Here is a 57,671-nt window from a genome sequence, read left to right as displayed (position 1 = left end):
TGAGATATCGTTACTATCAGGATCGCAACCTATCGCAATCGAAATATTGTGAACTTCTTGCGAAGCTAAGACCTGAGAAGAATCAACCTCCCAGGTATTCAAAATCTTACCACGCAGCGGCATAATCGCTTGAAACTCACGATCTCGTGCTTGTTTTGCACTCCCTCCCGCAGAGTCGCCCTCCACTAAGAACAGTTCGCCACGCATTGGGTCTTGACCACTACAGTCGGTCAGTTTACCCGGTAAGGCAGGACCTGAAGTAATACGTTTACGCGCGACTTTCTTGGCCGCTTTTAAACGCTTCTGTGCATTGTTAATACACATATCGGCCAAGGCCTCAGCCTGTTCAGTATTGGTGTTTAACCAAAGACTAAACGCATCACGCACAATACCCGATACAAACGCCGCACATTGTCTGCTCGAAAGCTTCTCTTTAGTTTGGCCGGCAAACTGTGGATCTTGCATCTTAATCGATAAAATAAAGGTGCTGCGATCCCAGATATCTTCAGGAGTTAGCTTAATGCCACGCGGCATCAAGTTGCGGAACTCACAAAACTCACGCATAGACTCTAGCAAGCCTTGCCTAAAACCGTTTACGTGAGTACCACCTAGTGGCGTAGGAATAAGGTTTACATAACTTTCATTGAGATAGTCACCACCTTCTGGTAACCATGTAATGGCCCAATCTGCGGCTTCTAAATTACCCGCAAAGCTACCAATAAATGGCGCTTCAGGTAAAGTGGGTACGCCATTGATAGAGGTTTTTAAGTAATCTTCTAAACCACTTTCATAAAACCACTCTTGGGTTTCATTGGTTTGCTTATTAACAAACTTAATGCGCAGACCTGGGCAGAGTACGGCTTTGGCTTTAAGTAAATAGCTCAGCTTGGACGTCGAAAAGTTACCAGAGTCAAAATAGCTAGGATCGGGCCAAAAATGTACACTCGTACCAGTATTGCGGCGACCGCAAGTCCCAGCAACATGTAGGTCTTCGACTTTTTCACCGTGCTCAAATGCCATCTCATAAACTTCGGCATTACGTCTAACGGTGATTTCAACGCGGCTTGAAAGCGCGTTTACAACTGAGATCCCCACACCGTGGAGACCACCTGAAAACTGATAGTTTTTATTAGAGAACTTACCACCCGCGTGCAGCTTAGTTAAAATAAGCTCGACACCAGGGATCCCCTCTTCAGGGTGGATATCAACCGGCATACCACGGCCGTCATCGGTAACTTCCAATGAATTATCGGCATGCAAAATAACGTCGATACGGCTGGCGTGCCCGGCTAATGCCTCATCGACACTATTATCTATGACTTCCTGTCCTAAGTGGTTCGGGCGCGAAGTATCGGTATACATACCGGGGCGACGTTTTACAGGGTCAAGTCCATTTAGGACTTCAATAGCATCTGAGGTGTATTGGTTTGTCATGGCACACATATTATGTTGTTATTCAGGCCATGTTGCGGCCCTACGGGTCTATTTGTCAAGAAAACAGATATTCACAGATAGAAGCAAGTTGGGCCTCATAGCCGATAAAGCTATGATCGCCATCAGGTTCTATTAAGAGCTTACAGCAGTGATATTTCTGCACGGCCTGTTTATAGTCGAGCACTTCATCGCCAGTCTGTAATAGCACATAAAAGCGATCGGGATTTAATATTGCGGGCGTATTGTAACGCGCGACGTCTAGCTTATGTTCAGCAACAACCTGGTAGGTCTCATCCGTATAGGGATTGTACTGAGTGCCAATGAATTCATCAAATAGTTCGAACGGTTTTACCGCAGGATTAATTAAAACTGCGCGTCCACCGTAAGTTTCGGCTAAATAACTCGCGAAATATCCACCTAACGACGAACCAATATAAGTAAGCGACTCCCCAGCGGCTTTGGCTTTTTCAACAATATCGATTAATAGCGCCATTGCTTCTAGCGGTTCACAGGGCAATTGTGGCTGGTTAAATTGAAGTGTGGGGTGATGCTGTGCAATAAAACGCGCAGTCACCAAGCCTTTTTCTGACAAGGGGGAACTATTAAATCCATGTATATATAGCAGCATACTTCCTCATACTGCGGCGTGTTCTTAACTAATAACCGCCCGCATCTTTATCAGGTGAAAAATTCTTTCCTGGCACCCGGTAAACATTAGTCAGAATGCTACCATCGGATTTTAGCTCCAGCAATCGGTATCCAGGTTGAAGCGCATCTAGGGCAAAATACGGCGACTTGGGCTTAAACTGGATACAGGTCGACGGAGTAGCCATCAATCTAAGTGATCCATGTGGGCCTTTATGCTCTGTATCGATATTCTGATGAATATGCCCCCACAACAAACCTTTTACTTGCGGGTACTTTGCCACTCTCTCAATGAAATCACTACCGTTATCCATACAGTGCTGATCAAGCCAAGTACAACCAGCAAGGATTGGATTGTGGTGCATGACCAGTAAAGTATGGCGTTCAGGCTCGGCGGCAATGGCACTATCAATCAAGTCTAACTCGGCTGCAGACATATGCCCACCTGGCCGCCCGCGCACCGTAGAGTCAAGCATAATGATCTGCCAATTCCCCGCTAAGATACGCTTCTGGCCAAAGACTTTAGGCCCTTGCATATGTAGGTTCATGATCCGTGGGTCGTCATGATTACCCGGAAGATAATGGCAAGGGAGCCCTAAAGAAGAAACTGCGTCGACAAAGTTATGATATGACTCATTGGAGTAATCTTGGCTAATATCACCGGTTGCGAGCATGAAGTCCGCAGGGTAGTTCACCGCCGAAATGGTATTAAGTACTGCCCCAAGGCTTTGCGCTGTATTAACCCCGAGTAGCTGAGCTTCAGGATCGGCAAACAGGTGAGGATCTGTGACTTGCACGATTCTCACACTCTTAGCTTCAGCAATTGAATAAGAGATAGCCGCTTTTAGCAAATTAATTACCCAATAATCAAATCAACTGACAAATTTAGTTAAGTTATCAATCTTCAATAACTCTTCTAGAAAAGCGTTAACTTGGTACTTTTCATCCCGATGGTGCATATGCATATTTGGATAATCATACACTGGTCGTAATTGATAAATCTGTTGACTAGTTAACACTTCTGCTAATTTAGCATCGTGGTAAATGCGAACTGACACTTTTGGTGTCGACACTAAATTGTGACTACCTACGCAACGAGAAATCTGTACAAGCTGGGTATATTTAGTATTTTCTAACAGGCAAACATCTAGTTGACCAAACTCGCCTTTTACCCGCCACTTTTGGCCCTCACTAGGCTCTAAAGTTAACCAGCGTTGAATGTGCATATAGTTACGACCACACAGCGCCAAAAACTGGCTGATGTTAGGCTGATACTTTTTGTTTTTTGCAAAGGCGACATTTGACACGACTAAATTCCAATACTCTCTTGTTTATACCCAAACGACTTGAACATGCTCATTTCAGAGGCCTTGCGCGAGTTCAATTCTAGGCGTATTAGCGTAGGAATGGTAACTCCCTTTTAAGCTAGTGCAACAACGAAGTGGGCTTGCGCAAAGCCTTCTTCGATGGGGTTTAATGCACTTTCTGCTGCGTTATTGATCTTGCTAAGGGAGCAACCATTAACTGCAATCAACGCCTTGCTTAAAGCGCATTAAATTCCCACTGAACCCTGCATCTTCAGGTGGCTTGGGTATAATAGCTTTAATACGACGGTTTATCGTTAATCGACTTCTTTGGTGATTGTTTAATGATATTTTGATAATTAAGTTGCAACCAAAGTAAGCCGATTACCGTAGAGGCATTATCAATGCGCCCCTCTACAACCATTTGATACGCCTGCTCGCGGCTGAGAACATGAACGCGAATATCTTCATGTTCTGCATCTAAACCGTGTATACCTGCAGCGTCTGCGGCGCACACTTTAGCCCAATAAAAGTCAAAACGCTCGCTGGTTCCGCCTGGACTTGAAAAATATTCATTAACCTTGACCATACTATGAGCTGTTAATCCGGCTTCCTCTTTTAACTCGCGATACGCTACATCTACCGATGTTTGACCGCTATCAATCATGCCAGCCACCAACTCGAACAACCAAGGTGTTTTAGCACATTCGAGTACCGGAATACGGATCTGCTCAATTAGCACCACTTGGTCGGTAAGCGGATCATATGGTAGTACCACCACAGCATGACCACGCTCAAACACTTCACGTGATATTTCACCGCTCCAACCACCAGCAAACAAGCGGTGTTTAAAGCGATATTCATCCATTTTAAAGAAACCTTTATACAAGGTTTTCTTACTGAGAAGCTCAACGTCATTGCGATTAAAGGTACTGTTCATTTTTCATCCTAAATATACTTGTTTATAAAGGTATTTATGCCACAATAAATTCAAACAAAAAAATTAATACTATGATGAAAGCAGTACTAATCATAACGATTAAAAACTGTTACACTTCTGAGTTGACTTAGAATTTGTAGGTTTTTACTATTTAACCCACTAAGTTTAGATGTATTGGGAAGCGTCGGGAAGCGCGAACCGTTTTACTTTTCGTTATAAGTAAGGCAAAGCTAAACATAACAAGTTAAATTCGCTCCTCAATGGAGAATTTTGTCTAAAAGGACAGCAAATGAAATTCAAGATCCGTTCTCTATGTGCCGCACTGACACTTGCAGCTACCGCACAAGCAGCTCATGCTGATGACCTTCTACAAATATATCAACAAGCATTGACCAGTGATCCAATTGTGCTACAAGCTCAAGCCCAACGTGATGCTTTGTACGAACAGATTGAAGAAAACCGAGCACCACTACTACCTACTGTCAGTGCAAATGTGGGTTACGATAAAGCATGGAATGATCCGAGTGCAGACTCTAGTGGTATTGTTGGCGGCATTACGCTTAATCAAGTTATTTACGATCACAGTGCATGGGTAGGCTTAAGCCTAGCCGAAAAAGCGGCTTCTCAAGCAGATTCAGCTTATGCGTCGTCGCTACAAAGCCTTATTATTCGTGTAACTAACGCGTATTTTGACGTGTTAACCGCCATGGATGACTATGAGTTTCAAGGCGCTGAAAAACGCGCAATTGGACGTCAGCTAGAACAAACTAAGCAACGTTTTGCTGTAGGTTTGACCGCGATTACTGACGTACATGAAGCACAGGCTCAGTATGACTTAGCTAACGCGCAAGAAATCCTAAGCCAAAATACCCTTGCGAATAGCTACGAAGCGCTACGTGAAATTACAGGTATTGATCATAAGAGCATCGATATCCTAGATATGAATCGCTTTTCAGCAACAGCGGCTGCACCAGCCTCTTCAAATGATTGGATTAAGATCGCTGAAACCAACAGCATTGACTTGATGACAACCCGTATCGGAAAAGATATCGCTGAAGAGACCATCACGCTTTATAAAGCGGGTCACATGCCATCACTGAGTTTAAATGCCGGTTACAATAAAGGGATTGAACAAAAGCCTGCCATGAATGGTAGTGACCAGTTTGATAACGGCACGGTTGGCGTAACACTGAGCATTCCTATTTTTGAAGGTTTCAAAGTCTCTTCACAAGTTAATCAAGCACAGTACCAATATGTAGAAGCAAGTGCGAAACTTGAGCAGACACACCGCCAAGTGGTTAAAAACGTACGTAATAACTTTAACAACGTCGGTGCATCTATTAGCTCTATTCGTGCTTATGAGCAATCAGTGATCTCTTCACAGAGCGCGTTACAGGCCACTGAAGCGGGTTTTGAAGTGGGTACGCGTACCATTGTTGACGTATTAAACAGCACACGTAACTTATATGATTCAAAGCGTAAGCTATCTGACGCACGTTATGGCTACATCAACTCGATTCTAGCGCTTAAGCAAGCGGCTGGTACATTAAACGAAGATGATGTTGCCTCAATTAACAATGGTCTTACTGCTCCTGCAGTGGCTAAGTAACTTGCCTTGTTGTTAAACATATAAAAAACCGCCAAATGGCTAATGCCGATCATTTAGTGATTTATCGATCGGTTGACTGATCTTCTAGATGCTTCAGAATCCGAGTCCTACTCATAGGTCTCGGATTTTTTATGGACGTTTCTCAAGCTCTCAATATCATTAACGAATGACGACATCCTGGCTGAAGGATGCGCATTGACCTCAATGGAATGGCCTAGCTACCCTAAGTGTTGATCGTGTTGTTTGGCGCCCCCCCCTGATATCCTGCAACATAACGCAGTATTTTCTCGTCAAAAAAACACAATATCCTCAAGTAAGAATGGTATGTCAGATGGCATTGAGCAGCCACCGGATCACAGGTAGCGCCTTCGATGATTATAAAGTCAATCAGATGCTGCTTACTGAGAAATGGATAGAGACCACGCCAGATCACAGTATCACCTTGTTCGACAAAGGCTTTTACTCATTAGGACTTCTACATAAATGGCATCAAACAGGCAATGAACGGCATTGGCTTATTCCGCTAAAAAAGAACGTTCAATATGAGGTTATCCAAGCACTAGGGCGTAGTCGTTTACCTGAACTGGTGAAACAGGAGTTATGGGGGATCTTACTAAGCTATAATTTAATTCGGTACCAGATGCTTGAACTTAGTTTTAGCTTGAAAGGAAATTATCTACCTTATCAACTGAGCTTTAAAGGCACACTTGCGCATGTTATTTCATTATTAGTGGGGCTCCCATACTCAACTCAGGGTGCAATACCAGGTTAATTAAAAGGTTCTCACAATATGGCAGAGAGCTTAATTCTAGAGGGACGGCGAGAGAGAATATTCCCTCGAGCAATGAAACCTAGGCCACAAGGGTATGCCAGAAATATAAAGGCCGCTCACCTTAACTGAACGGCATTAGACCTTAGGAGCGCTTTTTTGATCTGGTAAATGCAGACGAACGACGCTACAGATAACAGAACGTTCGCAAGCTCACTCACGGAACGCTATGCTAAAGTGAAAAGATTCTCGACCGAGGCCGCAGGCCGTTCGGCTTTTATCATCTTAGCCTGTACCATCTCAGCTTTTTCGCGTTAACTTATAAACCGACTCATTCAGCCAAGATACCTGCTTTTTCACAAAGCGAGGGTTGTCGCTCAGCACATCATCACAAGCTAAACGCTCAATGTCAAAATGTTCACCGAGGTTGGCCTGAACCCAATCTTCTGATACAGCAAAAGGTGGGCCATTTAACTCAGCTTGTGGGTAATCTAAGGTGATCAATAAGCCAACACTATTAGCGGAAACCAATTTAGTAAGCTGACGCGCATAAGCTAAGCGCATCTCTTCCGGCCAAGCGATTAACGCGGCGCGATCGTAAAAAGCTGTGCAGCTGTTGAATTCTGAAATAGGTAAACTAAAGATATCACCTTGATAGATGGTGACCTGCTCGGTAGTAAAGTGTTGGTGTTCGCCTACATGACTCGCGTCAAATGGCAGATTATTCTCATGGTAAAACTGCTGCACAGCTTGCTCACTTAACTCGCAGCCTAACACCTCATGACCTTGCTCAGCCAAAAAACACAAATCTAAAGACTTACCACATAGAGGAACAAAAACTTGTGAATTTGATGTGAGATTTAGCCGCGGCCAGTATTTTACCAATAGAGGGTTAACCGCATTTAAATGAAAGCCTATCTGCTGGGCATCCCACTTTTCATGCCAAAAGCTTGGTTGCATAGTCCATATCCATTACAAATGGTAATTAAAAATTTGTATTAAAAATACAATTACCAAAGAAACCAAGGTATGACCATGATCATGAGAATCATCAGGGGAACGAATTAGCGCTCACTATGATAAGTGATGCTCAGTTCAGGTATACCACTTAGGCCGTTACTCTATAGACAGAGCTAAATAGAAGTAAAGGTAATAAGTGGCTAAAACTGAAAATACCAAGTCAAAACGGTGCCATCATTTCAAGATTTACCAGCTATGGATTAAGCACTTGTTGAACTTTTTTCAACCAAACACAATTTTCACATTCACATTGACGGCGCGATAGGTGATGCGGGGTTAAGCTCGAATCTATAAAATCAACGGCGACCAATAACTGTTGTTTCAGATCTTCAACAGATTTTTTCTCTACCGCAATAGTTTCATCATTGTGGTTCATCCAAGTACACTCCATACCTTGGTGGCAATTAATGCACTCCATATCGGTATGGTTAAAGAAGCCTGCATGAGGGCAATAATTTAGCTCCATCGACTGTAAAATACGTCGCCGTGGATACTCAAGCAATTCAATTAACTGGGATTTATCTAGTCCTGACATAAAGCCACCTCGGGTTGATATCTAAGCCTTTTCTTTGGCTTATACCATTTATACTAGTACTGACTTTAAGATTACCTTTCTCTTATTCCGCTAGATTTGATATGCATCAATATCTAACCCGAAAATATTGGTTAGGTGTGACTCAGATAGCTTTTTTGCAACCTAAACATGCGCTTCTTAACCCAATGAGCTTGGACTTTATTACAGCTTATTGATTTAATAGAATTCACAGAAGAAGGGGTCCCCATTGCAAACACCAGAACTTCAACACTTTTACATCTCAGAAGAGCAATCCATTTACCTACTGGGCGTCAATGATGCTCGTAAACACAGAGCTTGGATCCGCCTGTGTAAACAACAACTAGGTAAGTTAGGCTATAAAGATTTAGAGCTCGTCGGTAAAGGTGCCTATGGTTTTGTGTTTGCAGGCGTAAATAAGGAGGGCGAGGCACATGTGTTTAAGTTCTCTCGCTTAACTTTACCTCAGCATATTCAAGACCGGCTTGAAGAGGAAGCCTTTATGCTTTCTCAGGTGATCCACCCTAATGTGCCGCCAGCAATCAAATTTGAACACGTAGGCAAGCAAGGGATCTTGGTGATGGCCAGAGCTCCTGGTGAAGACCTTGAACAGCTTTGTGTCAGGGTCGGTGCTCTGCCCGTTGCTATGGTGATGAACATAGCCCGCCAACTCGCGGCCATCTTACAATACTTACACCATGGTAGACCGCTTATTCATGGCGATATTAAACCATCAAACCTCGTCTATGACATTGATACCCAACACCTCTCCCTGATTGATTGGGGCTCAGCGGTATTCGCACAGCGTGACACTCAAGGTAACCCCGTAAATGGCAATGTGATGGACTTGATGTCCAGCGACCAACAACATACTAATGCCCGCATGGGTGACGTATATTTTATTGGTGAAGAACAACTTAATGGCGCACTTTCGAGCCCAAGATTTGATGAACAAGGCGTGGCGGCGACCCTCTACGCTTTAGCATCGGGCCAAGCGAGCCGCTTCGGTAGTAAAGTCATCCCGGCAACCAGTATCGGTTTACCGGTGGAGCTAGCCCGAACCTTAGATGGCATGCTCAGTGACGACCCATTGCAACGGAAAAAAGCCGGTGACTATTTTTTAAAAAGCATGGTTCACAGCCATCGATTACACCTGCCTAAAATAGATACAACACCACTCGACGCTGACATTCCGGTGTGGAATTTGCCGAGAGATAAAGAGGTTGAAACCGTTAGTTACAGTTCGCGTAAATCATTTTTAAAAGAGCATAACGGCGACGAGCCTATTGCTAAAATGGATGACTTACAGTTAGAAAAGTACTATCGCAATTTTATGGCTGGTATGGGTGATACCGAGAAAGGCTTTATTGCTGCGGTTGGTCGCTTAAGCCAATACGCCATTGTTGGCGGATTGGCGATTCACTGGCGTGAAACGGGTGTGTTTATCGACTCTAATCTAGCCATTTATAAGGCTGAGCAAAAGCATGCCATTACGGTTGCCGTCAACAATATGGTGACGCTTGCTCGGGGTATTCGCCGCATTGGGGTATTTAAAGCCTGCTTCTTTAATGCCCGCGATACCTTGCATATCGAACGCCAAGACAGCACACAACCATTTGTGACCAGTTGCGATCAACAGCTCCCCTTTGAGGTGGGTAATGTGCCATCACTTGAAGATAAATCACGGCTGCATTCTTATTTTGAAGATGGTCGCGATCCAGAAGAAAATTTAGAGTTACCCAAAGAAATCATGACTGAGCTTGCTTGGATAAATCGGATCCATCATACCGGTTGTATTATTTTTGAGGTGCTGCCGAATCATATGAAGATCCACAGCTACTTGCGTTTACTTAACCCTAGAAAACAGGCCGCTTTTCGTGCCAGCTTAGATAGGATCTTAGCTCACGTAGATAAGATTCAGGGTAAAGGAGTGTCTGGCTTTATGAAACTGCCCTATAAAAACACCCGAAAATTTCACCTCATAGACCGCCGCGCAGATCGCTTTTACCCGCGTAATCCTAAGCAGTTATACCGCTAACAACTCGCTAGCGGTAAATCATAGTCTATGCCTTACTTATTAAGGTTTTGGCTGTGGTTTATCGTCAGACTCTTTATCACTTTCACTGACAACCGTTTCCCCCTCAAAGGTTGAGCCTTTTACTTGATGACTCTCAGGGCGTTTATCACTTGGGTCGACTTTACGTTCAAAATCACCGTCAAAAGTATTACCTTGCTCAAAAGGTGACTGGCCGCCCTTATTTTCAAATGGGTTTTGCCCTTGAGGCCCCATTCCAGCACCAAATCCGGGGCCAAAACCTGACTGGAAGCCACCGTTTGCCTGCACTTTGAGCTGCATACGTTTATAGAAAAAACCTGCGACTGGAATACGCATAAATGGCGTGAGCAGTAGTAGACCAAGAAAGTCAGTGACAAAACCTGGGATCAGCAAGAGTAAACCGGCAACCGCTAACATCATGCCTTCAACAATCTCTTGACCAGGCGCCTCGCCACGGGCCAACTTTTGCTGCACTTGCATCAAGGTGCTAATGCCTTGACTGCGCACCAAAGACACCCCCACTACGGCAGTAAAAATAACTAATGCGACCGTTGTCCAACTACCTAACACTTCACCCACGCGGATCAGTACTGATAGCTCCATAACAGGAACTAAAACAAAAATTAATAACAAAATAAAAAACACACTGACCTCACATTTTTTGCTGGTGATGAAAACTAAATTGGGGTAACACGGTCTATTTTCAAGTCGCTACTTGACGGAAGACCCAATTACCTGCTGTTGGCCTGTAATGCGCAACAGTTAGACGGCTATATAGAGTATAAATCCTAACGGATGCCTCAATTAGGCGAGTAATTGTAAGCAAAAACTACTGGCATCACTATTTTAGCGATGCCTTAATGCAAGCCTAAGTTAAAACACGTAAAGTATCGATTAGCTTTTGAAAGCCGTTCGCCCTATTGATCGCCATTGTACCTTTCTTGGCATTATACAATAGTTGGCTTAATACAATTTTAATCTGTTGGACAATAGAAATAGTTTAATGCAAAACGAATTTTTGTTAGTGATCACCAGCTGTCCTAGCGAGGAGCAAGCTAAAATCCTTGCCAGAGAGCTAGTTAAACACAAGCTCGCTGCCTGCGTACAGATCTCTCAAGGGCTCACCTCCGTATATGAGTGGCAAGGAGAACTGTGTGAAGAACAGGAGTTCAGTTTGCAAATAAAGTGCTTAGCGCAGCATTACAGTGCGATAGAGCACACACTATCTAAGTTACATCCCTATGATGTACCCGAGCTAATTGCAGTACCTGTTACCCAAGGACTGCCAGCCTATTTTGATTGGATAAAAGAAACTACACAGCCATGAAAAAAATTATCAATCTGTTTTTAGCCTCTCTACTGCTGCTTACGCCACTGGCACACGCTGACGGCATTTTCAGTAGTAATAAGTTTGACTTTTTAAAGGGTGAGCCAGAGCTCATGCCAGTCGACCAAGCGTTTGTATTCGACTTTAAACAGCAAGGCGACAAAGTAAAAATTAGCTGGGTCATTGCCGACGGCTACTATATGTACCGTGACAAACTTAAATTTGAAACCGTCGATGGTGCCGTTTTAGGCGAAGTATCACTCCCACAAGGCAAGCCGCACACTGACGAATATTTTGGCGAGCAGGAAGTCTACTACTCATACGTAGAGATGCCTGTCGCGATTAAAGAAGCGACTGCAGGAAGTAAACTAAATGTCACCTTTATGGGCTGTGCCGAAGGCAAATTATGTTTCCCGCCAACCAAGAAAACAGCTGAATTAACTGAAGTCGCCGCAAATGATGGTTTGCTTAGTAATACAGATAAAGCACTTGGTGCTGCACCGTCAGCCGCTGAAAGCGTAAAAGCCCCAATTACTCAACAAGATACCTTAAGCGCCATGCTGTCGGGTGACAGCCTTATTTGGACCTTAGTTATCTTCTTTGGTTTAGGCATCGGTCTAGCCTTAACGCCTTGCGTGTTCCCTATGTACCCCATTTTGTCGGGTATTATCGTTGGCCAAGGGGAAAAGTTATCTACTGCTAAAGCATTTACACTTTCTATGGTGTACGTGCAAGGTATGGCAATTACTTATTCGTTAGTTGGCCTGATTGTTGCTTCTGCCGGTATGAAGTATCAAGCGGCGCTACAGCACCCAGCGGTACTGATTGTGCTAGCGATACTCTTCTTTGTTTTGAGTTTATCTATGTTTGGTCTGTATGACCTGAAACTGCCTTCAAAATGGCAGGAAAAGATGAACTCATTCTCTAACAACCAAAAAGGTGGCAATGTCATTGGCGTGTTCGTCATGGGCATTATCTCTGGCCTAGTAGCGTCACCTTGCACGACCGCACCGCTATCTGGCGCACTTATCTATGTGGCACAAACAGGCGATTTAATGCAAGGCTTCTTAGCCCTGTACGTGCTGAGTATGGGTATGGGCTTACCATTGCTAATTATTGGTACCTCTGGCGGTAAACTCTTACCAAGAGCGGGTCGCTGGATGGACATCATCAAGACTTTCTTTGGTTTCCTACTCATCGCGGTATCGATTGTAATGCTAGGTCGAATTTGGCCAGGCTTTATCTCAGATCTACTTTGGTCAATCTGGGGAGTTACTTTAGTCGGTTATCTTATGCACCAGAACAAACTTACCGAATTTAACTGGAAGCAAACTGTGCGTTCAGTGCTGTTGATGCTAGCACTGCTAGCAAGCTTCTCATACGGTATGCAAGCGGTAATGGCTAAGCTGGGTTTTAGCTCTAATACAACAGCAATCAGCAATAGCGAAGCTCAAAGCCACGGTTTTAAGCGTGTTAAATCTCTGCTCGATCTACATACTGAAATTGGTGCAGCAACTGCACAAGGCAAAACTGTGATGCTAGATTTCTATGCAGACTGGTGTGTAGCCTGTAAAGAATTTGAGGCTATCACCTTTAAAGATCCGCAGGTGTTAGAGCGCATGAATAAGATGGTAATTCTGCAAGCCGATGTTACTAAGAACGATGCAACCGATATTGAGCTACTTGAATATTACAGCATACTAGGCTTACCGACGCTATTGATGTTCGATGAAAACGGTGCCATTCGTGACGATCTTCGTGTCACCGGCTTTATGCGACCAAAAGCATTCGCAGAGCATTTAGATCACTTAGTGAACTAAGTCGTTAGCGCAAATTAAACCTTATCTTTAGAAGCCCCGTTTATCTTTGATAATCGGGGCTTCTTTTTAAGCTTCCCTAGCTCACAACACCGCTAAAAACCACTAAATTTATTCACAATTTTCAGCTCAACTTCATAAATTTCTTATACAATGGTGCATCATTGTATCCAATGGCTTGGGTACATATTATAAAGAAAGGAGCATCATGGAACCCGCTATACTCATTATCACCTTAGCCTGCGGCATGTTAGTTAGCCGCGTGGGACTGCCCCCCTTAATTGGCTATCTTGTTGCGGGATTTGTACTGTTTCTGTTTGGTATTGAAGAGTCCAGTTTGCCAATGTTGGAGCAATTAGCCAACCTAGGTGTCACTCTTCTACTGTTTGCCATTGGTCTTAAACTAGATCTGCGCAGCTTATTTAAAGCCGAAGTGTGGGCAGGCTCCAGCCTGCATCTAATCGGCTCAATGCTATTTTTTATCCCACTACTGAAACTCTTAGGTCTATTGGGGCTTGAACAGCTCACAGGATTAGAGATAGATCAGCTCGCGCTACTCGCCTTTGCATTGAGTTTTTCCAGTACCATTTTTGCGGTAAAAATACTGGAAGATAAAGGTGATATGCAGTCGCTTTATGGCCGAGTCGCTATTGGTATCTTGATTATGCAAGATATCTTTGCCGTTGCTTTCTTAACCATCTCTAAAGGCGATATTCCCTCATATTGGGCGCTAGGTTTACTGTTACTGCCGCTGGCAAAACCCCTCATATATAAAGCCTTCGATCGCGTTGGCCACGGTGAACTGTTAGTCCTATTTGGTTTAGTCATGGCACTCGTTATGGGGGCGGGACTATTTGAGCTCGTCGGGTTAAAGCCTGATCTTGGGGCTCTGGTCATAGGTATTTTGCTGGCGGGTCATCCTAAATCATCAGAGTTGGCTAAATCGCTGTTTTACTTTAAAGAGCTATTCTTAGTCGCTTTCTTCTTAACCGTTGGCCTCAATGGTTTACCCACTTTCTCCGATATCGGCTTGGCTGCAATTTTGGTACTTATAGTGCCTATTAAAGTCATCCTGTTTATGTACTTATTGACCCACTTTAAGCTACGTTCTCGTACCGCACTAATGAGTTCATTTACCTTAGGTAACTACAGCGAGTTTGGCTTAATTGTAGCAGCCGTTGCGACCTCAAAAGGTTGGCTACCTCCACAGTGGATGGTTATTCTCGCTGTTGCACTTAGCTTTAGTTTTCTATTTGCCGCGCCACTCAATACCGCTTCAAGCCGTTTATATCAGAAGTTTCAAAGCAGACTCAAACGCTTAGAGAAACACCCTCTTCACCCAGAGGATAGGCCGATCCCTGTTGGTAACCCACGTTTTTTAATTTTAGGTATGGGCCGTATTGGTTCTGGTGCTTATGATGAACTAAGAGCCCGTTATGATGGTGAAATTTTGGGTGTTGAGCACAAGCAGGAACTGGTTGACTTCCATATAAGTAAGGGGCGAAACGTGGTGCAAGGTGACGCCTCAGATACCGACTTTTGGGAAAAGCTCGACAAAGCGCCCAATCTCGAATTAGTCCTACTCACCATGCCGCATCACGTAGGTAATCAGTTTGCGGTTGAACAACTAAAGCTGCTGGATTATCAAGGTAAACTCAGTGCCATCGTTAAATATAAAGAGGATGCTCAATCACTGAGTGAGTCAGGTGTACATAGTGTCTATAACCTTTATGAAGCCGCAGGTGCAGGTTTAGTTGAACATTTGGTCAAAGAGCTGCTCACTCCTAGTGGTGCAGCACCTGATAACCCAGATGCTATCAATCATAAAAATGAAGCTGATATTTCTGATACGGCAGAGATTATCAAGCATGAAAATGAAGCTGACGTTTCTGATACGACAGAGATTACCAAGCATAAAAATGAAGTAAAAATAGTGAAAACACCATAAAAAAGCCGATTGTATACATTATCCGTGTTATAGCGTATGTTATTTGTCATCGAGTATAAGATGACCAATAACATACAATGCCAAACAATAATAACAACACTACTCTGGCGGGTTATGGGTTTTTAACAGCCCTACTTCTTGTCCCCAGCAGCGCCTTGGCTGCTGGGTTTGACATCTGGATTTACAAGCTTAACTATCATGATAATCAACAGCAATGGACTGTCACAGAGGGTCGCCCAGTCACAGAGCGAGACGGTTACGATAATCAGCCCAGCTTTACACCTGACAGCTCACAACTATTATTTACCTCTGACAGGCAAACTTCGCCAAGCTCAAGCTCGCACACTTCAGCTGCCCACAATGATATTTATCAGTTCCATATAGCCGACAATCACATAGAACAAATAACGTTCACCCCAAAGCAAAGCGAGTACTCTCCACAGGCCTTTAAAACCCATACGCCAAACAAACAAATTACTTATGTAGTCGAGCAGGGGGTGCCCCACCAAAGTGTGTGGCAACAAACAGGCAGTACTCCACGCCAACGCGCTATTAATAGCTTAATTCCAGCTGGTTACTACGCTATTAACCAAGATCTTGGCACGCTAATTTGGGCTCGATACGCCTATAGTCTCTACTTTGAGCCCAATGGCAAAACCGCCGATGAACGTCACTTTGTGGCAGCAAATGTCGGCAGGAGTATTCATAGCATTCCTAATGATGAAGCCTTTAGCTATCTACATAAGCAGCTAGATGGTGACCGAGTCATTAAGCGCTACTCGCCAATAGATAACAGCCACACAGCATTAATAGCCCTTGCGAGTGGTGCCAGTGAAGACTATGCCTGGAGCCAGAATAACTGGTTATTTAATATCAATAATGGTCAGCTACTTGGTTGGAACCAAACGAGCCAAGAAAGCTGGCAATTGATTAGCCCAATCCCGGTGCCTAATGCGGATTATCTTAGCGCATCAAGATTAGTCATTAGCCCTGATAACCAGCACCTAGCAATCGTTTGGCTGCGAAAATAGCCAGAACATTATAAAAAACTGAATAAAAACAATATAAAAACTAAATAAAAACAATAATGAAGAGTCGCACTTTTATGAACACCCTACAATCGACTATGAAGAAAGCTAAGCCAAGCCAGATAGTTACCGCCCTGCTTGCGCTTTTAGTTTGCCCTGTTAGCTACGCCAGTGATACGCCAGAGCGCTGGCAAAACCATCAAATTTTTGAGCAGAACAAACAAGCAGCCCACGCTAGTTTCTTTGGTTATTCGAGCTTAGCCAAAGCGCTAAAAGATCAACCAAAAGACAGCAGCAATTTTGTCGATCTTAACGGCCGCTGGCAGTTTCATTACGCTAAAAACCCTTTTAGTGCGCCAAAGGATTTTGCGCAAGAAGATGCTAATCTTGAGAGCTGGCAGAGTATTCAAGTTCCCGGCAACTGGGAGACTCAAGGCTTCGGCCATGCCATCTATTTAGATGAGCGCTATCCATTTACCACGACTTGGCCCGATGCGCCGGAAGACCATAACCCGACGGGAAGCTATCGTCGTGAAATAAGCCTGCCTAACGACTGGCAAGATAAACAGGTTTTCTTACACATTGGCGCCGCACGCTCGGCACTAACGGCTTTTGTTAATGGCACAGAGGTGGGTTATAGCCAAGGCGCTAAAACCCCCGCCGAATTTGATATCACGCCATATCTAACTCAGGGCAAAAACCTACTGGCCTTGCAAATTATCCGCTGGAGCGATGCTAGCTACTTAGAAAGCCAAGATATGCTTAGAGTCAGCGGCATTGAGCGCGATGTGTATCTTTATGCCACCGAAAAACAGCGTATAAGTGATATTGATGCCAGCTACAAGATGTCAGCCAAGCTAGATAAAGCTGAAATAGTACTTAAGCTAAAACTAGAAAACCATGCTAAAGCCAAAGATGTCAGCCTCAGCTATCGACTACTTTCCCCTCAAGGCGTTGAAGTCAGCAGCGGTGAACAAGATATCACTAAACTTAATAAACAGCAGCGCCAACAGTTCGACTTCTCCCTCAAGTCTCCCAAACTTTGGAGCGCAGAAACCCCAAACCTGTATCAGCTGATTGTTAGCCTTAACGACAGCCAAGGAAAACTGCTGCAAGCTAGCAGTCAACAGATAGGCTTTCGCCGTGTCGAGATAAAAGCGGGTCAGCTATTAGTCAACAACAAGGCCATTACTATTCGCGGCGTCGATAGGCACGAAACCGACCCCGATACCGGCCATGTAGTGAGCCGAGCAAGCATGGAAACCGATATCCGCTTGATGAAGCAAAACAACATCAATGCGGTTCGCTCAAGCCACTATCCAAACGATCCCTACTGGTTAAGTCTCACCGATAAATATGGTCTATATGTGATAGATGAGGCCAACATCGAGTCCCATCCATTAGCGATTGATGACAAGACTCAGCTGGGTAACGAGATGAGCTGGCTACCCGCCCACAAGGCTCGCGTCGAACGCATGGTTGAGCGTGATAAAAACCATCCTTCTATCATCATCTGGTCACTCGGTAATGAAGCCGGAGAAGGCAAACTTTTTGCCGCCCTCTATGACTGGATAAAACAGCGCGATCCGAGCCGCCCAGTGCAATATGAACCCGCAGGGCAACATGCTTATACCGATATCGTTGCCCCGATGTACCCATCGATTGAGCGCATTGAAAAGTATGCGAAGGCGCATACGGATAGACCACTTATCATGATTGAATATGCTCACGCGATGGGCAACTCTGTCGGTAACCTACAAGACTACTGGGACGTGATAGACCAATATCCTCAGCTGCAAGGTGGCTTTATTTGGGATTGGGTCGACCAGTCTCTGGCCTTTACCAATGACAATGGCCAGCGCTATTGGGCTTACGGCAAAGACTACCACCCCGACATGCCTACCGATGGTAATTTTCTTAATAATGGCTTAGTGGACCCAGACAGAAATCCACACCCTCATCTATCTGAAGTGAAAAAAGTCTACCAACCTTTTAAGCTGACAGGATTGAGTGTTAAGCAGCAAAACGTCGAATTCACCCTGAGCAATCGCTATGACTTTATCGATACCCAAGGCTTAAACTTAGTCTGGACAGTACAGCAAGATGGCCAGCCTGTGGCTAACGGCGTATTAGCACTTCCACACATCAAAGCCGACACCAGTAAAGCGATTCGTTTTAGCTTATCTAAGACCGCGATTGAGCTCATGCAGCAAAAACCGGAGTTCGAGTATCAGCTTTTACTAGAGGTAAAAGTCGATACACCGCAACCTATGTTGCCCACCGATCACCTTATAGCCTTTGAGCAGTTTAAGTTGTATACGCCTAAAGCTGTGAGCGTAAAAACGATTGATGCTATTGAAGAATCGGGCGACAGCTGGGTATTAGGAAACGGTGACAGCCAGTATTTCATCGCTAAAAGCAGTGGCTGGCTGGACAAGGTTAAAGCCAATGATACCGTGCTACTCGATAGCCCTCTGATGCCTAACTTCTGGCGCGCCCCAACCGATAACGACTTGGGTAACCAGATGCCTGAATGGGCCGATATGTGGCAAGACGCTGCTGCAGAGTTAACTCTAGCCTCTATCAACTATATCAGTGGCAACGCACCGGCTTTGGATGTTAGCCACCAGCACCCTACACTGGGTTTTACTTTAAAAACCCGTTATCGCGTGAGCCAGCAAGGTAAACTGTTAGTCAATAGTCAGTTTACCCCTGGTGATATCGAGCTTGCCGACCTGCCTCGATTTGGCTTCTCAGCTAAGCTGCCATTTGAGATGCGCTTTATGCACTACTTTGGCCGCGGCCCTGAAGAGACTTACGCCGATAGAAAAACGGGGAACCCTGTTGCTTGGTATAGCCTCCCTATCGATAAAACCTTCCATCGCTACTCGAGACCACAAGAAACTGGACAACGCACCGATGTGCGTTATGTGGCAGTGACAAACAGTAATGGTGCAGGCTTACTTGCCCAAACCACCATGGAAAATGAGTTACTGCAAACCAGCCTATGGCCATTTTCTCAAGCCGATATCGACTTTAGAGATGGCGATGCACAGGGCTCTGCCTCAGGGCTAGTGCCAGTAACGGCCAACCATGGTGCTGAGATCCCAACACGTAATTTTGTCACTTGGAATATCGATTACAAGCAGATGGGCGTGGGTGGCGATACTTCATGGGGACGCCCTGTGCATACGCCCTATCGTATCGCGCCAGAGGCTATGTCTTTTGGCTTTAGCCTCGCGCCGACTCACGCTCAAAGCACTATAACCAAACAAGCCAGAGCTCAACCCTAAAGCAATGAGTTACACACGGATATTAAAACTAAAATAGCAGTGAAGGATTAACATGGAACAGACTATTCAACTCGTCATATTTTTTGGCTTAACCGCCTTAGTAGGCTTAATAACCTACCTAAAGTGCCGAAACATCACTCGCGACACCAGTGATAGCAAAGACTACTTTCTTGCTGGCGGCGGCTTAAGTTGGGTAGTCGTAGCAGGCTCATTAATGATGACCAACATCAGCGCCGAGCAGATTGTAGGAATGAATGGTGCGCAAACCTTGCTTGTTGCATGGTGGGAGATTGCCGCTGCAGTGGGACTGATCATCTTAGCTAAGTGGCTCATTCCTATCTATTACAAATATAACTGCACCACAACCACTGAGCTGCTTGAGCGCAAATATCAAGACAAAGGGATCCGTGCCATGGTGTCGGTGCTGTTTATGCTTGGTTATGCCTTCATCTTACTCCCTGTTGTACTATATACCGGCTCACTATTTATGAAGTCGATGTTTGGCTTATCGATTTCAGTAACAGTACTGGCTGTGATCTTTGCCGTTGTCGGCGCTATCTATGCGATTTTTGGCGGTCTTAGAGCCATCGCGATTTCAGATAGCCTCAATGGTGTGGGCTTATTATTCATGGGGGTCGTGGTCTCTTATCTAGCGCTAAATGCCGTCAACTGGGATCTCTCAGGCATCCCGATTGAGCGCCTTACCTTGATTGGTGACGCCCAATCAGATATTCCTTGGACCACTCTACTAACAGGTATGATCTTTATTCAGATCTTCTACTGGGGCACCAACATGGTGATCACCCAAAGAGCCTTGGCTGCCAAGTCTGTTGAAGAAGCCCAGAAAGGCCTTTATGCCGCTGTCGTCATGAAGCTTATCATCCCTATTATCGTTGTATTACCAGGGCTTGTTGCCTATAAGCTTTATGGGGATGTGGGAGATGTTGCCTACGGAAAATTAGTCGGCGATATCTTACCAAGTTGGATGTCTGGCGCGTTCGCAGCGGTAATGGCTGGGGCGGTATTAAGTTCATTTAATTCATGCTTAAACTCAGCAGCGGCACTTTATACCTGTGACATTCACCAAAACTACGTCAACCCGAATGCAGATGTGCGCAAGATAGGTACCCGAGTGGCGTTAGTATTCACGCTTATATCGCTATGTTTAGTGCCAGTATTTGCCCAATCAGCCAGCATTATCTCACTACTACAGCAATTAAACGGCCTCTATTCTATGCCGGTATTGGCGGCCTTTATTTGCGCGCTTGCCTTTAAAGACGTTAATGCAAAAGCGATTAAGATAGGTCTGGTATTTGGTGTGCTGGTGTATGCGGTGTTTACCTTTGTATGGAGCCCACTGCACTTTATCCACATGATGGCAATCACCCTTGCCGCCACCATATTGGTCACCCTAGCACTGAGCAAGTTTGTTTTTGGGCCGCAAACTGTGGGTACTCAGCTGGTTACTGACTAATTTTTACTGACACCTTAGCTTGTATAGCACTTAACCCCAGCAATAACTTAGGGGTTAAGTGTGTGATGGCAAAGCAGATTAAGCGACAATAAAAAAACTCAGTTACACATATTACAAAGTCATGATATAAAACAATAGATGGATATTGAACAATATGGCAGCAACGCAGTATTAGTACTAACTAAGACCTCGCTGTCGCTCAACTTGTAATACATACAGGCTGATTTTTAAAGGTAAACCGCTGTTATAAATTTGGTCGTTAGAATCAAACTTCAGCTAAACCAATAAGTTTAAAGCAATGTTTTGTACTGAACGCAAATATTAACATTCGGAAATTTAAAATTATGTCCAATCCCGCTCAGCAAGCAAACAAACTGTTTGTGCAAACTTTTGGCACCCAAGCTGATAAGCTTTATTGTGCCCCTGGACGCGTTAACCTAATTGGTGAACATACAGATTATAATGATGGTTTTGTATTACCAGCCGCTATCAACTTTCATACCGCCATTGCAGTCAAACGTCGCGATGATTTACGCTTTCGCGCTGTATCCGATGCCTTTCCCGGTGAAATTGAAGAGTGGATATTTGGTGAAGAAGGTATGCCAGTTGGAAATCATTGGTCAAACTACCTTAAAGGTTTCACAGCAGCTATGGCCACTTCAGGCTTAGCACCAAAAGGCCTTGATTTAGCCGTTGTAAGCAATGTACCTATGGGGGCTGGACTCTCCTCGTCCGCGGCCTTAGAAGTTGCCTTTGGCACCGCGGTTAATGACTGCAGTCAAATCAAACTGTCTCCGCTTGCTATCGCTCAATTAGCACAGCGCGGCGAAAACCAATTTGTAGGCTGCGCCTGCGGCATCATGGATCAGATGATCAGCGCCCTAGGTGAGCAAGACCATGCACTGCTTATCGATTGCCTCGATCTTGACAGCGAAGCGGTCAGTATTCCCGACAGCTTAAGCCTAATTATTGTTAACTCAAATGTGCAGCGTGGCCTAGTTGATTCTGAGTATAACTTGCGCCGTGAACAGTGTGAGCAAGCTGCTCGCCACTTTGATCTTGAGTCATTACGCGATCTTGATTTAGTCACTCTTGAGGCGGGGAAATCGGATTTGAGTGATGCTTGTTATAAGCGAGCCAAACACGTCATCACAGAAAATAGACGCACTCAAAATGCAGCCTGGGCATTAGAGTCTGGCGATATCGCCAAACTCAGCCGCTTGATGGCTGAATCTCATATTTCGATGCGTGATGATTTTGAGGTAACCACCACGGAAATCGATTTCCTTGTCGAGATAATATCGACTGTCGTTGGCGAACGTGGTGGTGTACGTATGACAGGAGGCGGCTTTGGCGGCTGTGTTGTCGCGCTTGTCGATCACGAGTTAACCGATACCGTTGTAGAGATAATTGAACAAAAATATGCAGATAAAACGGGCTTAGAAGCCACCATTTATTTGTGTTCCGCTAGCGATGGCGCCAAGCGTATCGACGATTAGCTTAACGATTAGTTTTACTATTAACAGGACTAAACATGGTACGCATCCGCGCTCTCGAGCCTTGGAATGATCCACGTGGTGGACAAATTGAGCGAGTGATCATTGATAATGGCACTATTGCGATTGAGGTATTAAGCCTTGGCGGAATTATCCGTTCTTTATGGGCCCCCGATCGAGACGGAGAGAGGGCTAACTTAGTCCTAGGTTGCGATAATGCTGCTGATTATCTAGCGCAAGACGCCTATTTAGGTGCGATTGCCGGGCGATACGCCAACCGTATAGCCAAAGGTCAATTTAGTGTAGAGCACACTTCATATCAACTCGATGTTAATCAAGATGGCAACTGCCTACATGGTGGTAAAGAAGGATTTCATAAAAAACACTGGCAGTTAGGCACCCTACCAGATGGTGTGCGTCTCAGCCTTAAAAGCCCTGATGGCGATATGGGCTTTCCTGGTAACTGTAATGTACAGTTAGATTATCGCCTAGTTGGGGCTAACCTCTACGTCGAGATCTTGGCCAGTTCAGATAAAACCTGCCCCATCAGCTTAACTCAACATAGCTATTTTAATTTAGATGGCAGTGAGTCGACACTGACTCATCAGCTGCAAATAGATGCGCAGCAATATCTCAAAATGGATAATGGGGGAGTCCCCAGTGCGCTGCATCTAACTCAGGGCAGTAGCTTAGACTTGTCTTCGCCGACTCAATTACAGTCTTTAATTGGCCAAGAAGAGTTAACCACAACGTCAGGTTTAGATCATTGCTATGTATTGCCGAAAAGTGAATCGACATTGCAAAGATTTGGAAAATTAAGTTCGTCGCTTAGTGGCCGCAGCTTGACACTTTATACCAATCAGCCCGGCGTGCAGGTCTATGGCGCTAATCACTTGCAGGGTACGGTAGGCAAAAACCAGCAGGTTTTGAAGCAGTACCAAGGTGTATGTTTGGAACCTCAGCAAATACCGGATGCCCCTAATCAGCCTGAAATCGCTGGAAATGCATTAATTGCTGCAGGAGAAATCTATCATCATATTAGCCGCTATCAATTTGAAGCGGGCAGTTAGCTTAATAAAGCACAAAAAATAACAGCGCCTAGGCGCTGTTATTTTTTTATTGCTTAATCGTCGTAATCGTCTGACCAATCATCATCGTAATCATCGTCACCGTCACCGGCGGACTCTAACTCTAACTCTGGCTCATCGTCTTCAGTAACCACTGCGGCTTTAGGCTTCTTAGGTGCCGGTGCACTCTTAGGATTATTAGCCTCAACCCAGCCTTGATGTTTAGCCATAAACTCTTCTCTTGCTGCAAACCAAGCTGCGCCACAAGTTTTTTCAACTTCGGCTATCGCCTGATCATCAAGTTCATGCAAGTTAGGCTTAACGATATCTTCTGCATACTCAATAATGGATTCACGAGTCGCGTTATAAAAGTAAACACGTCCAGCAGAAGCATCAGGAAACTGTTTATCATGAATTAGAATGGTATTGCCACGAGCCGTTCTTAGCTCGCCGTACCATACTGTTTTTTTTGTCATCTTATACATATATGCTAATGCCCTTAAATCAACACATACAACAATCAATAAGAGGTAAATTACGCTAGCATTTACCTCCGTTTCCCCTGTATTTCCCCCGCAGGGACAGAAGCGGTATTTTTACAGATTTTTGCCGAATATCAATAGTTGTAAATACGAAATATCACTCTCAAAGATAAAATAAATCACATAAATTATTCAACCCTTATCGAATTTAGTTCAAAGCAGCCGTTATTCAAGTTTTTCGTTATCAAAAAATTCAAAATTTTATGCATCAGGTTAATAACCCTCACAACATCAAGCGTTTACACAACAATTATCGACAAAAGACAACAAGCGACTTTAATGCCAGAAAACACCTACTACTATAGTGTAAGTACAATATGACAAGAGCATTGCAAACTGCTTATGCAGAAACTTTTTCCCCTGAGAGTAGCCACCTTAATGAAGCTTAAACAGGTAGGGTCAGCTAGGAGACGAGCTTATTTATCCCCCAATTTTGAACCACTTTTGATAGACTAGGTTTCCACCTTATAAAGTGAGCAATAATAGGACTGTTTTGAAGTCTAGATTACTAATCGTATTAACCGTAAGCTTCTCATCGAATGCCCAAGAGCTGTTAGTTGCATCAGATATATGGTGTCCCTACGTCTGTACCGATAACTCTGGTTATGTGATCGAACTAACCCAGCAAGCTTTTGCATCGGTAGATATTAACGTCAAATTTGAAACCATTCCGTTTCAACGCTCATTGAAGCTCGCCAGTAATAATAAGATTGATGCGGTATTGGCGGTTACCGCCGAGCACATTCGAACTTTTGAGCTTTACAATAATCAGCTTGTTATTGGTCAATACACTAATGACTTCTTTACCAATAACCATACAGACTGGCAATTTACTGATCTCTCTAGCCTAGATAACAAACATATCGCCTCAACGCTTGGTTATGACTATGGCAGCGTATTGAACAAATACCTTAAACAGCACCATACTCACTTTCAAACGTCCGGTGAAACGCCGCTCACAACACACCTTCACTTGCTAGGCAAAAGCCGTGTTGATGCCATATTAGGCAACCGCTATGTTATCGATTACACCGCCAAACAAAACGGTTATAGCAAGCGCATTCGCTATGCAGGAAGTGAAGGAGAGCCGACGCCACTCTATGTTGGATTTAGTCGCAGTGATAAAGGCCGCGAATACGCAGCAAAATTTGCAGAAGGCGTTGAAAACATAAAACGCTCAGGTGCCTATCAAGCTATTCTCGATAAATATCAGGTTAACTTTTGACGAGAGTAGTCGCTTATAAATACAAGCGTCTAAATGACAGAATAAAAAAAACCCAGCATTTCTGCTGGGTTTAGGGCGATTTCTCTATATAAAAGCGTCTATTTTTACACTTTTATAAAAGACAGGAGCTAGAACGGGATATCGTCGTCCCAACCATCATCCAAATCTGGAGTGAAGTTCTGCTGTGGCTGCGGTGCAGGGCGCTGCTGTGGCGCTTGCTGTGGCGCAGGTGCAGATTGCGGCTTAGGAGCATAACCACCTTGCTGCGGGGCTTGTTGCTGCGGCGCTTGCTGTTGCTGACCATAACCACTCTGCTGAGCAGGAGCTTGCTGTGGCTTAGGTGCATAACCGCTTTGCTGCGGCGCTTGTTGCGCTGCAGGTGCATAGCCACCACTTTGCTGCTGTGATTGCTGCTGACCATAACCTGAATTACCGCCTTGAGCCGGAGCGCCACCGCTTTGGTTGCGACTACCTAGCATCTGCATGCTACCACTTTGATCGACAACCACTTCAGTGCTGTAACGATCTTGCCCACTTTGGTCTTTCCACTTACGTGTTTGTAGCTTGCCTTCAAGATAAACTTGAGAGCCTTTACGTAAATATTCACCGGTGATTTCAGCTAGTTTGCCGAACATCACAACACGGTGCCATTCAGTACGCTCTTGCTGTTGACCTTGTTGGTCTTTCCAAGACTCACTTGTCGCCACGGTAATGTTGGCTACGGCATTGCCATTCGGCATGTAACGTACTTCAGGATCTTGTCCTAAATTACCGACCAAAATTACTTTATTGACACCACGACTAGCCATTGAAATCTCCTGCGACATTCATTAAATTTTTACTAATTGACAGAGCCTAACACAGCTCTGGCTTCTCTCAAATCGAAATGGTCATCTACTTTTAAATAAGCCACTTTCTCTTCGAGTACAACGATAGCTTCTGACACACCGGTCAATGCCGACAGCTCAGTAGCCATCACGACTGCGCTCTGTTTATCGCTCACATTGGCTTCTAATGTGTAACTCTTGAGTAGCACTGGATTTTTCATGCCGAAGGTCAACAGAAACCACAGGCACATTAAGCCTAATGCGACCGCAAATACCCCTGATGCACCGACCAGCTGATAGGCGCCACCGCCTAATAAACCACCACAAAATGCACCTAAGAATTGACTCGTCGAATAGACGCCCATTGCCGAGCCTTTGTCGCCAACAGGGCAAAATTTAGCAATCAAGCTAGGTAGCGATGCCTCAAGGTAATTAAAACCAGTAAAGAACAACACCACAGCAATGCTTAATACCACTAGATTGTTGGCAAACAGTGCCATCGAACCTAACGCGATCATCATGATAATGAGCGCTACTTGGAACATACCTTTAGTATTATTGCGTTTAACCCCAATAATAATCAGCGGCACCATCAAGAAGAATGCTCCCATAAAGGCCGGAAAGTACAACATCCAATGCTCTTCTTTGGCAAGACCGGCATCGACCAAGTCGAGCGGCAGCGCAACGAAGACCGCGGTTAATACCAGGTGCAAAATAAAAATACCGGCATCGAGTCTAAACAGTTGCGGGTCTTTCAACATACGCTTTAATTTTTCAGGTGCGGCAACGGTGTCACCTTTAGGCGCCTGCGAAATCGGATTAGGCACTAAAAGTTGCACGATAAGCATACCTAACAGCGCCAGCCCAGCGGTCATAAAGAATAGGCCTGACAAGCCTAAATGCTGCGCCACAATCGGACCAACGAGCAATGACAAGGCAAACGAGAAACCGATACACATACCGATAATCGCCATTACTTTAGTGCGCTGCTCATCGCGGGTTAAATCTGCGGCCAAGGCTAAAACAGCGGCGGCAATCGCCCCCATGCCTTGCAAGGCTCGCCCGGCCACCACGCCATAGATAGTGTCGGCATTGGCTGCCACTAGACTACCAAGAGCAAAGATCAGTAGTCCGATTAAAATAATCGGTTTACGACCAAATTTATCAGATAAGATCCCCATCGGGATTTGAAGAATTGCTTGCGTTAAGCCGTATGCGCCAATGGCAATACCCACCCATAAAGGCGAAAAGCCTTCTAAGTGTTGTCCATAAAGTGCAAACACAGGCATGATCATAAACAAGCCCATCATGCGCAATCCAAACACACTGGCTAAAGAAAACGCGACTTTTTTTTCTGTTTTGGAAAGTCCGTTATTGGCCATGCCCCCGCCCTGTTCAGTGAACTTTAAATTGGTCGCGCAGTTTATCACGAAGTTTTTCAATAGCCCAAAAGTAAAAAGCAAAGATGCAAAGTCAAACCACCTTTTAGACGCCAGCTTCTGAACACTTTGATATTAAAGCCGTTAATCTAGATAACTACGATAAATCTTGGACCACTCCTACAATTGATAGCCAGTTCTGTCTATTTCCTGTGGCAATTTTGTGAGATACTTAACCACTTTTTTCGGCTTTGAGATCTGAACGCTAGATGGAATATATTGAAGTTCGTGGTGCTCGTACCCACAATCTTAAAAACATCAACCTGACTATTCCTCGTAACAAACTAATTGTCATCACGGGGTTGTCAGGTTCGGGCAAATCTTCTCTTGCTTTTGATACGCTATACGCTGAAGGGCAACGACGTTATGTCGAGTCATTATCAGCTTATGCGCGTCAATTTTTGAGTTTGATGGAAAAGCCAGATGTTGACCATATTGAAGGCTTAAGCCCTGCTATTTCTATCGAGCAAAAATCAACGTCTCATAACCCGCGCTCAACCGTGGGTACGATTACCGAAATCTACGATTATTTAAGACTGCTGTTTGCCCGTGTCGGCGAGCCACGCTGTCCAACTCATGGCAAACCGTTAGCGGCACAAACGGTTAGCCAGATGGTCGATAAGGTACTTGAATTACCTGCCGACAGTCGTCAAATGTTGCTGGCTCCGGTCATTAATAACCGTAAAGGCGAACACGTAAAACTGCTAGAGAGCCTATCTGCACAAGGCTACATTCGCGCTCGAATCGACGGTGAAGTCTGTGACTTAAGCGATCCTCCAGAGCTTGACCTGCATGTTAAGCACACTATCGAAGTGGTCGTTGACCGCTTTAAAGTCCGTGATGATATTAAACAGCGTTTAGCCGAGTCATTTGAAACTGCGCTGGAGTTATCTGGCGGTATAGCCAAAATTGCCTGCATGGACCCCGTCGAGGGCAAAGCCAAAGCAGAGGAACATGTTTTCTCGGCCAACTTTGCTTGCCCTGTTTGTGGTTACTCAATGGCTGAACTCGAGCCTAGAATTTTCTCGTTTAATAATCCAGCTGGCGCATGCCAAACTTGTGATGGTCTCGGCGTACAACAGTTCTTCGATCCCGAAAGAGTGATCACGAACACGGAGTTATCACTTGCTGGCGGCGCTATTCGCGGCTGGGATAGACGTAACTTCTATTACTTCCAAATGCTCACATCATTAGCCGGGCATTATAAGTTTGATATCGAAAAGCCGTTTGAACAGCTAACCGATGATGTACGCAAGATCGTACTTTATGGTTCTGGTAAACAGAGTATCGCGTTTAAGTACATTAACGATCGCGGCGATGTTGTGGTTAGGAATCACCCCTTCGAAGGGATCTTAAACAACATGGACAGACGCTACCGTGAGACAGAGTCTAATGCGGTACGTGACGAGCTAACTAAGTTTATCAACACGCAGCCGTGTCAAAGCTGCGGTGGCTCTCGTCTACGTGAAGAAGCCCGTAATGTGTTTATTGGAGAGATGAACTTGCCCGTATTGACCCAATGGTCAATCGGCGAAGCCATGGAATACTTCGATCAGCTTGAGCTAACGGGTCAACGTGCACAAATCGCAGACAAAATTCTAAAAGAAGTACGCGACCGTTTAGGTTTCTTAGTCAATGTTGGTTTGAATTACTTAAGTATCTCACGCTCTGCCGATACCCTTTCAGGTGGTGAAGCGCAGCGTATTCGTCTTGCAAGCCAAATTGGTGCTGGCCTTGTTGGCGTGATGTACGTGCTCGATGAACCATCGATTGGTCTACATCAGCGTGATAACGAACGCTTATTACAAACGCTTATTCACCTACGTGACTTAGGCAATACGGTTATCGTGGTCGAGCACGATGAAGATGCCATTCGAATGGCCGACCATATTATCGATATAGGACCTGGCGCTGGTGTTCACGGTGGCCAAGTTATCGGTGAAGGTACGCTGCAAGATCTACTTAATTGCAAAGAGTCGATTACCGGTCAGTACCTTTCTGGCGAGAAACAAATTCATATTAAGACTGAACGCACTCAATACGATCCTAACAAATTGATTGAGCTATTTGGTGCATCGGGTAACAACCTTAAAGATGTCGACCTGCAAATTCCTGTCGGCTTATTTACTTGCATTACCGGCGTGTCTGGCTCAGGTAAGTCGACATTGATCAACGACACTTTCTATAAGATTGCGCACATACAACTTAATGGCGCTACGGTTGATGAACCGGCTCCCTATAAGAGTATTGTCGGCATGGACCATTGCGATAAAGTCGTCGATATCGATCAGAGCCCTATCGGCCGCACACCGCGCTCAAATCCTGCCACTTACACGGGTATTTTTACCCCTATTCGTGAACTGTTTGCAGCTACGCAAGAATCGCGTACTCGTGGTTACCAACCGGGACGTTTCTCGTTTAACGTCAAAGGTGGACGCTGTGAGGCTTGCCAAGGTGATGGCTTAATCAAGGTTGAGATGCATTTCTTACCCGATGTGTATGTGCCGTGTGATAACTGTAAAGGTCAACGCTATAACCGCGAAACCTTAGATGTACGCTTTAAGGGTAAGAATATTCATGAAGTGCTACAGATGACAGTTGAAGAAGCACGTCCGTTCTTCGATGCCATTCCTGCGGTCGCGCGTAAACTGCAAACCTTAATGGATGTCGGTTTGTCTTATATTCGCCTTGGGCAAAGTGCAACGACCTTGTCTGGTGGTGAAGCTCAGCGTGTTAAGCTCGCCAAAGAGTTATCTAAGCGTGATACCGGCAAAACGTTATATATCCTTGATGAACCAACAACGGGTCTTCACTTTGCGGATATTCAACTGTTATTGGATGTATTGCACCGACTCAAGTCACACGGCAATACCATAGTCGTCATTGAGCATAACTTGGATGTGATTAAAACTGCCGATTGGATTATTGATCTCGGGCCTGAAGGCGGTTCAGGTGGTGGTACGATTCTAGTAACAGGAACTCCAGAAGAGGTTGCTGAACATAAAGAGTCCCATACCGCACGCTTCTTAAAGCCGTTGCTGAACAAGTCTTAACGTATATTGATTAGTTAATGCATTTTAGACTCTCTCTCTTAAGCTTGGGCCTGGTGTTTACACTTGGCCTACTGCTTACCGCTGTTGTTGACCCCCTATTTGGTAACTGCACTTTGCATAAGGCGCGAGTAATCAGTAGTGGTCAAGAATCCAGTACCATTGCACTGCCGGACGGCAGCGTTGCTCGTGTGCCTGTGGGTAACCTAAAAGAGCAGTCCCTGATTAAAGTCGGCGCAAAACATCGTTTATTTTCTCAGGTACCCGTTTACAAAGTAAAAGCTATCGAGCTTGTAGAAATCAATAACAACGCCATCGAAGTGAGTAAAATCTAGTCGCTAAATCCCCCCTTAGACGCTAACCTCAATATATTAAAATAGGGTTAATATCTAAGGGAAAATGGATGCAGCGCTTACTGTTATCAATAATAATTTCATTAGTGCTTACCTCTTGTGCTAACCAGCCAAGCTGCAATAAAGCCCCATTAATTAGTTGGGCAGATCCTGTCACTATCTCTACCGACCTCAACACCCTTACCAGCGTCGCTATGTCTGGCCGGAAAACGGGATCAGAAGGTGCGGCATTAAGCAGAAGCTTTCTTCTACAGCGCTTCGAGCAAATAGGCCTTAGCCCTTGGCAAGGCCGGTATCAACATCCATTTAGCTACCGCCGTTCATTTAGCAATAAAGTGGGTATCAATTTAATCGGAGCTATTGCTAGCAATAATGGCAGCAAGCAATGGCGCATCATTATTGCTCATTACGATCACTTAGGCGGCAATGCTAATCGCTATCACCCTGGCGCCGATGACAATGCCTCTGGTGTCGCGGGCTTACTGCAGCTGGCACAACAGGCAAAAAACCAAGGCAGTGCAGTGAACCTACTGTTTGTGGCAACCGATGCAGAAGAACCTGGGCTTTACGGAGGCTATGCCTTAGTCGATTCATTAAAGCGAGCTAGCTCCTCTCCACAAATTGAACAGATTGAATTGGCAATCAATCTCGATATGATAGGCCGACCTGATAGACACAGCGCTATCTATATAGAAGGCACGAGACGCTTCGAATCATTCTCTAAAATGCACAGCAGCATTACACAATACAACCAGATGTGCATCCGCACTCGGCAGCCAAGAGCCTTCGATGGTTCAGTCATTACCACCAACTTCTTAAAAGCCTCCGATCATTACCCTCTGCATAAAGCCGGCATTCCTTGGCTCTACTTTGGCGTTCCCAGGCACAGGGACTATCATCAGACATCCGATACCGCCGATAAAATAAATATTCAATTTGTTGCAGCAGTCAGCGAATCCGCTTACCAATTATTAAAAATAGAGGCTTCATTGTTAACATCTCGCCATTAAAATTCGACAAGTGGTCACTATTTACACATGATCATCAGTTATCTGGCCTACTATTTGCTATGAAAACGCATTAAATCGCAGGATTAATTGGTATTACCAATTATACGCTGCTATACTAGTCGGCTTATTGATACGTTTTGGTGCGGGAAGTCGACACGGGGTTGATTTTCTGTCTATTAAAATAAGCACAAATTATGTGCTCCGCTATACCACAAGGCTACAACCCATGTCATCCAATGAAAAAACTTTCCGCGAACTCGGTCTTGCCGAGCCTTTGTTGCGTGCTCTTGATGAGCTCGGTTATGAAAAACCAACACCTATTCAAGCCGCGAGTATCGACCCTCTCATGGCTGGTAAAGATATTCTAGGTCAGGCGCAAACGGGTACAGGTAAAACAGGTGCATTCGCACTGCCTCTACTAAATAGCATCGACCCAAATACAAATGCACCACAAATTCTTGTGCTAGCACCGACTCGTGAACTTGCGGTTCAGGTTGCAGAAGCTTTCGTTAGCTACGCTAAGTTCATGAAAGGTCTACATGTTCTGCCAATTTACGGCGGACAAAGCATGCAGCAGCAGCTAACGGCTCTGCGTCGTGGCCCACAAATCATTGTCGGTACTCCTGGCCGTGTAATGGACCATATGCGTCGTGGCACACTGAAGCTTGATACATTGAAAGCTATGGTGCTAGACGAAGCCGATGAAATGCTAAAAATGGGTTTCATCGATGATATCGAATGGATCCTTGAGCACACGCCAAAATCTCGCCAACTTGCACTTTTCTCAGCAACTATGCCTGAGCAGATTAAGCGAGTTGCGAACAAGTATTTGGCTGAACCTGTACACGTTAAAATTGCGGCGACATCGACCACTGTTGATACGATTGAACAGCGTTTTGTACAAGTTTCACAACACAACAAGCTAGAAGCACTAGTACGTGTTCTAGAAGTAGAGAAGACTGAAGGTATTATCATCTTCGTTCGTACTCGTAATAGCTGTGTTGAACTTGCTGAGAAGTTAGAAGCCCGTGGCTATGCTTCATCACCACTACATGGTGACATGAACCAGCAAGCACGTGAGCGTGCTGTTGACCAGCTTAAGCGTGGCCAACTTGATATCATTATCGCAACTGACGTTGCGGCACGTGGTCTTGACGTTGAGCGTATCGGACACGTAGTTAACTACGATATCCCACACGATACTGAAGCTTACGTTCACCGTATTGGCCGTACAGGCCGTGCTGGCCGTACTGGTATGGCGATTCTGTTTGTTACACACAGAGAAATGCGTATGCTACGCACTATCGAACGTGCGACTAACAGCCGTATCGCTCCAATGGATATCCCAAGCCCAGAAACAGTGACCGAACGTCGCCTTTCTCGTCTAGGTGAGCAAATCGCTGAAATTATTGCTCAAGATTCTTTAGACTTTATGAAAGGCGCTGTAGCTCAACTTTGTCAACAGCTAGAAGTTGATACTGATGTTCTTGCTGCCGCTCTGTTACAACAAGTTCAGAAAGATCGTCCACTACAGTTGAGCTCTATGAACGAGCGTCAACGTGATACTCGTGATGATCGTAACTCTCGTGATCGTAATGACCGCAATGATCGTAATGACCGCGGCCCACGTGAACGTAGCGACCGTCCACGTCGTGAGTCTCGCCCAACACCTTCTAACCTAGGTGCAGCGGATTCATTGAAGGACAATCCAGATGTTAAGATGTGCCGTTACATCATCGATGTAGGTCGTGACAATGGTGTTGGTGTGGGTAATATCGTTGGCGCCGTAGCTAACGAAGCAAACATCGACAGCCGTTACATTGGTCAAATCCAATTGTTCGATCAAGTGACTGCAATTGACTTGCCAGATGGCATGCCAAAAGAAGTACTACAGCACCTTAAGAAAGTGCGTGTATGTGGCCGTCCACTAAACATCCGTGAAGCTGCTGGCGAAACGTTTGCAAACACTTCTGGTGGCGACAGCCGTCCACCACGTCGTCCACGCAGTCCAAGTGGCGAGCGTAGCGGTGAACGTAGCGACCGTCGTCCTTCTGGTGACAGAAAGCCGCACCGTAAAGGTCCAAAAGACGCTGAATAAGTCTTAATGTTTGGAACAAATCGTTTCAAGCAAGATATTAAAAAAGGAGCCTAATGGCTCCTTTTTTGTTTTCAATTTTTAATTCACCTGCTTAGTTAACTCAATAAAACGATAGCAACTTCCCTTTTAGGTTTTACTTTTGAGCTTAAGCAACAACGCTAACCTGCTTCAATTCCCTACGCTTTTGCCAAATCGGCGACAACTGTACAGCGATGACAGACGCCACAATCAACACGATTCCAGTAAACGAGAGTGGATCAATAAATGCCCCCTTTATCAAATCACTCCACCAACCTAAACTCATCACCACTGCAGTTAAGCCTAAGCTGATCACAGGAGTCAATGCCAACATGGCGCTCACCTGCCCTGTAGGCCAATACTTCATTGACTGGCCAAAACAACCATAAGCGATCAAAGTGTTAATGGCACAGAAGATGGCAATCGCCCATTCACTTGAGTTCATGGTTTCAAACTGACTTAAATCACTAAAAGGTGCCATGGCAAAAATGCCAAAAAAGTAGATAAATAGCAGAATATTATTGGGTGATAAGCGCTTAATCATCGACTTTTGAATCAAAGCGTAGCTGGCCCAAGACAGTACTGAAAACTGAACTATCAACACCCCTTTCCATACCTCTGATGGTCCAGCTCCTGACAAACCAGCTCCTGACAAACCAGAGTTTGAAAAGCCTAAATAGGGATGGAAGAACATCAGCATGCCTAAACCTAAGGTCGCAAAACAACTCAGTTGTAGCGCATTTAATCGCTCTTTAAAAAATAACACCCCACCAAAAGCCAGAAAGAATGGAGCTGTTTGAAAGTTAAGCTGAGCAGAACCTGGCGCCAAATACTTAAGCGAGTAGACAAAAGATACGTAGTTGAAAATTAACAAAACACCAGCCAAAATCAATTTTAGCCAAGACTGTTTATCGAGTCCCTTAAACTGTTTGATGCTACCGCTAAAGTACTGAATAGCAAAACTCACTACTAGAGCGACTAAGAAACGGAACCAGGTTAAGGTAACGGCATCAATAAATTGACCCGATAGTTTTAATGCTATCGGTAAAATGCCCCAAAAAAGTACTGCGACTGAAATAAAGATAAAACCGAGTTTAAACTCTGAGCGCTGAGTAAGCGGATCCATGAGATATGGCCATTGAAGAAATAACAAGATCGGGATATTGCCTGATTGATAACGCTTGGTCTAGTGAGCTAATCAATTCTCTTATAGAGATTATCAGCTTTGCTCTGAAGCTCTTTAAGCTTCAGCAAACAAGACTTACAAATACAATTAGTTCCGTCCAAATTTGCTAGTTCATCAGCCTCTAAAATATTCGCTAATAAGTTCTTGTCTGGAAACTCTTGTTTACTGCACCAACATTGCGCGATACCGGCACCAGATTGCGCAGCACAATGATTAAGTCCCTGGCATAGAGGGCAGCGATTATCGTTATTGAGTGTTACTTGATGACTCATTCAGTTGAACTCACAATTGTTAACGGTCTGCAGGATGGTTAATCCCATCCATTACCGGGATATCCCCAAGATTATAGGGGTTAACCCCCTCAATACAAGCCACGTTCACGCCAAATTGCTTAGGGTTTGAGCGTCGCTGGTGATGAGTATAGATCCCACAGACCTGGCAGAAATAATGCTTCGCAGTTAACGTATTAAACTGGTAAAGGGATAATTTATCTGCTCCCTTAATAATCGTTATACCATCGAGTGATACTGACGTGACCACAGCCCCCCTTCTACGACACATAGAGCAATCACAACGACGCAAGTCTACAAGCCCATGAGGTAAACTCAGTCCTAGCTCGACTTCGCCACAATGGCAACTCGCGGTATAGGTATATTGCATTAAGCTCCCTCTCTTTGCTAAAAAACAAAGCGGGTCCTTATATCGGACCTCGCAATGCTAAACCTATCTCTATCGAATTATTACTCGCCTTTTTTAGGGTTATTCTTATAAGCCTTACTACCCATTACGGCCTGCCCCTCAACATGTTGGCCATAATAACCTTGGTGGTTATGATACTCTTGTTGCAGCTTGCTAATATCATCCTTAAAGCGCGGGTCTTGAGGCCGCTCATGAGCGTTAATATAGGCCGCTACATCCCAAGCTTGTTGATTGGAGAGCTGAATGCTCTTACCAAACGGCATATTCTCATAGATGAAGTAGGCTGCAGTGTTCACCCTATGCATGCCTGCCCCCCAATTAAAGCTCTGTGGCCCCCATATTGGAGGTAGAGAATACACTCCAGCAGTCTCATAGCCTTGACCATCAACATTGTGGCAAGACTGACAGTGGGCCTCATAAACCGCTTTACCCCGCTCTGGCGAGTAAGCTTGCTCTGGTGCAGGAATTTTCGGATAGGCTCTGCCAGGTAAATTAGCGCGCTGCTCAAGCGTCATCGCATTTTTGACCGCCGCTGGGAATGGAAAATCCTCGCGCTTGCCACCCTTTAATAGATCCGCATCACTTAACTCCGGTACCTTTGCAGAAAGGCCCGCCATGTCCATTAAGCCGCCCATCCCCAACCAATAAGAATAGGCCGATAAAGCAACTAAGTCTTCGCTACCCGAAGCTGGCGGCTTACCATTCATAGAATAAGTAAAGCAGCCTTGGAGACGATCTTGATAGGTATTCACTTTGTCGTTTTTCTTACGATAGGCAGGATAGGCAAAGTAAGCTGCCCATATGGGAGCGGCGTTCGCTTTACGACCCGCATCCATATGACAGTTTGAGCAGTTAAGCTCATTACCTACATATTGGCCGCGCATCTGTTGTGAGTTAACAAAAAGCTGATAGCCTCGGCGAACTTTGTCGCCAAATGCTCCCTCAGGAATACTCGTCAAAGGACGCGGAACCAAGTATTGCTGGCCATCCTTCTTCGCAATGGCACCAAGCTCTGCTTGCTTGTCGGGTAAAGTCTCAGCTTGAGCGGCAAAATTAAAGGTGAGTAAAAGCAAACTTAATTGAGCTATTTTCATGGTTTGCTCCTATTTCAATGTGGCAAAATATTGTGCTAATGCATCAATTTCGGCAGCGGTGAGCTTATCCGCAACGGTGCCCATCACCTTATCCGGATCGCCACTGCGCGTACCGTTTTGCCAAGCTAACAGCTGACTTTTAAGGTAAGAAGCCTGTTGACCTGCCAAACGTGGAAACTCAGCAATGCCTAGACCTGATGGGCCATGACAAGTCACGCAAGCTGGAATAGTACGACTCCAATCCCCTTGGTAAACGAGCCTCTCGGTAGGGTCCGTATAACTCACTATCTCCCCTCTAATGTGCGGAGTCACTACAGGAACATCTTGCGCGGCAAAGTAATCGGCAACCTCTTTAATCGCTGGGCCTTGAACTGTCATCGCCATCGGCGCCATGGTGGCATTTTGTCTTTTACCAGATTGAAACAGTACTATTTGGTTCACAATATAGTCTGCTGAAAGACCGGCTAACCTAGGACCTAGTGGCTCAACGCCTTGCCCTTGAGGCCCATGGCAACTACCACATAACGCCGCTGACGGCGGCATTGCTGCATAAGATGATGTGCTCGCTATCAGCAAGGCCATCGTAATTAATCCACGTTTCATTGTCACTGCTCCCCCTAAAAGATTAACCATAGTGCCTTCGTTTATTAAGCTCAAGATAAATAAGAAAAAGTAGTCGTTAAACATTTTTTTGACTTGCGTTGCCATAAAAAGTATTTGCAACAAAAAAAACCAACAGCCTATTCCTAGACTGTTGGTTTAAATGCACTGATTGATCAAAGCTACTTTTATTTAATCATTCAACTAGCAGGAACAAATTACTGACCCGGACGAACCCCTAACGTGTGGCAAATTGCGTAGGTGAGTTCGGCACGGTTTAATGTATAGAAGTGGAAATCTTTTACGCCTTCACGAGATAAGACTTTAACCATATCAATCGCCACGTTAGCCCCCACCATCTGACGGGTTGTAGCATCATCTTCTAGACCTTCAAACTGGCGGTGCAGCCAGCTAGGAATAGAGACATTGGTCATCGCGGCAAAACGCTTAGTCTGATTAAAGTTAGTCACAGGTAATATGCCTGGTACGATTTCAGCATCGATACCCGCCGCTGCGCAGCGATCACGAAAACGTAAATATGACTCTACATCGAAGAAGAATTGAGTAATCGCGCGGTTAGCACCGGCATCGATCTTCTTTTTCAAGTGAATAAGGTCGGATTGAGCATTACTCGCATCTGGGTGCACTTCAGGGTACGCAGCGACTGAAATATCAAAATCTGCGACCGAGCGTAGCAGGCGCACCAAATCATTAGCGAAGCGAGTTGGCTTAGGGCTGCCATCAGGCAAGTCACCGCGAAGGGCTACAATGTCGCGTATACCACTGTTCCAGTAATGCTTAGCCAACTCTTTTAACTCTTCATCGCTCGCATCAACCAAGGTTAAATGCGGCGCGGCCAGTAAGTCAGTTTCTTTTTGAATACGCTCAATCACGCCGTGAGTTCTATCGCGGACACCGGAGTTAGCGCCATAAGTCACCGAGACAAACTTAGGATTTAGTGGCTCTAAACGGCGAATGGAGTTCCAAAGTAACTTTTCCATCTCTGGAGTTGAAGGCGGGAAAAATTCAAAAGAAACGTTAATGTCACCATTTAGCTCAGATAGGCTCTGGTTTAATGATGTTGCATGTTGTGCGTGATGAAAACCCATTTCTACTTCCTCAACTTCAGCATTAGATTGCAATCCGAAACAGACGTTTGGACGTCTATATGTCCATATACTAGAGAAACTGAGAGTGAAGTCAAGCGCAAAAAGCAGGCAAGTGAGTTTTTTTCTTGAGACAGTAAAAAATCCGCCTTTTGAACAAGATGGTTTAGAGCTGAAAATAAAAAAGGACTCAAACGAGTCCTTTATAACAGCAAAAATGTGAACATTATTCTTGCAGCAAATCTCTGCAAATATGCGCTAGGTCCGACTGCACGGCAGCGGCAGTGACTAAGCGACCGGCTCCTGGCCCACGGATAATTAATGGGTTGTCTTGATAGAACTCGCTGCGGATCACAAACACATTATCACCTGGCGTTAGGTTAGCGTAAGGATGACTGTTATCAACCCATTGCAAACTCACCTCAGCCTTTAACTTACCACCGACGTTATCCAAAGAGGCAACGTATCTCAGTACTTTATCTTGCTCTGCTGCAGCCTCAAACTGTTGCTGCATATCTTCATCTAACTCGCCGATCCGCGATAAAAATAGCTCTAAAGGCAGCTCAGCTAAATGGGCAGGGACTAAAGACTTAAGCTCGATATCTTCAAGTTCAATCTCAAAGCCAATCTCGCGAGCCAAAATGAGTAGCTTACGCTGCATATCGCGGCCGGATAGATCGTCTCTTGGATCAGGCTCGGTGATCCCCAAACCTCTCGCTTCAATAACCAGTTCAGAGAAAGGCTTCTTGGCATCAAAGTTTTCAAATAACCAACAAAGTGTGCCAGAGAAAATGCCGCCGACCGCTTCTATGCTGTCGCCGCTATTATGCAGGTCGTTTAAGGCATGCTGTACTGGTAAGCCTGCACCACAACTTGCGTTATAGCGCCAAAACAGACGACGGTTATCCAGTTGCTGCTTAAGCTCACGGTAAAAAGGTAATGGAGCAGAACCGGCAAGTTTATTGGCACTAACGACATGAATACCACGTGCGAAAAACTCTGGATATTGCAGGGTTAAATCGGCACTGGCGCTAATATCTAGCGCAATAACCTCATCACACTCAAGCTCATGCACCTCATCAAATAGATGACTATATTCCCAAGGCCTTGCATGCTCTTCAAAAAATGGCTTCCAAGTATCGAGCTCAATACCTTCATCGCGAATTAACGCCTTGCGTGAGCTCACTAAACCAACAAGCTCAACACTGGCTTCTAGCTCTTTGTTAAGTGCCGCCTGAGCATTAGTAAACAGATCGATCCAAGCTTCACCAATATTGCCCACGCCCAGCAATAGCACACCAATGCGCTTACGTGGACCAGCGCAGCGACGATGTACCTTTTGCGTTAGCAGGTTAACTTGCCCTTGCGGCACGAGTGTCACGAGACTCATGCCATCGTTAAATAGCGGTCTCGCGTTACGGCTCAATAACCGGGCAAATCCGCGGCGGTAAAGGGTCGCATCGGCGCTCACTAACGCAACTAGGCCTAAGTCTTCGGTGATCTTAATATCACTCACACCTAAGGCTTCACGGTTTGCATCAAGCAGAGCTAACACTTGTTTCTGGTTTTCTAGCGTAACCGTTAATTCAACCCGATTTTGCCCAAGCTCCCAATGTGCAAGCGGGCTCAACCCCGTTTCTTCAAGCAGCGCGATAAACTGCTTAAAATCACTCCTAAGCTCAAGATTAAACAATGCCACACTATTAAGATTGGTCACCACTGGTGCACTTGCCGACGAACTCTTAGGTGCAATCAAGGTGAAGTCAGTATGGGAGGCGTAACTTGAACGCACAGCCAGACTCACTTGGGTATCAAATAGCGGCTGTAAAGTACGGTTATGCAGTACCGGTGAGCCTAAATGGGCTAAACGGTTTGCCTCAGCAAGTGACAGACTACTCAGCAACTTTGCATCGTTGATCTTATTCGGATCGGCGTTAAATACCCCTTCAACGTCTGTCCAAATCGTGACACGCTCAATATCAGCCAAGCTAGCAATCAAGGTGGCGCTAAAGTCAGAACCATTACGCCCTAACAATAAGGTTTCGCCACGCTCATTGGCGCAGATAAAACCCGTAATAATTAGGCGTTCATTTGGGTGCGATTCGGTTATCAGATGCACACGCTCACGAGACTCTTGCACTCGAATTTGTGGCACTGCAGCCTCGTCAGCAATCAGTAAGGTACGAGCATCGACATCAGATGCCGCTACACCAGACTCTCGTAGTAGCGCGGCTAATAGACGCGCAGACCAGCGCTCACCAAAGCTTACGACTTGGTTGCTTTGATAGTCATTAATCGACTCTATCGATAATAGACTTATAAGTTGCGACTTATCGGTCGATAAACGCTCTCTTAAAGAGCGTGCCTGCTCGTTTGAGAGCAACTGCTCAATCAAATTTTGCTGGAAGCTAATCAGTGTCTGTAGCTCTTCTTGCCACAACTGTTTAGTGCCACTTAACTCGAGTAACTTGTACAAGAAGTTAGTGCTTTTACCGGCTGCCGACACCACAACTAAATCGTCGCTATGGCCATGCGTCAGCAGAATATGAGCAACGCGACGGTAACAGTCTGCATCCGCAAGACTTGAGCCACCAAATTTATGTAAGTGACAGCGTGCCATCGTATACCCCTTTAATTAACAAGCGGCTGCAGCATTAAGCGCAGCTTCAATATCGGCAACAAGATCGTCAGCATCTTCGATACCAACAGAAAGACGGATCAGCGTATCTTTTACGCCAGCTTCAGCGCGAGCCTCCGGCTCCATCGCTCGATGCGTCATGGTTGCTGGAACAGCCACCAAACTTTCTACGCCGCCAAGACTTTCTGCAACTGAAAAATAATTAAGATTTTTTAAAAATGCCACCAATTGTGGCTCGCCACCTTCAAGCTCAAAGCTCAACATAGCGCCAAAACCTTTTTGCTGTTTAGCCGCGATTTCATGTCCGGGGTGATCTTTAAGCCCTGGATAATAGATCTTCGACACAGCGTGATGATTGACTAGAATATCAAGAATTCGTTGTGCATTCGCCTGATGTTCACGAATTCGTACTGCAAGTGTACGAATTCCACGCAAAGTGAGATAACTATCAAATGCTGACCCCGTTAGCCCTAATGTATTTGACCACCAATGCAGCAATTCACCGATTTCAGGATCTTTTGCCACGACGGCGCCGCCCACCACATCACTGTGGCCATTGATATATTTGGTTGTCGAATGGATCACGATATCGGCGCCAAGTAATAACGGCTGCTGCAAAATAGGCGATAAGAAGGTGTTATCAACCGCAACTAGCGCGCCAACCTCATGACTCGCAGCACAAATAGACTCAATATCAACGACACGCAGCAACGGGTTCGACGGTGTTTCTAACCATACCATCTTAGGTTTCTGCGCTATCGCTTGATGTAGTGCCTGAGAGTCAGTTTGATCGACCACTAACAGCTTAAACTGACCTTTCTTAGCCAGATTAGTAAACAAACGATAACTGCCACCATAGCAGTCATGTGGAACTACGAGTAAATCATCCGGTCCCAATAAGCTGGTCGCTAGCGTGATGGCCGCCATCCCAGTACAAGTGATCACACCTGTAGCCCCTTTTTCTAGTTCAGCAAGAGCATCACCAAGAATTGAGCGGGTAGGGTTACCCGAGCGGCTATAATCAAAATCTCTTGGATTTTTATGACCATCAAAAGAGTAGTTAGTTGATAGGTAAATCGGCGGCACAACAGCGCCATGCTGGCTATCGGACTCAATGCCTTGACGTACTGCCACAGTGGCTAGTTTACGCTCGGTCATGTACTACTCCTTTTTACGTATTTTCTTATTAGAGATGTCTGGACGTCTAAATGTACCTAAGCACTCCGCCTTCGTCAACCTTTTTAGCCGTTTAGACGTCCATGCATATAGAAATCTATTTGCAATTGTCATAAATAAGAGGCAATAATTTGACTGCACAATTTAAAGGGTTAAAATCTGCCCCGAATTTTGAAATAACAGGTGAGTCAATGACTGAGTGGAATGGCGATTATATCAGCCCATATGCTGAACACGGCAAAAAGAATGAACAAGTGAAAAAAATTACTGTGTCCATTCCTTTGAAAGTACTTAAAGTACTTACCGATGAACGCACACGCCGCCAAGTGAATAACTTGCGTCACGCCACAAATAGTGAACTGTTGTGCGAAGCATTCTTGCATGCATACACAGGTCAGCCACTGCCAAACGATGCCGATCTGACTAAAGATAAACCTGACAGCATGCCTGCTGAGGTTAAACGTTTGATGGATGAGATGGGTATTGAGTGGGAAGAACTTGAATAATCTTCATTGATTATCGACAAATATGATCTCCAGATAAGGACTGCTTAGCAGTCCTTATCTGTTTTTAGGCCCAAACAATTGGTGATTTTCACTGTCACTTCTTATAAACGTATTGGCTATTTAAACTTGTCGCTGTGAGTCGATTCACGGCATCATCTCAGACTAGCTCGCATATATTAGCCCTTAGCGGCTGGATAAACTGATGATCGAACCCGCTACGCTTGTACTCGCCTCACTGATTATCTTTTGTGGCGCACTAACCCAAAGTCTTATCGGCTTTGGCCTAGCAGTGGTTGCTAGCCCCTTACTCTATATTGTCGACCCAAGCCTCGTGCCCGCCCCCGTCATCATGATGGGGTTCTCTATTGCATTGCTTACCCTATTTAGAGAGCGCGGCCAACTTGAGTTCAACGGCCTGCAGTACGCACTGTTAGGCCGTATTCCTGGCGGCATACTCGGGGTGACCTTAATACTCATTGCTCCGCAACCGATTTTAGGTCTGGCGATAGCCGCGATTGTGGCATTAGCGGTTGGTTTAAGCTTGATGAAGTTTAGTATTCCAGTGAATCGATTTAGCTTATTTATCGCAGGCATTTTATCCGGTATTTTTGGCAACATAGCCTCAATTGGTGGGCCGCCTCTTGCCATCTTGCTTTCCGGTAAAGATGCAGGCCAATTTCGCGCCGCCTTATCGGCCTTCTTTATCTTCAGCTCTATGATAGCCCTAATCATATTAGCTTTTGCGGGCCTATTAACTGTTCAGCACTTTTATATCTCTTTAATGCTGCTACCTTCTGTGATTTTGGGATATATCGTGGCGGGGCGATTGGTTGGCAGAGTCGACAAACAAAAAACCAGAGCGTTCACTCTGGCTTTATGTGCGGTTAGTGCACTGATTTTAACCGTTAAGTCGACTATCGAATTGATGGGCTAATCAACGAGAAGAGGTCGACTAGAAATGGTAGGAGGTTTGCAGTACGCCTCCTACCGCATTGTCGTCACCAAACATACCTGTGAAGTCTAAGAAAAACGAATCACCGAAGGCAAAGCCTGAACCCAAAGAATAGAGATTAGCTGTAGAGTCTTTCATATCATGGCGATAACCCACTCGTAGCGACATCCAATCAAAGGCTCTGACTTCACCCCCTAAGCGCCAATATTGGGTACCATCGAGCTCTTTAAACTTCTTATTTTCAATCAGATCGATATCTGTCGTTACCGATAAAATACTCCAGTCATAAGCCACTCCAGCGGTTACCAAAGGCTCTACGCGGTAGGTAAACTTTTGCCCTTCAACTTCTATGGTATCCACATCCTGGCTAATCAAGTTTCTCCCCGACAGACCTAGCGTCAGCCCTTCAAATGGTTGCAAGGCAACACCGATATCGAGGTTAAAGTTAGTCTCATCATTACGGTACTTAACGTCGTCAAAATCACTGGCATCAAAGTTATTCGCATTGGCAATATAGTTATAGGTGTCGACGCGCTGAAACTTTGGCGATATACCCACTGCAATCGGCATATTGACGATAGAAAGTGGAAAACTCAATGCAATACCTAAATCTGATACTGCGCCGCCTACCACTTGCCCTTGAGAGTCTAAATCAGAAATTTGTGGTGGATTATTAGGATCTAAATTATTGAGGGTGTTGATATCTGACTGCGCGATATCTGCAACGCCGACGGCGTTGACATAGCTCTTATAGAAAATTGCCATCGGCATTCTTTGATGCGGAATAGCCACGCTAAAACCAAGCCCCGCACTCGCGTAAGCTGAAGTGCCCTTTAACGACTCTAAATCACCCACTAAATCATCACGAAATTGATTAATATCACCACTATTGCCAGTATCAATCGCATCAGCTAAGCCATCGTATGCGTCAATCAGCGAATCAAACTTATCTATCATGTCATCGCTATCAGCCATATCGATTCCAAGAACGGGCATCAGCAGTACTGCAGAATTATCTTTATGCGCATTAATCGCGAGTAAGGCAGGGTTAACAAATGCCGCCCCCTCTTTATTTGAAGCTGCAACGCCCGCGCCCCCCATAGCATCACTTCGGGCCTCATAATATTCTTGCCCTGCATGGGCTGAAAAGCAATGTAACAAGGCACAAGCTAGTGCTATTTTCTTTAGGTTCATCCATTCCACCTTTTAATGTCCTTAACGCTCTAAGCTGCAATACGACTCAAATCGAAAAAAGGTTATTTTTGTTCTTAAGATATTCTAAGACAAAATTGACTAAAATGGATGACAAAGTTTAACTTTAATAAAACATTTACGTAGCAAGGCGTTTACCACCCCAATCATTAGTCACAAACCGATTAAAGGGGGCTCAAACTTATTTCAATTCAATTTTTTGGCAACGCCACATACTCCATAAAGTGCTGTGTAGTGAAATCAATAAACTGCCTTAATCGAGCTGGCTGAAACTGATCTTTGTTATAAAGCAGATAAAGCGGTGTATCCGATATGGTCCAGTCTTCAAATACATGCACTAATTCACCGCTATCTAACTCCGTGCTACAGTAAATTTCAGGTAATCTGACAATACCATTTCCCGCCAACGCACTGCTTTTCATCACGCGGCCATTTTTACATAAAAAAGTGCCAGCAATCGTGACCTCTGCCTTTTGGTTTTTATCGCTACGAGAGTGATAATTCCAGTGGTATACCGACCCGGTAATACAGGCATGAGTCTTCAACTCTTTTGGATGTTGAGGACGCCCGCGCTTAGCAATATAAGCCGGCGATGCCAGTGTACAATTGGCAATGTCCATCAACTTTCTCGCCACCAAGCCTGAGTCTTCAAGCTCTCCCATTCTGAAGACCAAATCAAACTCATCAAGCACTAAGTCGACTCGCTGGCTACTAAAATCAAGATGGATCTGAATGTTCGGATGTTGGCTCATAAAGTCGTTCACCAGTTGGTTGACGATCTCTTCACCGATATAACCACCAACGCAGTTAATATTGATTTTTCCCTGCAAGTTATGGGCGTTATCAACCGTCTTGGCGACGGCTTGCTCCATAACATCTAAGGCATGTTGGCAGCGCTCATAAAAAAAACTGCCCTGTTCTGTTAATCGCTGCGCCCTTGTTGTGCGAGTAATTAGGGTCACCCCCAAGTAGCGCTCTAATTGCGTTAACTGCTTTGAAAGGTGAGAACGAGAGCAACCTAGCTTTTCAGCCGCAAGGGTAAAACTGCCTTTCTCTGCAATCACGGTAAAGGCGCGAACATCTGCTAAATTTAGGTCTTGATACATGAACGGCAATCCATTTTATCTCGGTATGTTGACGAGCATTAGAAGTCATATGTAAACAATCATATTCTCTATAGATTATATATCAACAATATTGGTTTATATAAAATACTCATCAATCGAGATCCTACCCCCTTATTGAGGCTGATATGAAACAATTAATCGTTATTACAGGTGCATCTTCTGGTATTGGCGCGGCAATGGCTAGAGCCTTTAGCGCTAAGGGTCACCCACTGCTTTTACTGGCACGCCGCATTGAACCTATGCAAGCTCTGGCACTTGAAAATAGCTTATGCGTCAGTGTTGACGTAACTGATGCTGATGCAATGAAAAGCGCTATTGCTGCAGCCGAAGCCAAGTTTGGCCCTGTAGGTTGCTTAATCAATAACGCTGGAGTCATGCTATTGGGCGCTGCGGATGTTCAAGATCCTGCCGAATGGAGTCGTATGCTTAACATCAACGTGATGGGTGTACTCAATGGTATTCACGCGGTTCTTGCTGATATGAAAGCGCGTAAGACAGGCACAATCATCAACGTGAGCTCAGTAGCAGGCCGTAAAACATTCCCGAACCATGCCGCGTACTGCGCTACTAAGTTTGCGGTACATGCACTCACAGAAAATATCCGTGAAGAAGTCGCCTTAGATGATGTGCGTATGGTGACGATTGCGCCTGGGGCAGTTGAAACCGAATTATTAAGCCACACCACCAGCGAAGAGATCAAAGCGGGTTACAACGAGTGGAAAGAGTTCATGGGCGGAGTGATTGAGCCAACAGCGGTTGCAGATGCAGCCGTGTTCGCCTTCGAGCAACCACAAAATGTATGTGTGCGTGAAATCGTATTAGCACCTACGCGTCAACAGCCTTAATCTTCCCTCACACAAGTTAATGCCCTTCCAGTCTTTCTGCTAGGGCGTTTTATTAACAGCAAGTCAACCTAGGTATCACTTTAGGGATAGCTAAAACCCAAAAACGTGACACAGATCTCGCACCAAAAACACTCCGCAAGACAAAAACAGATAATCAAAATTACATCCAAAACAACAAAAACCTTTAAAAACAACAGTAAACACACATACACCAACCTCCATTAGATTTTATTCAATGATATTTTTATCAATTAGATTTTTATCATGAATATGATCGAGCTCAATATTTAACCAAACAACACCTGCTAAATTTAGTAACAACACGGAAGCATTTTTAAAGCATTTAATTAACCATGCAAAGGACGGCGTCAAACCTATAAAAAAGTAAGGAATTGATGATGAAAACAATCAATAAAATCGGCATAGGCCTCGCGATAGCACTGTCTGTCGCTTTGCCAGTCCAAGCCGCTGACGGCGGCAACCCTAAAAAGGGTAAGCACCTTTATAAAAAAGAGTGTAAAGCCTGCCATAGCAAAGGTGATGTGGGGGGAGAGATCACTCCAATGACAAAAACCATGAGCCAGTGGGATCGCTTCTTTAAACGCATGAAGCACAAAGGTGATCAAGAAGCCTTTAATGCGCTATCAGAAAAGGACTTAAAAGATATTCAACAGTTCCTTTATGACCATGCGGCTGACTCAGATCAACCGCAAACCTGTGGCTAAGACCGGTAAGCCGACTTAACACCATTCTTAGATTCTCAGAGTAACCAACAGATAAATTAAAAATGGGGAAAGCCTCAGGGCCTCGTGCTGCCAAAAATCAGCCAAGTCCAGATTGCCCCTCAACATCAATCGAGACAAGACAACAGCAAGATAAGTCAAACCTCGAAAGGAGAGATGTTATGCGTACCCTTATATCACTACTCGTTGCCAATGCTATCGCCTTATCTGGCAGTGTATATGCCAATGAAAACGACGCTCAAAAAATTTCAGATCTAAAGCAACAGCTAGAGGACATCACCAGCGAGATTGACGATCTCAATGATCGCGTCGATAACAATGAGCGCCACTCCGCCCTCGACAGAATTTTGATCACTGGCGACTTTCGTACCAAAGCTCACTCACTTCATTATCAAAACGTGACTTGGAACCCTGCAATAAAGGTCAATTTTAGTGACTTTGGTGCCAAAGCGATGTCCGGCGCATTTGGCATGCCAAATGATCCAAGCTCACCTTTAGGTAAAATGATGGCGGCAGATCCGAATTTAGCGGCGGCATTCCAAAGTGGTCAGCTTCAGGGGATCATGCCTTATGTTTTAGCTCAAAAAACCACTCAAGATATCGATAACGATATTTTTTACACCACAAGGTTACGCCTCAATTTAAAAGCCAAAGTCTGGGACAACGTCAGTTTTGCGGGCCGGCTCTCTATGTATAAAAACTGGGGCGACTCTACCGGAGTGCAAGTATTCGATTCTTGGCGCTCATTTACCATGGATGGCACCAGCAGCGGTAACACCAGTGGCGACTGGCTAAGAGTCGAGCGCGCTTATTTCGACTGGAAGAACATCAACGGTTCACCATTCTATCTCTCGATTGGACGTCGGCCCTCAACCTATGGCCCGCCTACCCAGTACCGTGAAAATGAAAAGCGCGGTGGCACGCCATCAGGTCACTTGGTCAACTTTAACTTCGATGGTGCCACATTAGGATACAAGCTCGGAGAATTGACCGGAGTCGATGGCCAAGTTGTGCGTATCTGTTATGGCCAAGGCTTTGAATCCCAGTGGGGTAATGGCGAAATGTTTGGCGATATCGTCACCAAAGATACTCACTTAGGTGGCTTTAATATTGATGCGATAAATGATGGCAAAAACTTTCTTCAATTCACCCTCTTTGGCGCCAAAGATGTCAATGATGGCTTTAAAGGCACCATGGCCTTCCCGACTCAGCTAGCGGGCATTTTTGCGCCAACTATGTATCAAGATATGCAGAAGTTCAGCAACTTTAACTTTGAAACTCGAGTACAGCCCAGCGGTGTTATTGGCGATATGTTCTTAGGTGGGATCGGCTTTGCACGTGAAGAAGATAATGACGTGAAATGGTTCGTCTCTGGCGGCTGGACACGCGCTGATGGTAACGGCAATGCAGGTATGTTTGGTGGCATGTTAAGTGATGCCGTTTTTGAAGCGCAGCTCAATGCCGATGGTAGTGAGATTATTATGATGGCCGCTAATGCAGAAGATAGCGATCCTAAGGATGGCTACGGTGTCTATGTCGGTATTCAGATCCCGGCGCCTTACGGCAAGGTTGGCTTTGAATATAACTATGGCTCTGAATACTGGACTCCATTCACTCAGGCGCAAGATGACCCTATCGGCAGCAAGCTAGCCACTCGAGGCCATGTCGGCGAAGCCTATTACATGTTTGATATCAATCCACGTATGTTTATCAAGCTTGCTGGTCTCTACTATGACTTTGAATATACGGGTAGCGGCACGCCTGTGGGAGCACCTCAAGATATCGATGAGGTTATCGCTGGCACGGCTTACTCAATGTTACCCGTCGTCGACACCGCCTTTGATATTAACGCCTCTCTCACCGTCAACTTCTAACAAAAATGGATTCCCCCTCGGCTAATTACCGAGGGGATGGAGATTCGTCATGAAAACCATAGCTATCACACTCAGCCTGCTCACTATACTCCTACACTGCACTAGCACCTGGGCAGCCCAAGACCATAGTGAGTTTATCCAAGGGCCATTTGCAACGGGTTCAGACGTTACAACTCAGTGCATAGAATGTCATGAAGATCATGCCGCAGACTTTATGAAATCATCACACTGGACCTGGGAGCTAGAGCAGTCTCTTCCTGGGCGCAGCGTAAAGCGTGGCAAGAAAAATACCATTAATAATTTCTGTGTTGCCATCTCCAGTAACGAGCCCCGCTGCACAAGCTGTCATGCGGGTTACGGCTGGAAAGACAATAACTTCGACTTTACCGATATGACCAAGGTCGACTGTCTTATCTGCCACGACACCACCGGCACCTACGTCAAAGATCCTGCTGGCGCGGGTGAAGTCTCAAAGAAAGTCAACCTTGAACGGGTGGCGCAAAATGTGGGAACACCTGTGCGAGACAACTGCGGAACCTGCCACTTCTATGGTGGCGGGGGCGATGGCGTCAAACACGGCGATCTTGATTCTTCTATGTCTTACCCAGACAAACGTACCGATGTGCATATGGATACTGACGGTAATGACTTTCAGTGCCAAGACTGTCACGCCACGCTCAATCACCAAATAACAGGTAATGCCATGGGCGTCTCACCTGGAGGTAATAACCCAATCGGCTGCGTAAACTGTCACGAGAGTGCGCCCCATGAAAACAGCAAGCTTAATGAGCACAGTCAAGCGGTTGCCTGCCAAACCTGTCATATTCCTGAATTTGCTAAAAACGAACCAACAAAAATGAGTTGGGACTGGTCAACCGCGGGCTCTGACCGGGAACAAACCCGAGATGAATATGGCAAGCACAACTACATGAAAAAGAAAGGTGACTTCGTATGGGCTAAGAATGTTATACCTCAATACGCCTGGTATAACGGTAAAGCCGATGCTTATATGGCTGGCGATAAAATACAGCCTAACGCTGTCACTAAGCTGACTCATCCTTTAGGCAACATCAAGGATCCTAAAGCCAAAATCGCACCTTTTAAAGTACATACGGGTAAACAGATCTACGACAAGAAGTTAAATATCTTCATCACCCCAAAAGTCTTTGGTAAAGATGGCTACTGGAAAACTTTTGACTGGGATAAAGCAGCCCAACTGGGCATGGCGCAAAATCAAACTATGGCCGAAAAAGGACTTAAGTACAGTGGTGAATATGATTTTGCTGCCACAGAGATGTGGTGGCCAATCAACCATATGGTTTCACCTAAGGAGGATGCCCTCAAGTGTAAGGATTGTCATAGCAAACAAGGCAGACTCGATTGGCAAGCCTTAGGCTATGACGGAGATCCGATGAAAGTGAAAGCAGGCCAAAAACACGCAAAATAACATTAACAGCAACGGATAATCATCAGTAATAACGACCCATAATCCTGCCAACTGACCTTGCAGAGGCTCCTGTAGTAAGGTGATTCGTCAGCCAGCATTATCGACATCCGCTGGCTGACTCTTTTTCATTATGCCTTTTAGTTAACCGCCTCTCCCCCTTGTGCACCCATAAAGAAAACTCTTCTAATGCTTCTTTTTGACTATATTCATGCTGTTAAATTTAAGTTAAGCTACTGTAAACACCCATTTATGGGCTATCATTTAAACACTGTTTTACTCCGTCTAGGATGAGGTCAGCAAATGAGAAAAAACTTAAGCTTAATAAACAGTAATCGGGCTTGGGCCGAACTGTTTCTTTCCTCAATCTTCATCAATTTGCTCTCACTTGCCCTCCCCTTTACCATGCTGCAAATCTACGACCGTATTTTACCGAATCAAGGCTACGGCACCGCAAGTGTGCTGGTCTCTGCCGTTGCTGTCGCTATCTTGCTGGAGTTACTACTACGCTATGCTCGTAGCTGGATGTTGGCGTCATCCGCGGCTAACTTTGAGCTCAAAACGACCACTAACCTTGTTAGCGCCCTGATGCGTTCTGATTACCATCATGTGGAAAATCTCGGAGCGGGTAAGGTTTCTAATGGACTGGCAAGCATTGCTGCCATTCGTGAACTCTATTCAGGCCAAGCCTTAGTTGCCTTGATGGATTTTCCATTTGTCCTGATCTTTTTAGCACTCGTCGCCTATATAGGTGGCCCACTCGTGTTTATTCCCATTATCGTTTGGGCGCTTATTGGGGCCTTGGTGCTAGTGATAGGCCAAAAATTAACCCGAGTCACTGAAGCGTTAGCGCTAACAGATAATGAACGCTCTCGTATGCTGATATTGGTATTGTCGGGGTTAACCACGGCAAAAGCCTTAGCAATGGAGACGCGACTATCGACAACGTACAATGAGATCAATTACCGCCGTCTTGCACTGCAACAACAGGTCGACTGGCTTTCATCCAAGCTACAAGAACTTATTCAAGGCGCATCCCAAGGTACGACCTTATTAATCGTACTGATTGGTTGCTTAGAAGTGCTAGATGGAGATTTAACGACTGGTGGCCTAGCCGCTTGTTCAATTTTAGCTGGACGCGCAATCGCTCCTCTTAGCGCAATCATCAGTTTACGATCTCGACTCGTATCAGCTAAAACGGCCATGTCTCATGTCGATGATTTAGCCAAGCTACCTCTAGAATCCTTTAACGGTCACACTCAGTATCATCAAAAACTCCCCCTTGGGCCGATTACCTTTGAAGCTGCAGCAAGTCACCAAGTAGGCGCAAAACTCGCGAACTTTAACCTGAATATTCCTTCGGGTAGCTTAGTGACTATCACATCAGATCCACTAACCCACGCCAGTTTATTATTGAGTGTTGTTGGCGCATTTCACCATTTAGAGCAAGGAACAATTTATATCGCAGGCATTGCACAGCTAGAGCATAACGCCAACGAATATCGCCAATCAGTCACCTATGTATCCCCCTGGCCCACTCTTTTTGCGGGCAGCCTGCTAGAAAATATGACCATGTTTAGACCGGAGCGAGAATCAAGAGCGATGGAGATAGCCGAAGCTTTAGGTTTGACGGTGAGTATCGCGAAACTCCCCGCAGGTTACCAAACCGAAGTCGGCGTGAATGACAGTCAAATGCTTAATAAGGGGGCGATTAAGCTCATTGCATTGGTAAGGGCGTTAGTGCAGTCACCTTCTATTTTATTACTCGATGAGCCATTGATCTCATTAGATACCGACTCACAGGTGCGCTTGCTGACAGTACTTAAACAGTACCAAGGCAAGATGACCATATTGTGCGCCTCTCACTTTGACACCCTTAACAGTCAAAGTGATTTGCGGGTCAATGTCAGCGCAAATGGCGAGTGTGAAATACTGCCAACAACATCACCGGCACAAGGATGAATATGATGACGACAGATCCCGTAAGTGTTCATTCTGAAAAGCAGCCTGACATGCCAGAGCTAAAACCCATACTCATCAGTTTATTTCAACAGCTTGGACTTTTTGCTCAAGCGACCAACTTAATCAATGACCAAACGTTCCAAGATATTGATACCTCTCAGTTAGCAGGCTTACTCAAGAAGCACCATATCGGCTTTTCAGTGTACAAGTTACACCAGCAAGCCATCGCTCAATCGATCCATCCATTTATTGTGGTACCCGAAACTGAGCCCGCCTTTATTGCTCGCCGCCGTGACGAGCTATTTGAAGCTTTCGATATCGCTACAGATCAATGGCAAAGCATCCAAGAAAGTGCCATCCCTAAACCTGCACACCTGTTTGTTATCGAATACCTGCCAAGCAGTAAACAAAATATTCGCGCCTTTGCCGCGCACATGAGTAAAAGGGCTAAATGGTATCGTCCAGTATTTTGGCTTAGTTTGCTTTCAAGCCTGACAGGCCTGGCTGTTCCCCTGTTTACCATGGCGGTTTACGATAAAGTCATTGGTGGGCAAGCTCCCAATGTACTCCCCAGCATTGCACTCGGCGCAGCGCTCGCATTGGGAATATTAGTCGCCAGCCGATTAACTCGCGCCAATGTATTAGCCACCACCAGCAACCGTTTCGCCAGAGATCTTTCCGATCTGACCTTTAGACGACTACTCAGCATGCCTTTGATGGTGCTCTCTCGAGTGGGGATCTCCAATCATATAGCAAGAATGCGCAACGCTGAAAAAGTACGAACTTTGTTAGCCGGTCCCGGCGGCGCAGGCTTGGTCGATCTGCCATTTACCCTCATCGCCTTTGTAACCATCGCCCTACTAAGTGGTTGGTTAGTCATCGTCCCCATTGTGATGCTATTGCTTTTTTACCTCGTAATGAAAGCTGTTAATAGATATGCACAATCGGCTTCACCGACGATTAGTGGTGATTATCAAAACTCGATTAATGAGCTAGCAAAGAACCTATTACAATTAAAAACCAGTGGAGAAACTGACGGCTGGAATACTAAATTTGCTCGTCAATGCAAAGAGAACTGTCGACAAAACTTTTTATACGCAAAACGCAATGGCCTTAATGCCGCCGTCGCTCATGCAATGAGCCTGCTTACTGCGTTAGTCACCGTATTTACAGGGATTTTCTTGGTGTTAAACCAGAGCATCAGTCCGGGAGCACTCATCGCTTGCGTCATGCTGATTTGGCGGATCACGGGGCCGGCTCAACTGGCTTTTTCCTCCAGCCAAAAAATCACCATGATGGGCTCTGCAATTACTCAGTTTGATCGTTTTATGCAAGCAAGCACTGAACAAAACGAGCTTAGGCTCGATACACCCGATACACATCAAGCACCCGGCATCAGCTTTCAACATGTAACGTTACGCTATTCTGCAGACTTAGAGCCGTCCCTAGCCGGTGTTACCGTCGATATTGAGCCTGGAGAAAACGTTGCGATTATCGGTCCAAATGCTTGCGGTAAAACCTCAATGCTATTGGCGGCGATCGGTGTTGTTGAAGCCCAAGCTGGCTATGTCACAGTCAACAGTAAGAATCTTAAGCAATATGATCCTGAAGCTTTTAGACAGTGGGCCGCTTTTTGTCCTGCAGAACCGGACCTATTTCCTGGCACCTTAGCCGAGAACCTGCGCATAGCAAAACCTGAAGCGACAGATGCGGAGCTGACTAAAGCCTTAAAAGACGCAGGAGCAAACTCACTGCTCAATGCACTTGGAAATGACTTAAACATCAACCTATTTAATCGCGGTCACACGCTTCTCTCTGCCGTTGAAGGTAGCTATATCAGTCTGGCTCGCGCCTTACTTAAGCAGTCCAGATTTATCGTACTAGACGAACCCATTGCTAACCGTAACCCTATAGCTAAGGCGCAACTCCTCAAAACCTTTAGTGAACTTAAAGGACAGGCAACGGTGCTATTTACCAGTCATGACCAAGAGTTGATCCAGCAAGCCGACAAAGTCGTCATTTTAGATAAAGGTGCTGTGGTTTACGCCGGTCCCATTCCAGAACAAGCACCTCAGCAACCACCCGCTGCGTCATCTCAGGAGAACCTCTCTAATGGATAATCGACAACTAGCAAATCGAGTCTGGCCTGAGCACGAGTTTACCGATGCGATTGAGGCGCCCGCGGAGCGAAAGCTGATCAAGCGTATTATTTTGCTTATCACAGGCTCTATCCTGATCATGCTGCTGTGGTCTATTTTCACCCATGTTGAAGAGATCTCTAAGTCCAAAGGCCAAGTGGTACCGCTAGGACATAGACAGGTTATTCAAAGCCGTACAGGAGGCACCATTGCTTCTGTTGAAGTCGAAGAAGGCGATGTCGTTAAAGAGGGCGATATACTTGCCACTTTTGTCTCGATTGACAGTCAATCGGCAGAGGAAGAGCTCGCCAGTAAACGCGCTAATTTACTACTCAAAATTGAACGTTACGATGCCTTTATCGATAAGCGTGACGCCGACTTTACTGAGTTTGCCATTGAGTATCCACAACTGGTCAAGCTACATACCGCCTCACTAAAGCGTATGAATGAGGAGCGCATTGCGGTAGAAAGACTTTCTGAGTCTGGTATTGCTAAGTCCCAAGCTGAAATTGACGGCTTGCAAGCAGAAATTCCACCGTTAAGCGATCAGATTAAAACCGCAGAGCAAACACTTAAGATGATGCAATCGGTCACCGAGGTGCAAGCTGTGTCTAAGCTACGTATTTTAGAGTCTCAGCAAAAACTTGATGCCTATATCCGTGAGCTAAAAAGCATGGAAAGTAAGCAACAAGTGCTGGCCAAAAACTTGCTCAATTTAGAGCAACAACTGAAACAGAAACAAGCAACCTTGCTCAAAGAAGTTGGGGAAAAACGTACCGATGCTCAGGCTGAACTGCTGGGTATTATTGCCCGCTTAAAATCATCTGGATCTCTGGTCTCTGAAAATACCATGACCGCACCCGTCGATGGCATTATTCAATCCATCCCCTCCACGTCATCTGGCAGTGTTATCCAACCAGGTGGTACGGTTGCCGTAATTGTACCTATGACCAAAACCGGCTTAATGGAAGCTAAACTCTCTCCGCGAGATATCGGCTTCGTTCGTGTTGGTCAACCTGTACGGATCAAAATTGATGCCTTTGACTACAGTCGCTACGGCGCCCTTGATGGCATAGTCAAACGGATATCTCCGAGCACCGATGCCGATGAAAAAGGCGGCGTATTTTACAAGGTGCAAATTGCCATCGATAAACCCTATTTTTCCGATAAACCGGGTCAGTTTGATCTAATCCCTGGCATGACTGGTGAAGCAGACATCGTCACTGGAGACAAAACGGTATTTCAATATCTATGGAAGCCTGTATTTACTAACGTAACCGAAGCTTTTGGTGAGCGATAAAGAGGATGTAAATAATGAGTCATGACAAGAATAAGCACACATCAGCCTCTAAAACACCTAATCACGCCACCGATAGCGAACACGCGCAGCAAAAAAAACGCGATCTAAAATCCAAGTTAAAAGCCAAACAACTCGACAAAGATGTTGATCGCTTAAAAGCAAAAGAGCTTCGAGATACCGAGAAAGCGACAAGCATTGGTAATAAAGATCTCGTTGCCGATAAATCTTGGAGCGCTGCCAGTCCCATAGTAGGTGTAGACACTAGCCCCTCAAACAAGGAAGCCACACCTAGCGAAGATCCTCTAGCATCGACACGTTCAAATAATGACAATGTACAAGCTCAAACATCAGCTATCCAGCCCAGTAAAGACGAGCAAGTTACCCCTCCAGCATCACAAGATAGCCAAGATCAACAAACAACAGGAACACGTTTGCATAGCGCTATCCAAACCTCAGGTTTCAGAGCCGGAGCGCATTTTCATGTCACTTCTGATAAAAGCCCCGAATTAAGCACGATTGCACAACCGCTGACCTTTAGCGCAAATGAGCATAATCAGCCTCACTTTACGGTAGCGGTGACAACAGATACTAATGTTCAGCAAGTTAGCACCCTGCAAAATAAACCCGCTTTAACAACTACCGATACTGGCACTGGCACTGGCACTGGCACTGGCACTGGCACTGGCACTGGCACTGGCACTGGCACTGGCACTGGCACTGGCACTGG

General features: G+C 45.3%; 46 protein-coding genes and 1 pseudogene (1 of these 47 running past the window's edge). 26 read left to right on the top strand and 21 right to left on the bottom strand.

The features are described 5' to 3' along the window. The 5 genes from parE to nudF form a co-directional block, all read right to left on the bottom strand. Positions 1–1,434: the 5' portion of a DNA topoisomerase IV subunit B gene (parE, locus tag ACVBIL_RS12095; protein ID WP_447167224.1), read on the bottom strand. Its footprint begins 453 nt before the window's first position; only the first 1,434 of its 1,887 coding nucleotides appear in the window; the start codon lies at positions 1,432–1,434; its stop codon lies beyond the left edge, outside the window. A gap of 55 nt (positions 1,435–1,489) precedes the next feature. Then, positions 1,490–2,062 (bottom strand): YqiA/YcfP family alpha/beta fold hydrolase, encoded by a 573-nt coding sequence (locus ACVBIL_RS12090; RefSeq protein ID WP_447167223.1) that lies wholly within the window; start codon positions 2,060–2,062, stop codon positions 1,490–1,492. A 28-nt stretch (positions 2,063–2,090) separates the two neighbouring features. Next, positions 2,091–2,930 carry a 3',5'-cyclic-AMP phosphodiesterase gene (cpdA, locus tag ACVBIL_RS12085; RefSeq protein WP_447167222.1) on the bottom strand — a complete coding sequence of 280 codons (840 nt, stop codon included), beginning with the start codon at positions 2,928–2,930 and terminating at the stop codon, positions 2,091–2,093. 21 nt (positions 2,931–2,951) lie between these two features. Next, a complete protein-coding gene (locus ACVBIL_RS12080; RefSeq protein ID WP_447167221.1) occupies positions 2,952–3,386 on the bottom strand; it encodes a DUF1249 domain-containing protein in 435 nt (144 codons plus the stop codon). Between the two features lie 295 nt (positions 3,387–3,681). Continuing rightward, positions 3,682–4,323, bottom strand: a complete 642-nt coding sequence (nudF, locus tag ACVBIL_RS12075) for an ADP-ribose diphosphatase (protein WP_447167220.1) — start codon at positions 4,321–4,323, stop codon at positions 3,682–3,684. 289 nt (positions 4,324–4,612) lie between these two features. Between nudF and tolC the strand changes: the two genes are divergently transcribed. Together tolC and ACVBIL_RS12065 are read left to right on the top strand one after the other, a co-directional pair. Next, complete coding sequence (gene tolC / locus ACVBIL_RS12070; RefSeq protein ID WP_447167219.1) at positions 4,613–5,932, top strand: outer membrane channel protein TolC; 1,320 nt, start codon at positions 4,613–4,615, stop codon at positions 5,930–5,932. A gap of 163 nt (positions 5,933–6,095) precedes the next feature. Beyond that, positions 6,096–6,833 (top strand): annotated as a pseudogene (locus tag ACVBIL_RS12065) (transposase); the annotation flags it as partial. A gap of 168 nt (positions 6,834–7,001) precedes the next feature. On the opposite strand, the gene ACVBIL_RS12060 reads toward ACVBIL_RS12065, so the two are convergent. Beyond that, the gene (locus tag ACVBIL_RS12060; protein WP_447167218.1) at positions 7,002–7,661 is read right to left on the bottom strand and encodes a thiopurine S-methyltransferase; all 660 of its coding nucleotides are present in this window, start codon (positions 7,659–7,661) and stop codon (positions 7,002–7,004) included. A gap of 253 nt (positions 7,662–7,914) precedes the next feature. Next, entirely contained in the window at positions 7,915–8,256 is a 342-nt protein-coding gene (locus tag ACVBIL_RS12055) for a hypothetical protein (protein WP_447167217.1), read from the bottom strand. 247 nt (positions 8,257–8,503) lie between these two features. Here ACVBIL_RS12055 and ACVBIL_RS12050 point away from each other — a divergent pair, with 247 nt between their 5' ends. Further along, positions 8,504–10,312, top strand: coding sequence for a protein kinase domain-containing protein (locus ACVBIL_RS12050; protein WP_447167216.1), 1,809 nt, complete (start codon positions 8,504–8,506; stop codon positions 10,310–10,312). A 39-nt stretch (positions 10,313–10,351) separates the two neighbouring features. Here ACVBIL_RS12050 and ACVBIL_RS12045 read toward each other — a convergent pair whose 3' ends face one another. Further along, positions 10,352–10,975, bottom strand: coding sequence for an FxsA family protein (locus tag ACVBIL_RS12045; protein ID WP_447167215.1), 624 nt, complete (start codon positions 10,973–10,975; stop codon positions 10,352–10,354). A 358-nt stretch (positions 10,976–11,333) separates the two neighbouring features. Between ACVBIL_RS12045 and cutA the strand changes: the two genes are divergently transcribed. The 8 genes from cutA to ACVBIL_RS12005 all read left to right on the top strand — a co-directional run bounded on the left by cutA (position 11,334) and on the right by ACVBIL_RS12005 (position 23,783). Next, a complete protein-coding gene (cutA, locus tag ACVBIL_RS12040) occupies positions 11,334–11,657 on the top strand; it encodes a divalent-cation tolerance protein CutA (RefSeq protein WP_447167214.1) in 324 nt (107 codons plus the stop codon). Then, a complete protein-coding gene (locus ACVBIL_RS12035) occupies positions 11,654–13,477 on the top strand; it encodes a protein-disulfide reductase DsbD (RefSeq protein WP_447167213.1) in 1,824 nt (607 codons plus the stop codon). Before cutA ends, ACVBIL_RS12035 begins: the two co-directional genes overlap by 4 nt. A gap of 205 nt (positions 13,478–13,682) precedes the next feature. Further along, positions 13,683–15,422, top strand: a complete 1,740-nt coding sequence (locus ACVBIL_RS12030; RefSeq protein ID WP_447167212.1) for a cation:proton antiporter domain-containing protein — start codon at positions 13,683–13,685, stop codon at positions 15,420–15,422. 77 nt (positions 15,423–15,499) lie between these two features. Beyond that, a complete protein-coding gene (locus ACVBIL_RS12025) occupies positions 15,500–16,453 on the top strand; it encodes a TolB family protein (RefSeq protein WP_447167211.1) in 954 nt (317 codons plus the stop codon). 74 nt (positions 16,454–16,527) lie between these two features. After that, positions 16,528–19,743 (top strand): glycoside hydrolase family 2 TIM barrel-domain containing protein, encoded by a 3,216-nt coding sequence (locus ACVBIL_RS12020; protein ID WP_447167210.1) that lies wholly within the window; start codon positions 16,528–16,530, stop codon positions 19,741–19,743. Positions 19,744–19,795: 52 nt separating this feature from the next. Then, complete coding sequence (locus ACVBIL_RS12015; protein WP_447167209.1) at positions 19,796–21,217, top strand: solute:sodium symporter family transporter; 1,422 nt, start codon at positions 19,796–19,798, stop codon at positions 21,215–21,217. Positions 21,218–21,561: 344 nt separating this feature from the next. After that, positions 21,562–22,716, top strand: coding sequence for a galactokinase (gene galK, locus ACVBIL_RS12010; protein WP_447167208.1), 1,155 nt, complete (start codon positions 21,562–21,564; stop codon positions 22,714–22,716). Positions 22,717–22,751: 35 nt separating this feature from the next. Further along, complete coding sequence (locus tag ACVBIL_RS12005; protein ID WP_447167207.1) at positions 22,752–23,783, top strand: aldose epimerase family protein; 1,032 nt, start codon at positions 22,752–22,754, stop codon at positions 23,781–23,783. Between the two features lie 53 nt (positions 23,784–23,836). On the opposite strand, the gene ACVBIL_RS12000 is transcribed toward ACVBIL_RS12005, so the two are convergent. Further along, complete coding sequence (locus ACVBIL_RS12000) at positions 23,837–24,265, bottom strand: hypothetical protein (RefSeq protein WP_447167206.1); 429 nt, start codon at positions 24,263–24,265, stop codon at positions 23,837–23,839. A 550-nt stretch (positions 24,266–24,815) separates the two neighbouring features. Between ACVBIL_RS12000 and ACVBIL_RS11995 the strand changes: the two genes are divergently transcribed. Beyond that, positions 24,816–25,547, top strand: coding sequence for a substrate-binding periplasmic protein (locus ACVBIL_RS11995; RefSeq protein ID WP_447167205.1), 732 nt, complete (start codon positions 24,816–24,818; stop codon positions 25,545–25,547). Between the two features lie 128 nt (positions 25,548–25,675). Here the strand turns inward: ACVBIL_RS11995 and ssb are convergent, their stop codons facing one another. Beyond that, the gene (ssb, locus tag ACVBIL_RS11990; protein ID WP_447167204.1) at positions 25,676–26,356 is read right to left on the bottom strand and encodes a single-stranded DNA-binding protein; all 681 of its coding nucleotides are present in this window, start codon (positions 26,354–26,356) and stop codon (positions 25,676–25,678) included. A 32-nt stretch (positions 26,357–26,388) separates the two neighbouring features. After that, on the bottom strand, positions 26,389–27,756 hold the full coding sequence (locus ACVBIL_RS11985) for an MFS transporter (protein ID WP_447167203.1): 1,368 nt from the start codon (positions 27,754–27,756) through the stop codon (positions 26,389–26,391). 266 nt (positions 27,757–28,022) lie between these two features. Here ACVBIL_RS11985 and uvrA point away from each other — a divergent pair, with 266 nt between their 5' ends. From uvrA to ACVBIL_RS11965, 4 genes are all read left to right on the top strand, one after another. Next, the gene (gene uvrA / locus ACVBIL_RS11980) at positions 28,023–30,866 is read left to right on the top strand and encodes an excinuclease ABC subunit UvrA (protein ID WP_447167202.1); all 2,844 of its coding nucleotides are present in this window, start codon (positions 28,023–28,025) and stop codon (positions 30,864–30,866) included. 17 nt (positions 30,867–30,883) lie between these two features. Continuing rightward, on the top strand, positions 30,884–31,198 hold the full coding sequence (locus ACVBIL_RS11975) for a hypothetical protein (RefSeq protein WP_447167201.1): 315 nt from the start codon (positions 30,884–30,886) through the stop codon (positions 31,196–31,198). Positions 31,199–31,266: 68 nt separating this feature from the next. Then, entirely contained in the window at positions 31,267–32,226 is a 960-nt protein-coding gene (locus ACVBIL_RS11970; protein WP_447167200.1) for a M28 family peptidase, read from the top strand. 226 nt (positions 32,227–32,452) lie between these two features. Continuing rightward, a complete protein-coding gene (locus ACVBIL_RS11965) occupies positions 32,453–34,324 on the top strand; it encodes a DEAD/DEAH box helicase (protein WP_447167199.1) in 1,872 nt (623 codons plus the stop codon). 145 nt (positions 34,325–34,469) lie between these two features. Here the strand turns inward: ACVBIL_RS11965 and ACVBIL_RS11960 are convergent, their stop codons facing one another. The 8 genes from ACVBIL_RS11960 to metB all read right to left on the bottom strand — a co-directional run bounded on the left by ACVBIL_RS11960 (position 34,470) and on the right by metB (position 42,823). After that, on the bottom strand, positions 34,470–35,468 hold the full coding sequence (locus tag ACVBIL_RS11960) for a DMT family transporter (protein ID WP_447167198.1): 999 nt from the start codon (positions 35,466–35,468) through the stop codon (positions 34,470–34,472). A 68-nt stretch (positions 35,469–35,536) separates the two neighbouring features. Then, on the bottom strand, positions 35,537–35,800 hold the full coding sequence (locus ACVBIL_RS11955) for a cysteine-rich CWC family protein (RefSeq protein WP_447167197.1): 264 nt from the start codon (positions 35,798–35,800) through the stop codon (positions 35,537–35,539). 19 nt (positions 35,801–35,819) lie between these two features. After that, on the bottom strand, positions 35,820–36,188 hold the full coding sequence (locus tag ACVBIL_RS11950) for a GFA family protein (protein ID WP_447167196.1): 369 nt from the start codon (positions 36,186–36,188) through the stop codon (positions 35,820–35,822). Positions 36,189–36,268: 80 nt separating this feature from the next. Beyond that, on the bottom strand, positions 36,269–37,321 hold the full coding sequence (locus ACVBIL_RS11945; protein WP_447167195.1) for a c-type cytochrome: 1,053 nt from the start codon (positions 37,319–37,321) through the stop codon (positions 36,269–36,271). A 9-nt stretch (positions 37,322–37,330) separates the two neighbouring features. Continuing rightward, complete coding sequence (locus ACVBIL_RS11940; protein ID WP_447167194.1) at positions 37,331–37,924, bottom strand: c-type cytochrome; 594 nt, start codon at positions 37,922–37,924, stop codon at positions 37,331–37,333. Positions 37,925–38,139: 215 nt separating this feature from the next. Further along, positions 38,140–39,030: a methylenetetrahydrofolate reductase gene (gene metF / locus ACVBIL_RS11935; RefSeq protein ID WP_447167193.1), complete on the bottom strand. Its 891-nt coding sequence runs from the start codon at positions 39,028–39,030 to the stop codon at positions 38,140–38,142. Between the two features lie 223 nt (positions 39,031–39,253). Beyond that, positions 39,254–41,647: a bifunctional aspartate kinase/homoserine dehydrogenase II gene (locus ACVBIL_RS11930; RefSeq protein WP_447167192.1), complete on the bottom strand. Its 2,394-nt coding sequence runs from the start codon at positions 41,645–41,647 to the stop codon at positions 39,254–39,256. A gap of 15 nt (positions 41,648–41,662) precedes the next feature. After that, entirely contained in the window at positions 41,663–42,823 is a 1,161-nt protein-coding gene (gene metB, locus ACVBIL_RS11925) for a cystathionine gamma-synthase (protein ID WP_447167191.1), read from the bottom strand. A gap of 209 nt (positions 42,824–43,032) precedes the next feature. Here metB and metJ point away from each other — a divergent pair, with 209 nt between their 5' ends. Next, positions 43,033–43,347: a met regulon transcriptional regulator MetJ gene (metJ, locus tag ACVBIL_RS11920; RefSeq protein WP_012153825.1), complete on the top strand. Its 315-nt coding sequence runs from the start codon at positions 43,033–43,035 to the stop codon at positions 43,345–43,347. A 202-nt stretch (positions 43,348–43,549) separates the two neighbouring features. Further along, on the top strand, positions 43,550–44,281 hold the full coding sequence (locus ACVBIL_RS11915) for a sulfite exporter TauE/SafE family protein (protein ID WP_447167190.1): 732 nt from the start codon (positions 43,550–43,552) through the stop codon (positions 44,279–44,281). Between the two features lie 18 nt (positions 44,282–44,299). Here ACVBIL_RS11915 and ACVBIL_RS11910 read toward each other — a convergent pair whose 3' ends face one another. Together ACVBIL_RS11910 and ACVBIL_RS11905 are read right to left on the bottom strand one after the other, a co-directional pair. Further along, positions 44,300–45,493: a conjugal transfer protein TraF gene (locus ACVBIL_RS11910; RefSeq protein WP_447167189.1), complete on the bottom strand. Its 1,194-nt coding sequence runs from the start codon at positions 45,491–45,493 to the stop codon at positions 44,300–44,302. A 209-nt stretch (positions 45,494–45,702) separates the two neighbouring features. Next, the gene (locus ACVBIL_RS11905; RefSeq protein ID WP_447167188.1) at positions 45,703–46,617 is read right to left on the bottom strand and encodes a LysR family transcriptional regulator; all 915 of its coding nucleotides are present in this window, start codon (positions 46,615–46,617) and stop codon (positions 45,703–45,705) included. Positions 46,618–46,763: 146 nt separating this feature from the next. Here ACVBIL_RS11905 and ACVBIL_RS11900 point away from each other — a divergent pair, with 146 nt between their 5' ends. From ACVBIL_RS11900 to ACVBIL_RS11865, 8 genes are all read left to right on the top strand, one after another. Beyond that, positions 46,764–47,483, top strand: a complete 720-nt coding sequence (locus tag ACVBIL_RS11900) for an SDR family oxidoreductase (RefSeq protein WP_447167187.1) — start codon at positions 46,764–46,766, stop codon at positions 47,481–47,483. A gap of 395 nt (positions 47,484–47,878) precedes the next feature. Beyond that, the gene (locus tag ACVBIL_RS11895; RefSeq protein ID WP_447167186.1) at positions 47,879–48,208 is read left to right on the top strand and encodes a c-type cytochrome; all 330 of its coding nucleotides are present in this window, start codon (positions 47,879–47,881) and stop codon (positions 48,206–48,208) included. Positions 48,209–48,387: 179 nt separating this feature from the next. Further along, positions 48,388–50,100, top strand: a complete 1,713-nt coding sequence (locus ACVBIL_RS11890) for a DUF3373 domain-containing protein (protein WP_447167185.1) — start codon at positions 48,388–48,390, stop codon at positions 50,098–50,100. 49 nt (positions 50,101–50,149) lie between these two features. Then, positions 50,150–51,547 carry a tetrathionate reductase family octaheme c-type cytochrome gene (locus tag ACVBIL_RS11885; RefSeq protein ID WP_447167184.1) on the top strand — a complete coding sequence of 466 codons (1,398 nt, stop codon included), beginning with the start codon at positions 50,150–50,152 and terminating at the stop codon, positions 51,545–51,547. Between the two features lie 300 nt (positions 51,548–51,847). Further along, positions 51,848–53,506 carry an ABC transporter transmembrane domain-containing protein gene (locus ACVBIL_RS11880; RefSeq protein ID WP_447161472.1) on the top strand — a complete coding sequence of 553 codons (1,659 nt, stop codon included), beginning with the start codon at positions 51,848–51,850 and terminating at the stop codon, positions 53,504–53,506. 2 nt (positions 53,507–53,508) lie between these two features. Next, positions 53,509–55,626, top strand: coding sequence for a peptidase domain-containing ABC transporter (locus ACVBIL_RS11875; protein ID WP_447167183.1), 2,118 nt, complete (start codon positions 53,509–53,511; stop codon positions 55,624–55,626). Beyond that, positions 55,619–56,944: an HlyD family type I secretion periplasmic adaptor subunit gene (locus ACVBIL_RS11870; protein WP_447167182.1), complete on the top strand. Its 1,326-nt coding sequence runs from the start codon at positions 55,619–55,621 to the stop codon at positions 56,942–56,944. Before ACVBIL_RS11875 ends, ACVBIL_RS11870 begins: the two co-directional genes overlap by 8 nt. Before the next feature lie 14 nt (positions 56,945–56,958). Next, on the top strand, positions 56,959–57,671 hold a 713-nt coding region (locus ACVBIL_RS11865; RefSeq protein ID WP_447167181.1), incomplete at its 3' end, for a hypothetical protein.

It is taken from the genome of Shewanella sp. 125m-7 (assembly GCF_052977045.1).
The sequence above is the reverse complement of the archived record's forward strand: the minus strand, read 5'-3'. Positions and strand labels throughout refer to the sequence as shown.

Coding starts and splice junctions, on each gene's coding strand:
- ACVBIL_RS11900 (WP_447167187.1), top strand. CDS start 46,764: ATGAAACAATTAATCGTTATTACAGGTGCATCTTCTGGTATTGGCGCG.
- ACVBIL_RS11890 (WP_447167185.1), top strand. CDS start 48,388: ATGCGTACCCTTATATCACTACTCGTTGCCAATGCTATCGCCTTATCT.
- nudF (WP_447167220.1), bottom strand. CDS start 4,323: ATGAACAGTACCTTTAATCGCAATGACGTTGAGCTTCTCAGTAAGAAA.
- ACVBIL_RS11955 (WP_447167197.1), bottom strand. CDS start 35,800: ATGAGTCATCAAGTAACACTCAATAACGATAATCGCTGCCCTCTATGC.
- ACVBIL_RS12055 (WP_447167217.1), bottom strand. CDS start 8,256: ATGTCAGGACTAGATAAATCCCAGTTAATTGAATTGCTTGAGTATCCA.
- ACVBIL_RS11875 (WP_447167183.1), top strand. CDS start 53,509: ATGATGACGACAGATCCCGTAAGTGTTCATTCTGAAAAGCAGCCTGAC.
- ACVBIL_RS12035 (WP_447167213.1), top strand. CDS start 11,654: ATGAAAAAAATTATCAATCTGTTTTTAGCCTCTCTACTGCTGCTTACG.
- ACVBIL_RS11985 (WP_447167203.1), bottom strand. CDS start 27,756: ATGGCCAATAACGGACTTTCCAAAACAGAAAAAAAAGTCGCGTTTTCT.
- ACVBIL_RS12000 (WP_447167206.1), bottom strand. CDS start 24,265: ATGTATAAGATGACAAAAAAAACAGTATGGTACGGCGAGCTAAGAACG.
- metJ (WP_012153825.1), top strand. CDS start 43,033: ATGACTGAGTGGAATGGCGATTATATCAGCCCATATGCTGAACACGGC.
- ACVBIL_RS12090 (WP_447167223.1), bottom strand. CDS start 2,062: ATGCTGCTATATATACATGGATTTAATAGTTCCCCCTTGTCAGAAAAA.
- ACVBIL_RS12005 (WP_447167207.1), top strand. CDS start 22,752: ATGGTACGCATCCGCGCTCTCGAGCCTTGGAATGATCCACGTGGTGGA.
- cutA (WP_447167214.1), top strand. CDS start 11,334: ATGCAAAACGAATTTTTGTTAGTGATCACCAGCTGTCCTAGCGAGGAG.
- galK (WP_447167208.1), top strand. CDS start 21,562: ATGTCCAATCCCGCTCAGCAAGCAAACAAACTGTTTGTGCAAACTTTT.
- ACVBIL_RS11870 (WP_447167182.1), top strand. CDS start 55,619: ATGGATAATCGACAACTAGCAAATCGAGTCTGGCCTGAGCACGAGTTT.
- ACVBIL_RS11960 (WP_447167198.1), bottom strand. CDS start 35,468: ATGGATCCGCTTACTCAGCGCTCAGAGTTTAAACTCGGTTTTATCTTT.
- ACVBIL_RS11950 (WP_447167196.1), bottom strand. CDS start 36,188: ATGCAATATACCTATACCGCGAGTTGCCATTGTGGCGAAGTCGAGCTA.
- ACVBIL_RS11930 (WP_447167192.1), bottom strand. CDS start 41,647: ATGGCACGCTGTCACTTACATAAATTTGGTGGCTCAAGTCTTGCGGAT.
- ACVBIL_RS11940 (WP_447167194.1), bottom strand. CDS start 37,924: ATGAAACGTGGATTAATTACGATGGCCTTGCTGATAGCGAGCACATCA.
- ACVBIL_RS11880 (WP_447161472.1), top strand. CDS start 51,848: ATGAGAAAAAACTTAAGCTTAATAAACAGTAATCGGGCTTGGGCCGAA.
- ACVBIL_RS11965 (WP_447167199.1), top strand. CDS start 32,453: ATGTCATCCAATGAAAAAACTTTCCGCGAACTCGGTCTTGCCGAGCCT.
- metF (WP_447167193.1), bottom strand. CDS start 39,030: ATGGGTTTTCATCACGCACAACATGCAACATCATTAAACCAGAGCCTA.
- ACVBIL_RS11945 (WP_447167195.1), bottom strand. CDS start 37,321: ATGAAAATAGCTCAATTAAGTTTGCTTTTACTCACCTTTAATTTTGCC.
- ACVBIL_RS11895 (WP_447167186.1), top strand. CDS start 47,879: ATGATGAAAACAATCAATAAAATCGGCATAGGCCTCGCGATAGCACTG.
- uvrA (WP_447167202.1), top strand. CDS start 28,023: ATGGAATATATTGAAGTTCGTGGTGCTCGTACCCACAATCTTAAAAAC.
- ACVBIL_RS11905 (WP_447167188.1), bottom strand. CDS start 46,617: ATGTATCAAGACCTAAATTTAGCAGATGTTCGCGCCTTTACCGTGATT.
- ACVBIL_RS12060 (WP_447167218.1), bottom strand. CDS start 7,661: ATGCAACCAAGCTTTTGGCATGAAAAGTGGGATGCCCAGCAGATAGGC.
- ACVBIL_RS12030 (WP_447167212.1), top strand. CDS start 13,683: ATGGAACCCGCTATACTCATTATCACCTTAGCCTGCGGCATGTTAGTT.
- ssb (WP_447167204.1), bottom strand. CDS start 26,356: ATGGCTAGTCGTGGTGTCAATAAAGTAATTTTGGTCGGTAATTTAGGA.
- metB (WP_447167191.1), bottom strand. CDS start 42,823: ATGACCGAGCGTAAACTAGCCACTGTGGCAGTACGTCAAGGCATTGAG.
- ACVBIL_RS12015 (WP_447167209.1), top strand. CDS start 19,796: ATGGAACAGACTATTCAACTCGTCATATTTTTTGGCTTAACCGCCTTA.
- ACVBIL_RS12020 (WP_447167210.1), top strand. CDS start 16,528: ATGAACACCCTACAATCGACTATGAAGAAAGCTAAGCCAAGCCAGATA.
- ACVBIL_RS11885 (WP_447167184.1), top strand. CDS start 50,150: ATGAAAACCATAGCTATCACACTCAGCCTGCTCACTATACTCCTACAC.
- ACVBIL_RS11910 (WP_447167189.1), bottom strand. CDS start 45,493: ATGAACCTAAAGAAAATAGCACTAGCTTGTGCCTTGTTACATTGCTTT.
- ACVBIL_RS11975 (WP_447167201.1), top strand. CDS start 30,884: ATGCATTTTAGACTCTCTCTCTTAAGCTTGGGCCTGGTGTTTACACTT.
- ACVBIL_RS11915 (WP_447167190.1), top strand. CDS start 43,550: ATGATCGAACCCGCTACGCTTGTACTCGCCTCACTGATTATCTTTTGT.
- tolC (WP_447167219.1), top strand. CDS start 4,613: ATGAAATTCAAGATCCGTTCTCTATGTGCCGCACTGACACTTGCAGCT.
- ACVBIL_RS12025 (WP_447167211.1), top strand. CDS start 15,500: ATGCCAAACAATAATAACAACACTACTCTGGCGGGTTATGGGTTTTTA.
- ACVBIL_RS11970 (WP_447167200.1), top strand. CDS start 31,267: ATGCAGCGCTTACTGTTATCAATAATAATTTCATTAGTGCTTACCTCT.